Here is a 55,386-nt window from a genome sequence, read left to right as displayed (position 1 = left end):
TTCTCGGCCCGGCTGCTAGTTTCTACTCTGCTGTAGAAACTGGCGGGGGCCCGGACTTGCGCGCAGCGTACCGGGACCGCGTCGGACACCCCTGATTCATCGATACGTTTATGGAGTTCCCCATGGCTCTGTGGGACCGCGTCAAGGAATCCGCATCGACGATGCAGACCCAGTTGATGGCGAAGAAGAACGACCTCAAGAGCGGCGCCTTCCGCGACGCGAGCATGGCGATGTGCGCCCTGGTGGCGGCCGCCGACGGCACCGTGGACCCGTCCGAGCGCCACCGCGTGGCCCAGCTCATCGGCACGAACGAGGTGTTGCAGAACTTCCCCGCGGACGACCTGCGCCGCCGCTTCGACGAGTACGTGGACAAGCTCACCGCCGACTTCGCGTTCGGCAAGGTGAGCGTGCTCCAGGAGGTCGCCAAGGCGAAGAAGAAGCCCGCGGAGGCCCGCGCGGTGATCCAGATAGGCATCGTGATCGGCGGCGCCGACGGTGATTTCGACAAGGACGAGCAGGGTGTGGTGCGCGAGGCGTGCTTCGCGCTCGACCTGCCGCCGCACGAGTTCGACCTCTAGTTCCGGCCTCTGGTCACGTCGCCCGGACCGGCCCCCTGCGGCCGGTCCGCTCACGGGGCACGGGGTCGAGGACTCGGAGCCGAGGACTCGGAACCGCGGAAGGGGGGCCGACGGAGAGCCGGGGCTCAGAGCGGTGTGGCCGCCCGCAGGATGAGGACCATCGTCACGGCCGAGTTCGCCGAGGACATCGCGGACACGGCGGTGCCGACCGCCGCGGACCACAGCGCGAGCCCCACCGCCGTGAACACGGAAGGCCGGGTGCGGGCGGACGGCGCGGGGGCGAGGAGCGCGGCGACGCGGCGCGGCACCGGTCCCGGCGCCGCGAGGCCCGCGAAGGTCGGCGCGGGCACACCGCGGGAGACCATGGCCGCCTTGCCGATCGCACGGGCGACGGCCCGCCGGTCACGCACCGCGCACGCCGCCGCCTCGTCGGCCCACCGCTCGGCGGCGTAGGCCACGGAGGTGCGCAGCGGCCGCAGGAAGGGGTTCGCGCGGGCCGCCAACTGCGTGACGATCAGGTGCCGGTGATGCCGTGCGGAGAGGTGGGCCCGCTCGTGGGCGAACAGCGCGCGGCGCTCGGCGGACGCGAGCCGGGACAGCATGCCGGTGGTGACCACCACACGGCCCCCGGCACGGGTCGGCAGGGCGTAGGCGTACGACGTCTCGTCGGTGAGTACGGCGACGGAGTTGCCGCGCAGCCCTTCGAGGGCCCGGCGCGCCCGGCGGCGTACCCGCGCGTGCCGCCACAGTGTCCGCGCGCACGCCGCGCACACGGCGAGCAGCGCCGGGATCGCGACCTTCCCCGCGACCTCGTCATAGGGAACGGCCGCCCGCACCTCGGGGTCGGACCAGCCGTCCGGCAGCGGGTTGCCCGGCAGTTGGGCGGTGCCGACGACCATCAGGAGCGCCAGGCAGAGCGTGCTGCACACGGCCATCACGCCGGCGACGGCGGTGAGCAGGCGGGTCGCGGTGCGCGGGTGGAGGTGCTGCTCGGCGAGGCGGGCGATCGGCCACGCGGTCAGCGGCAGCACGAGGGGCAGGAAGACGAACACGCCCATCAGTGGAGAACCCCCATCGGGCGTCAGTCGTCGGCCTCGGCGCCCGCCTGCCCGAGCAGACCGCGCAGGAGCTCCTCGTCGTCGGGCGTGAGCGTCGTGACGAAGCTGGCGAGCACGGCCTCGCGGTCGCTCTCGCCGTCGAGCACCTTGCGCATGCGGAAGGCGGCGAGCCCGGCCTCGTCCGAAGCGGGCAGCCACGCGAACGACCGGCCCGCACGCTCGCGGGTGACCGCGTCCTTCGCGAGGAGGCGGGTCAGGATCGTCATGACGGTGGTGTACGCGAGGTCGCCGCCGATCCGCTCCTGCACCCAGGCGGCGCTGACGGGCCCGCGCGCGGCGTGCAGCGCGGCGAGGACCTGCGACTCCAGTTCGCCCTGGGCGCGGCGGCGCGGTCGCGGCCGCCGCTCGGCGCGCTCGGGGTGCTCGCCGTACCCGTCGGCATGCGTCATCCCGCGATCCCTCCAGCCTCTGTGTGCTCCACCAGTCTCTGTGTGCTCCACGGCGGACGGGGAGCGCCCTATCGTAACGGGGCACCGCCGCACCACCCACTTCTACACTCCTGTAGATTTCGGGGCGATATCCAGATCTCTGACCGTAGGAGGACATCGTGGGAGTTTCCCTGGCCAAGGGCGGCAACGTCTCGCTGAGCAAGGAGGCGCCGGGCCTCACCGCCGTACTGGTCGGCCTGGGCTGGGACGTGCGCACCACGACCGGCACGGACTACGACCTCGACGCCAGCGCGCTGCTCTGCGACGACTCCGGCAAGGTCGTCTCCGACCAGCACTTCGTCTTCTACAACAACCTGACGAGCCCGGACGGCTCGGTCGAGCACACCGGCGACAACCTCACCGGTGAGGGCGAGGGTGACGACGAGGCCGTGAAGGTGAACCTCGCGCAGGTGCCCGCCGACATCTCGAAGATCGTCTTCCCGGTGTCGATCCACGACGCCGAGAACCGCGGCCAGAGCTTCGGCCAGGTCCGCAACGCGTTCATCCGCGTGGTGAACCAGGCGGACGGCGTGGAGATCGCCCGCTACGACCTGTCGGAGGACGCCTCCACGGAGACCGCCATGGTCTTCGGCGAGCTCTACCGACACGGTGCCGAGTGGAAATTCCGTGCGGTCGGTCAGGGTTATGCCAGTGGGCTGCGCGGCATCGCGACAGACTTCGGCGTGAACGTCTGACGGTTTTGAGGAGGCAGGTCATGTACGGCGACCAGGAGACGGTGCGCAGGATCCTGACGGAGCTCGGCGACACCTGGGCCGTCGTGGGCCTGTCCAACAACCGCGACCGGGCGGCTTACGGCGTCGCGGCCGTCCTGCAGCGCTTCGGCAAGCGCGTCGTGCCGATCCACCCCAAGGCGGAGACGGTCCACGGCGAGCAGGGGTACGCGTCCCTGTCCGACGTGCCGTTCCGGATCGACGTGGTGGACGTGTTCGTCAACAGCGCGCTGGCGGGCCGGGTCGCCGACGACGCGGTGGCCGCCGGCGCGCGGGCGGTCTGGTTCCAGCTCGGCGTGGTCGACGAGGCGGCGTACGACAGGACTCGGGCGGCGGGCCTGGACATGGTCATGGACCGCTGCCCCGCCATCGAGATCCCGCAGCTGGGCTAGCCCGACGCCACCCTTCATATCGGCTGGCCGGGTTCAGAACGGCTGGTCGGGCCAGTCCAGCAGGCGGGCGCCGATCACCGCGGTCTGGAGGGTGTAGCGGTGCACGGGGTCGGCCGGGTTGGCGCCGGTGAGCTTGTGTATGCGCTCCAGACGGTACGTCAGAGCGCGCACGCTCAAGGAGAGGCGGCGGGCCGCCTCCGCCGCGACACAGCCCGCGTCGAAGAACGCGGCGAGCGTGTCGATGAGCGGCTGCGCCCCGCCGCGGGCCTGCCGCAGCGGGCCGAGCGTATGGACCACCAGGTCGGCCATGGCCTGCCGGTCGCGGGTCAGCACCGGGTAGACCAGCAGATCGGCGGCGTGCAGCACGGGCTCGTCGAGTTCCAGGCGTTCGGCGAGATCGAGGGCGTTGAGCGCCTCCTCGTACGACTGGACGACACCGCCCGGGCCCGGCTGCGAGCGGCCGATGGCGACCCGGCCGCCCTCCACGGCGGCGTACGCGTGCTTGGCGAAGAAGGCGAGAACCTCACCCTGGTCGCCGGGGGCGATACACACCATCCGGCCGTCCTTGGTGGTGAGCAGGATACTGCGGTCGCCGAACCGGCCGATGAGGGCGCGCTCGACCTCGCGGGGCACGGCGTCCCCCTCCTCGTATCCGCTCGCTCCCTGGGCGACGGCGACCGCGTGTTCGTAGGAGAGGCGAAGACCGAAGCGTTCGGCGCGCTCGGCGAGCAGGCCCAGGTCGCTGCGTCCGTGGAGGAGGTCGTCGATGAACTCCCGCCGGGCGGCCTCCTCCTGACGGACCGCGAGGCGCTGCGCGCGCTCGTACCCCTCGGCGAAGGCGTCCACGGCCTGCTCTACGGCGGCCAGCGCACTGTCCGTGGAGACCGTCCGCGCGGCGGGCCAGTGCTCGCGGGCCGCCGCCAGATGCGCGCCCACCAGAGCCCGCAGCCCCAGCCCCGCCTCGGCCGCCCGCTCCCCCAGCACCCGCCGCGAGTCCAGCTCGTCACGGTTCAGCCTGCGCCCGGTCGCGGCCGCGGCGGCCAGCATGCGGGCATAGCCGTCGAGGTACTCCCCGGGTACGCCGTACCCCTCCACACCTGCTCCGTCCGCCATGCCCGCCCCGCTGCCTGCCGTGGTGAACCGCCGCCACCGTACTGAATGATTTGATGCCTTTTTAACGCATACGGATTAACGCATACGGAGTCGGGGAGTGCCGACCGGGGCCGGAACAATCGGTGGTCCCTCGCCGTTGAAGCCGGTATGCCTCTGACTGGTGAATACGAGCCCGGCACATGGGACTGGGCGAGCAAGCAGGCCCAGCTGTACGAGAGCTCCGGCGGGACCGAGGGGACGACCATGCAGGGAAAGCCGGTCATCCTGCTGACCTCGGTCGGCGCCAAGAGCGGGAAGCTCCGCAAGAACCCCCTGATGCGCGTCGAACACGCCGGGGAGTATGCGGTGGTCGCGTCGAAGGGCGGCGACCCGGCGAACCCGTCCTGGTACCACAACCTGATCGCGCACCCGCATGTGGAGCTGCAGGACGGCCCGGTGAAGAAGGACTACCGCGCGCGGGTCGCCTCCGGTGAGGAGCGGCGGCTGTGGTGGGAGCGGGCGGTCGCGGTCTGGCCGGCGTACGACGAGTACCAGAAGAAGACGGACCGAGAGATCCCGCTCTTCATCCTGACCCCGTTCGAGTCCTGATCCTGTTCGATCCCTGATCCTGTTCGGCCACTGCCCCTGTTGGAGTCCTGACCTTGTTCGGGCCCTGATCCGGTTCGGGTCGGGTGCCGATCCTGTTCGGGCGGCCTACCGCTCCCGCTGCCGGGCGCGGTAGGCCCGCAGGTTCGCCGCGTTGCCGCAGGTCTTGACGTCGTGCCAGACGCCGCTGTTGTTGCGGGAGCGGTCGTAGAAGGCCACACGGCAGGCGGGGTTGCGGCAGGATTTCAGACGTCGGGCGGTGTCCGCCTGCTGCGCCTCGTACACCGCCGCGAGGACGAGTGCGACGAGTCGGCGCCACCCTCCGTCGCCGTGGGGTTCGATTCGTACGACACCGTCCGCGCCGAGCCGCAGTGCCACCTCGGCGGTGTGCTCCGGCACCGGGGACGGGTCCGCGGCCTCGCCCCCTGTTCCCCGAGCGGCGATCCCCTGAAGACTGTCGCGGAAGGCCCGGAGCTCGGGCAGCGCGTCGGCGTCCAGGATCACGCGCGGCGCCGGTCGCCCGGTGACGGCCGCCCACTCGGCGCACGCCTCGTCCGCCCACGCCTGCGCGTCGGCCACGTCCCCGAGCAAGTCAGCTCTTCCGGAGCCCGCCGAACCCGAACCCGCAGAACCCGCAGAACCCACCGAACCCGGCAAACCCGGTGAACCAGGCGAACCCGGCGCCCCCGCCGAGACGGTGTTGAGCAGGTCCTGGACGAGTCCGAGGCCGCCGGGCGCGGACTCCAGGCGATACCGCTCGGTCGCCGACCAGGTCATCGTGGATCACCTTCCGGGGTGCGGGGGAACGCCCCGGTCTTCGGGGCGCCCCACTCTTTCACGCCGGACCGGCACCGCCCTCCCCCGCCCGTCAGGCGTCACACCAGTGCGCTCAACAGCGCGGCGTCGTACGGCACCGCTTCGTCGAGGCGGCCGGTGAGGGCCTTCGTCGGCCACTCGGGGTCGGCGACGAGCGCGCGGGCGACGGCGACCAGATCGAACTCGTCGCGCTCCATGCGGTCGAGGAGCGGGCCGATGCCGGTCACGCCGGATCGCTGGGTGCGCCCCGGCGCGCCCGCGAACTGCTGGGCGAGGCCCACGGAGCCGACGGTGACCGAGGGCTTGCCGGTGAGCTTCTTCGTCCAGCCGGCGAGGTTCAGGTCGCTGCCCTCGAACTCGGGGAGCCAGTAGCGCCGCGTCGAGGCGTGGAAGGCGTCCGCTCCCGCCTCGGCCAGCGGGACGAGGAGCGCCTCCAGTTCCCGCGGCCCCTCGGCGATCCGCGCGTCGTAGTGGTCGGTCTTCCACTGCGAGAGGCGGAACAGGACCGGAAAGCCGGGCGAGACCGCAGCCCGCACGGCGGCGACGACCTCGGCGGCGAACCGGGCCCGGGAAGCGGGGTCGCCACCGTAGGCGTCGGTGCGGGTGTTGGTGCCGTGCCACAGGAAGTTGTCGATCAAGTAGCCGTGGGCGCCGTGCAGTTCGACGCCGTCGAAGCCGATGCGTTCGGCGGCGGCCGCGGCCTCGGCGAAGGCGCGGACGACCGCGTCGATGTCGTCGAGCGTCATGGCCCTGCCGTGCGCACGCCCGTCAAGGTCGATGCCGGACGGACCCTCCGCAGGGATGCTGGACGGACCTTCCGCGGAGCCGCCGTGCGGCTGCCCCGCACCGCCCCGCAGCACACCCGTGTGCCACAGCTGGGGCATGATCCGGCCTCCCGCCGCGTGCACCCGCGCGGCCACCGCCGCCCAGCCGGCGAGGGCCCGCTCACCGTGGAAGTGCGGCACGCCGTCGTACGCGGCGGCCGCGTCCCGCCGCACATAGGTTCCCTCCGTGACGATCAGGCCGGCGCCGCCGGCCGCGCGCCGCGCGTAGTACGCGGCGACATCCTCGCCGGGCACGCCGTCCGGCGAGAAGCGCCGGGTCACGGCGGCCATCGCGATGCGGTTGCGCAGCGTCAGGCCGCCGAGGGTGAAGGGGCGGCCCAACAGACGTGCGGCGCGCGACGCGTCCTCGTTCGATACGCCGCTGTCCACGGTCTCCATGGCGGGTTCCTCTGCTCTCGAGTGCTCTTGGGTACGAGCACTATGACAGAAGCGTAACCACTTTGCCTATGTCGGCTGCCCTTGCGTCCCGTCCCCGTCCACCTCCCGTACGAGCTCGATCGCCCGGCCCAGCGTGCTCAGCCGCGCGTCGAGCGTGTCGCCCGCCGGATAGAGCCGGACCGTGTCGACGCCCGCGGCGCGCCAGACCCGCAGCCGCTCGCGCACCATCTCCTCGGTGCCGATCAGGGTGGTCGCGAGGACCATCTCGTCGCTCACGAGACCGGCCGCGCCGTCCCGGTCACCCGCCTGCCAGCGCTCGCGGACCTCCGCGGCGGCCTCGGCCCATCCCTGCCTGCTGTAGGCGGCGTTGTAGAAGTTGGTGGTGGCGGAGCCCATCCCGCCGAGGCTGAAGGCCAGTTCCTTCTTGCGGCCCGCGACCATCGCGCGCAGGGCGTCCTCGTCGTCCGCGAACGCCACCTCGGCGCCCTGGCAGATGTCGAGGTCGGCACGGGTGCGGCCGGCCGCGGCGAGGCCCGCGTCCAGGTGGTCGAAGTACGCCTCCTTGGCACCCTCCGGCACGAAACTGGTGCCGAGCCAGCCGTTCGCGACCTCTCCCGTGAGGCGGAGCATCTTCGGGGAGAGGGTGGCGAGGTAGATCGGCAGGTCGTGCTCGGTGCGCAGCGAAAGACGCATGGGCCGGGCCTCGCCGCCGGGCAGCGGCACGGTGAACTCGCGCCCCTCATGGACGATCTTCTCGCCGGAGGCCGCCCGCCGGATGATGTCCACGGTCTCCCGCATCCGGGAGAGCGGGCGCGCGAACGGCACGCCGTGCAGCCCCTCGATCACCTGCGGCCCCGACGGTCCGAGGCCCAGCAGGAACCGCCCTTCGGAGATCTGCGCCAGCGTGAGGGCAGCCCGGGCGATGGCGACGGGAGTGCGGGTGCCGAGCTGGATGATCCCCGAGCCGAGCAGCAGCCGTTCGGTGCGGGCCGCCAGGTAGCCGAGCGGGGAGGGCGCTTCGGAGCCCCAGGCCTCGGCCACCCAGCAGATGTCCATGCCCAGCTTCTCGGCCTCGGTGACGAAGTCGACCGTCTCCCGCCAGTCCGCCCCGGACGCCTCGATCGTCGTCGACGTACGCATCAGGACCGCGCCCCTTCCACGGCCGACGTACCGCCCGCGTCGGCCACGCCCTCGGCCAGCGCCTTGATCGCGTCGACCGTGGCGGTCATGCTCCGCTCGAACTCCCTCAGCCGTACGAACACGATCTTCTGTTCCTTCTCCGACATCCGTTCGATCGCATGGCTGAGTCCCGAGCGGCCGGGGCCAAGGCGCATCCACTGCGTCAGGAGCGTGCCCCCGTCGTCCTGTGCCGCGAGAGAGAACCGCCACAGGGCGCTGGGGTGTTCGGGGTCGTTCACCGCCCACGCGAACTCGCGCGGCGCCTCGCACGCCACGACGTACGACGTGGTCTCCCACTCCCCCAGGGAGTCGTGCCTGCTGCGCCCGGTGAACCGTGCGCCGAGCGCGGGGCCGCTCGCTCCGTCCAGCCATGCGACCGATTGCAACTCCGCACTCAGCGCGGGCAGCAGGCCGATGTCGGAGACGAGCTCCCACACCCGTTCCGGTGGCGCGGCGATCCGCCCGCTCACCTCGACCGTCGACCCGTCCGCGTAACGCGCTCCTGTCCACTCCATCGAAGACCGCCCTCCACGTCGCCTGGGAGGCTTACGCCTCTGACCTTGAGAGTTGCGTAGATAGACTCACTCGTCAAGGGTCGAGAACCGTCATAGGCACGCGGAGGCGCGGCGCTCTCAGCGGCTGAACCGCGCCTGCACGTCCGGGCGTTCGGCGAGGCGGGGCGGATAGCCGGGGCCGAGCCGCGGGCTCGTGTTCGCGGCCGTCATCGGTTCCCCGCAGTCGGCGCAGACGACCTCGGCGCGGCTGTCCTGGCCGCAGCGGTCGTGGTGGAACACGATCGGCGCGCCCTCCTCGCCGCTCAGCCAGCGGTCGCCCCAGCTGTTCATGGCGGCGAGGACACCGAAGAAGTCGCGGCCCTTCTCGGTGAGCACGTAGTCGTAGCGCACCGGCTCGCTCTGGTAGGCCCGCTTCTCCAGGAGGCCCTCGTCGACGAGGCGGCGCAGCCGGTCGGTGAGGGTGTTGCGGGCGATGCCGAGCTCTCGCTGGAAGGCGTCGAAGCGCTTGATGCCGTAGAACGCCTCGCGCAGGACGAGCGGCGTCCACCAGTCGCCGAGCAGGTCCATCGTGCGGGCGATGGAGCACGGCCAGTTCGCAAAGGAGGTCCGCCTCATGACGCCAGCATACGGAGGTCGGTCTCAGCACGAGACCCAGCAGACCCGGCAGGCCGGCAGGGAGGAACCGCGCCTGGGACGTGACGTTCGACGCAAACGGCGCCCGCCTGTTGTGAGCGGGCGCCCGCGGCTGATCAGGTACGGAGACCGGGCCCTCGCGGGAACCGGCCGAGCCGAGCAGTCAGGAGAACTCCCCATGACGACCGGATACTTCACATCCGTCGACGACGTCTCGGCACGCCTGGCCACGACCGGCTATCTGGCCTCCCCGGCCGTCGCCACGACCGTCTTCCTGGCGGACCGGCTCGGCAAGCCGCTGCTCGTGGAGGGCCCGGCCGGAGTGGGCAAGACGGAGCTGGCGAAGGCCGTCGCCGAGGTCGCGGGCGCCCGGCTCGTACGGCTGCAGTGCTACGAGGGTGTCGACGAGTCGCGCGCGCTGTACGAGTGGAACCACGCCAAGCAGCTCCTGCGCATCACCGCGGGCCGCGACGAGTCGTGGGACGAGACGCGCACCGACATCTTCAGCGAGGAGTTCCTGCTCTCGCGCCCGCTGCTCACCGCGATCCGCGGCGACGAGCCGAAGGTCCTGCTGATCGACGAGACCGACAAGGCCGACGTCGAGGTCGAGGGACTGCTCCTGGAGGTCCTCAGCGACTTCCAGGTCACGGTGCCGGAGCTGGGCACGATCCGCGCCGGGCGCCGCCCGTTCGTCGTCCTCACCTCCAACGCGAGCCGCGAGCTGTCCGAGGCCCTGCGCCGCCGCTGCCTGTTCCTCCACATCGGCTTCCCCGAGGAGGAGCTGGAGCGCCGCATCGTCCGCATGAAGGTGCCCGGACTCGACGAGGCGCTCGCCGCGTCGGTGGTGCGGGTGGTCGGCGCGCTGCGCGCGATGGACCTGCGGAAGGTGCCGTCGGTCGCGGAGACCATCGACTGGGCGCGTACGCTCCTCGCGCTCGGCGCCGACACGCTGGACGAGACCGTCGTACGCGACAGCCTCGGCGTGGTCCTCAAGCACCAGGACGACGTGCTGAAGGCCGTCGCCAAGCTGGACCTGGACGCCGTGTGACGGCCCCGCCGACCGATAGCGGACCCGACTCCCCCGCGCCCGACTCCACCGCGCCCGGCCCTCCCGCACCCGACTCCCCCGCCCCCGCCCCCGGCATCACGGGCCGCCTCACCAGCCTGGTCGGCACGCTCCGCTCGCACGGCCTGCGCATCGGCCCCGGTGAGACCGTCGACGCCGCGGCCGCCCTTGAAGTGCTCGGCCTCACCGACCGGGAGCGGGTCAGGGAAGGGCTCGCCGCCGCGCTGCTCCACCGGGAGGACCAGCGCGCAGTCTTCGACCCGGTTTTCGACCTGTACTTCCCGCTGGGCGTCGGTGCGCCGGACGGCGGGAGCGACCGCGTGCACGAGGGCGGCGGTGACGCCGACCGGGACGCGCTGCGGGAACGGCTCGTCGCCGCGCTCGCCGCGAACGACCAGGCGCTGCTCGGCCAGTTGGCGGGTGAGGCGGTGGACGGCTTCGGCGGCTACGGCGCCTCCTCGTCGGGCGCGGACGGCTGGTCGTCGTACCAGACACTGAGCCGGCTGCGCCCGGAGACGCTGCTCACCCGTGTCCTCGCCGCACTCCGCACGGGCTCCACCGGGCAGGACACCGGCGAGGCGGCGTTCACGGACCGCCTCGAAGCGGACGAGGTGCGGCGCCGCATCGAGGGGTTCCGAGAGCGGGTCCGCACCGAGGCGCGCCGCCGGGTCGCCGAGCGGCGCGGCACCGAGGAGATCGCCCGCCGTGCCGTGGCGACCACCGTCGACCGCGTCGACTTCCTCCTGGCGGGCCGGGCGCACCTGGACGAACTCCGCCGGGCAGTGCACCCTTTGGCGCGCAGGCTCGCGACCCGCCTCGCCGCCCGTCGCAGGCGGGCCGCGCACGGCAGCATCGACCTGCGCCGCACCTTGCGCGGTTCGCTGTCGACGGGTGGCGTGCCGATGCGCCCTGTGCTGCGCCGTCGCCGTCCCGCGCGCCCCGAACTGGTCCTGCTGTGTGATGTGTCCGGTTCGGTGGCGGGCTTCGCGAATTTCACGATGCTGCTGGTCCAGGCGTTGCACGACCAGTTCAGCAAGGTGCGTGTGTTCGCCTTCGTCAACCGCGTGGACGAGGTGACGGGGCTGGTCGCGCGGAGCGCCGCCGATCCGGGGGGCCTGAGTGCCCGGATCCTCGGGCAGGCCACCGTGACGGGCTGGCACGGGAGCAGCGACTACGGCACCTCCTTGGGCGAGTTCGCTGAGCGGTACCTCGACGCGGTCGGCCCGCGCTCGACGGTCTTCGTCCTCGGCGACGCCCGGACGAACATGAGCGATCCGAACCTCCCCGCGCTGCGGCACATCGCCGAGCGGGCCCGCCGCGTGTACTGGCTCAATCCGGAGGGGCGCTCGCAGTGGTCGACCGGGGACTCGGCGGCGTACGCGTACGCCGATCTCGTCGAGATGCACGAGTGCCGCAACGCGCGGCAGCTCAGCGCTCTGATCGCACGTCTGCTGCCCGTCTGACCATCCCCGCGAACGCGCACAGCCAGGCCGCGACCGCGATCCACAGCAGCACCCTGCCCGGCTCCCGCAGCCAGGAGAGGTCCGCCGCCGCGCTCACCGAGAGCGTGGCGACGGCCGTCATTCCCATCGGGAAGACCGTGGCCCAGCGCCGCACGTCGTAGCGCGGGCGCGGCCAGCGCACCTCGGCGACCAGCAGGACGAGGTACCAGGCGAGGTCCAGCGCGAGGACGACGAGGGTCACCGTGCGCAGGACGTCGTGCCAGGCCCCGGTGAACAGGGGCGCGGCCATGAGCTTCGTCCCGGCGAGCGCGGAGATCGCGAGGGCGCCGCCCGCCACCCACTGGTCGCCCGCTCCCGTCCGCAGGCCGGTGAGGTCGAAGCGGGCGAAGGCCGCCGCGTACAGCACCAGGCCCAGGCAGAAGAAGCCGAGCGCGACGCCGGAGAGCGGGCGCGCGGGCAGGGCGATGGCCAGGGCGCCGCACAGCACCGCGACCCCCTGGGTGGCGACGCAGACGAGGAAGACCGCGCCCGGCATGCGGTGTCCCCAATGGCGTACGACAGCGGGCAGCAGGACCGGCCAGAGCACGGCGGCGATCACCAGCAGGGTCACGGCGAGCGGCTGCCGGCCGAGGAGCGAAAGGCGCGTGCCCAGCACGCAGGTGGCGGCGACGGCGGTGAGCGCGGGCGGCGTGTCCGCCTCCGCCTCCCAGCGCGAGCGCCGGCGCGCCAGGCGAAATGTGAAGTCCGCGGCGAGCGCGATCCACGCGGCCGCGGCCATCGCCAGGGCCGCGCGGGAGAGCGTCTCGTGGCCGAGGAGGTGCAGGCCCACGGAGATGATCCCGGTGGCCATCACCGCGGAACCCGCCGCGGGCGGCAGCCCCGTCCACCAGGCGGTGAACCGGGCCTGGCGCGTCGCGAGCGGGCTGGGCGTCATGGCTCCAGGATCGGCGACCCGGCCCGGGTCCGCCGGTCGGGCGGGGCCGGCCGGGATCTTCCCGCGCCCCGCCTGACGTGTGCCTTTTCGACGTGCGGGTACCCGGCCGCTCCGACGACGACTGGAGGAAAATCCGTGGCTGCACCCCGCAAGAACGTCTTTGTGCTCGGTCTGGACGAAGCCAATCTGCCCACCTTGAACAGCGTTCCCGACGCGGCGCACTACCGCTTCCACCCGCTGCTCACCGTCGAGGAGCTGCAGGGGGGCGAGGTCTCCGTGCCGGAGCTGCTCGACAAGGCCCAGGGCATCCTCGACTCGTTCGACGGCAGCATCGACGCGATCGTGGGCTACTGGGACTTCCCCGTCAGCACGCTGGTCGCGATACTCGGCGACCGCTACGGCACCCGCAGCACCAGCCTGGAGTCCGTCGTCAAGTGCGAGCACAAGTACTGGAGCAGGCTGGAACAGCAGAAGGTCATCGACGAGCACCCGCGCTTCGGCCGGGTCGATCTCGACGCCGACGATCCGCGGCCGCCGGAGGGGGTGCGGTTCCCGATGTGGCTCAAGCCCGCGCTCTCCTACTCCTCCGAGCTGGCCTACAGCGTCAAGGACCAGGACGAGTTCCGGGAGGCCTGTGCCCGGATCAAGGAGGGCATCAGCCGGGTCGGGCGCCCCTTCGAGTACATACTCCAGCAGCTCGACCTGCCCCCTGAGATGGACGGGGTCGGCGCCCAGGTCTGCCTCGCGGAGGAGGCGATATCGGGCGTGCAGGTCGCCGTGGAGGGATACGTCCACCGGGGCGAGGTCACCGTCTACGGCGTCCTCGACTCCATCAACTACCCCGACTCCTCCTGCTTCCTGCGCCACCAGTACCCGTCCGGTCTGCCCGAGCCCGTGATACGGCGGCTGCACGACGTGTCGAAGCGGGTGATGCGGCAGGTCGGCATGGACTCGGCGACGTTCAGCATCGAGTACTTCTACGACCCGAGCACGGACGCCATCAACCTCCTGGAGATCAACCCCCGGCACTCCCAGTCGCACGCGGAGCTCTTCGCGTACGTCGACGGCGTCCCCAACCACCACTGCATGGTCAGCCTCGCCTTCGACAAGGACCCGGCGCTCCCCCACCGCGAGGGCCCGTACGCGACGGCGGCCAAGTGGTACTACCGCTGGTTCGCCGACGGCGTGTCGCACCAGGTGCCGACGCCCGAGGAGATCGAGCGGATCGAGCGCGAGAACCCGGGCGTACGCGTCGATGTCCTCGCCGAGGAGGGCAGGAAGCTCTCCGAGGTGACCGACCAGGACAGCTACAGCTACGAGCTGGCCCACATCAGCACCGGCGGCGACAGCGAAGAGGACCTGCGGCGCAAGTACGACCGGTGCGTGGCCGCGCTGGGTCTCGCCTTCGACGACACCGAGCCGGGCGGCCGCGACCTCACCAACGACTAGCCGGCACACCGAACCACCCCGCACCACCCGTCGGCCCCGGCGGGAAAGCAACTGAGAGGACGGCCCCGCACCATGCGTTACGTGGGCAATCTCCCGTACGCGACGAAAGAGGAAGAGCACGTCGTCATCCCGATGTCCGACGGCGTCCGGCTGTCGGCCCGCATCTGGCGGCCCACGGCCTCGGACGACGACCCGGTGCCCGCCATCCTGGAGTACATCCCGTACCGCAAGCGCGACCTGAGCTCGCAGCGCGACTCGATCCACCACCCCTACATCGCGGGGCACGGGTACGCGTGCGTGCGGGTCGACCTGCGCGGCACCGGCGAGTCCGAGGGCGTGCTCACGGACGAGTACCTGGAGCAGGAGCAGACCGACGCCGAGGAAGTCCTCGCCTGGCTGGCCGAGCAGCCCTGGTGCGACGGCACCACCGGCATGATGGGCATCTCCTGGGGCGCGTTCGCCGCCCTCCAGGTCGCCGCCCGGCAGCCCGAGAGCCTCAAGGCGATCGTCATCTCGTCGTTCACGGACGACCGGTACGCCGACGACATGCACTACATGGGCGGCGCGATGCTGTCGGACAACCTCGCCGAGGCCGGCACCATGTTCGCCTACGCCACCTGTCCGCCGGACCCCGCAGTGGTCGGCGACCGCTGGCGCGAGATGTGGCAGGAGCGGCTCGACCACGCCCGGCCCTGGGTCCTGGAGTGGCTGCGCCACCAGCGCCGCGACGCGTACTGGAAGCACGCCTCCGTCTGTGAGAACTACCAGGCCGTGCGCTGCCCCGTCCTCGCCTCCAGCGGCTGGGCGGACGGCTACTCCAACGCCGTGACCCGGCTGCTCGCCCATCTCGACGTGCCGCGCAAGGGCCTCGTCGGCCCCTGGTCGCACAAGTATCCGCACCTGGGCGAGCCCGGCCCCGCCATCGGCTATCTGCAGGAGGTCGTGCGCTGGTGGGACCACTGGCTCAAGGGCGAGGACAACGGCGTGATGGAGGGCCCGATGCTGCGGGCCTGGATGCAGGAGAGCGTGCCGCCCTCCACCTCCTACGAGGAGCGTCCCGGGCGCTGGGTCGGCGAGCCGGACTGGCCCTCGCCGCACATCGAGCAGGTCAGCCGCCCGCTAGCGCGGCACCGCATCATCATGGACGGCGAGGCGCCCGGTGACGAGGTGCCCGCCGGTGAGGTGATGACCGTGCAGTCCCCGCTCTCCGTGGGCCAGTTCGCCGGGAAGTGGGCGTCCTACAACGCGCCGCCGGACCTGCCCTACGACCAGCGCGAGGAGGACGGCGGGTCGCTCGTCTTCGACTCGCCCGAGCTGACCGAGACCGTGGAGATCCTCGGCTCGCCCTCCGTCGAACTCGACCTGTCGGTCAGCGAACCGGTGGCCACCGTCGCCGCCCGCATCTCCGACGTCGCCCCCGACGGGCGCGCCACGCGGGTCACCTACGGCGTGCTCAACCTGACCCACAGGAACGGCACCGGCGAGCCCGAACCGCTCGAACCGGGCCGCCGCTACCGCGCGACCCTCCAGCTCAACGGCGTCGCCCAGTCCTTCCCGCCCGGCCACCGGATCCGGCTCTCCCTGTCGACGTCCTACTGGCCGCTGGCGTGGCCGCCGCCGCGACCGGTGGTGCTCAGCGTGTACGAGGGGTCCAGCGCGCTGCGCCTTCCGGTGCGCCCGACGGCGGAACCGGACAACGCGCCCCAGCGGCCCTTCGGCGAGCCCGAGGGCACCCCGCCGCTCGCCACCACCCGGCTCTCGCCGCCGGAGCAGCGCTGGGAGGTCAAGCGCGACCTGGTCGGATACGACTCCTCGCTGGAGATCGTCAAGGACCGCGGCACGGTGCGCTACGACGAGATCGGCCTCGATGTCGGCTGCCGGGCGTACGAGCGGTACACCGCGACCGGGGACGACTTCACCTCGGTGGGCGGCGAGTCCGACTGGACGATGCGGTTCCGGCGGGACGACTGGGACGTCAGCGTGCGGACCCGGACGGTGCTGAGGTGCGACGAGGACAACTTCTTCGTCGACGCAACCCTGGACGGCTACGAGGGAGAGCGTCGCGTCTTCTCCCGCACCTGGAACGAGACCCTGCCGCGCGACTGGCTCTGACCCGTGCCCGCCAGACCCGGCCGCACCCGCGGAATGCCGCCGGCCGGTCCTCCGACCTGCCGTGACCGGCGGCGCGGCGGCCGGGTTTGGCGCACGGGCCGGGGGAGACTCGCACTCACGCACGCCGAGACCTTGGAGGCCGCCATGCACACCGTCACGGATGCCGCATGAACGACATGAAGCCACCCGGCGCGCTGCCGGGCCGCCCCGAGTCGTACTGGATGGAGACCAGCGCGTCGACGTCCCACCCGCCCCTGGCCGAGGACATCGAGGTGGACGTCGCCGTGGTCGGCGGCGGTGTCGCGGGGCTGAGCACGGCCTGGGAACTCGCCCGCGCCGGGCGGTCGGTCGCCGTCCTGGAGGCCGACCGCATCGCCGCCGGCGTCACCGGCTACACCACCGCCAAACTCACCGCCCTGCACTCCCTCGTCTACGAGCGGCTGCGCCGCACGCGCGGCCCGGAGGGCGCCCGCCTGTACGCGGAGTCGCAGCAGCGGGCGGTGGAGCACGTGGCGGCGGTCTCCGCCGAGCTCGGCATCGACTGCGACCTGGAACGCGCACCGGCCTTCACCTACACGACCCGCGCCGACCGCACCGACGAGCTGCGGGCCGAGGCCGCCGCGGCCCGGGAGGCCGGCCTCGCCGCCACGTACACGGAGGAGACCGGCCTGCCGTTCCCCGTGGCGGGCGCGGTGCGCGTCGAGGACCAGGCGCAGTTCCACCCCCGCTCCTACCTGCTCGCGCTCGCCGACGACCTGCTGGCGCGCGGCGGTGCCATCCACGAGCGGACCCGGATCACCGGCCTGCGCGAGGGTTCGCCGTGCACCGTGACCTCCGAGTCCGGGCACACGGTCACCGCCCGGGCGGTCGTCATCGCCACCCACTACCCGGTCTTCGACCGCGCCCTGCTGTTCGCCCGGCTCTCCCCCAGGCGCGAGCTCGTCGTCGCCGCTCCCCTGGCGGCCGGCCAGGACCCCGGCGGCACGTACATCACGCAGGACGAGGGCAAGCGCTCGGTGCGCACCGCGCCGTACGGCGGTGACGGCGGGCGGCTCCTCATCGTCACGGGGGACAGCTTCACTCCGGGCACCGGCGACCCCGCCGCGGGGTTCCGCACCCTGGACACGTGGATGCGGGAACGCTTCGACGTCGGGGAGACGGCCTACCGGTGGGCGGCGCAGGACAATGACGTCACCGACACCGTCCCGATGATCGGCCCCTTCCACCCGGGCGCCCGGCACACCTATGTGGCGACCGGGTTCGGCGGCTGGGGCATGAGCGGCGGCGTCATGGCGGGCCAGTTGCTCACCAAGCTGATCTGCGGCGAGAAGTCGCCGTGGGCCGAGCTGTACGATCCCCGCCGGCTGTGGAGCGCCGTGCGGGAGATGCCGTCGCTGCTGAGCACGCAGGCAGAGGTCGCACGGCACTTCATCGGGGACCGGCTCCGCCCGACCCACGTCGACTCCGTGGACGAGATCCCCGCGGGGTCCGGGGCGGTGGTCCGGGTCGAGGGGCGGCGCTGCGCGGTGCACAGGGACGCGTCGGGCGCGCTGCACGCGGTCTCCGCCACCTGCACCCACCTCGGCTGCCTGGTCTCCTTCAACCATGCCGAGACGACGTGGGAGTGCCCCTGCCACGGCTCCCGGTTCGCCACCGACGGGTCGGTCCTCCAAGGGCCGGCGACCCGCCCGCTGGAGCCGCGCGAACTGCCCGGCTCATGAGGCCGTGGCCCTGGTCTTGGGCGCCGGTCCACCGGTCAGGGGCGCGGGCAGGCCGCCGGGCGTACCCGTGCGGGCGAAGGTGAGCCACGCGGAGCGCAGCGCCCTGCCGAGCCGGTCGGTCTCCTCCCACGGCGTCCCGCCCAGCATGGGTGCCGACCGCCACGCGTCGCGCGTCCCGAAGAGCAAGGGCAGTTCGAGGCAGTGGGTGGCGCCGAACGGGGATCCTGCGGGGCGCCAGTCGATGCGGTACGCGTGCACCCGGGCGCCGGCCCGGGCCAGGCGCTCCCCGTAGCGGGACAGCGGCTCCTCGTACACCTCGCGGGTGCGCACCGCCGGGTCCTCGCCGTCGCCGAGGAACACGGTCATGTCGTCGGCGTTCCAGCCGTACAGGACGTCGAGGCCGCGTACGTTCCCGTCGGACGGGGTGTCCGGGGGCGCGAGGGGCGCAACTCCTTCCACGGGTATGAAGGCGGGCTCCATCCGCCGGCCCGCCGTGCGCAGGTGAACAGCTCCCGTCTCGCTCTGTGCCGCCAGGATCGCGGCCACGTCGGCCGTGCGCGGATCCGTGCCGAGGGCGTCGGCGAAGACCTGCCCGAGCGCGAGGGACTCCTCGCGGGGGCGGGCGGTGATCTCCAGCGGGGCGCTCTGCAGGACGGCCCGGCGGAAGAGGCCGCGCGCCTCGGGCAGTTCCATCAGGAGGCGGACGGAGATGCCGCCGGCGGACTGTCCGACCACGGTGACGTTCGCGGGGTCCCCACCGTAGTCGGCGATGTGCGTGCGCACCCAGCGCAACGCCTCCAGCTGGTCGTAGAGGCCGAGGTTGCCCTCGCTCACCCCGTCGAGACAGAGGTAACCGAGTGCTCCCAGGCGGTAGTTGACGCTGACGACGACCACATCGCCTTCGGCCGCGAGGACTCCCCCGTCGTACCAGTCCATGAGACCCGCGCCGGTGGCGAACCCGCCGCCGTGCAGCCACACGAGCACCGGCCTGGCCCCCGCGTCCCGGGCCGGTGTGGCGATCGACAGGTTGAGGCAGTCCTCGCCCTGCGGGTGGGTGTCGGAGGGCGGACCCATCACGAAGTCGAGCCGGGAAGGGGGTTGCGGACAGATCTCGCCGGTGGCGGGGCGCGAGTCCCGGTCCGGTACCGGCCGGGGCCGGGCGAAGCGTTCGGCGGTGGCGTAGCGGATCGGTCCCGTCCGGATCACTTCCGGAACGCTCACTTCCGTACGGGACGGCGTGCTCACTTCCGTACGGGACGGCGTGCTGTCGTCCGTACGGGACGGCGTGCTGTCGCTCATGCTTCCGCACCTTCCGTGGTAGCTACACTCAACACGGCGAAGTCTCCGCCACCGCAGGGCAATGCGCCACCAGTTCGACCCGGGCGTGCGGTCAGCGGCGGAAGTGGACGCGGACGATCGATCCGTCGGCGCCGAGGCGTGCGGTGACCAGATCGCTCAACTGCCGTACGGCCCACAGGCCGTGGCCCTTCGCGGCGCGCGGGTCGGTCGGGACGTGTCCCAGATAGCCCGTGTCCCGCGCCTCGACGGCGGGGCGCCCGCCACCGGAGTCGGCGATCTCGCAGACAACCCAGTCGGCATCGCTCCACAGCCGCAGCACGCCACGGCCGCCGCCGAACCGGACGGCGTTGACCACGGCTTCGTGCACGGCCGCCGCCATGTCGCGTGCGCGGTCGTCGGTGAGCCGGCAGCGCCGGGCGTACTCGGCGACGGCGATCCGGGCGGCCACCGACTCGCCACGGGTGAAGGAGACCGTCCGGGGTGCGTGCGGCGGAGCGGGCGTCTCGGGTGACGTGCGCGCGAGTTCGTCGCACTCGGCGTAGAAGGCGGACGGGTCCGCGTACCGGCCGCCGTCGGCCGATCCGTCGCCCGGGACCATCTCGGGGTGGGTGCGCCGGGCGTCGGCGAGGACTCCCGCGGGCAGGACACGGGCGTCGTAGGGGCACAGGACCCAGTGACCCGATGCGGCGAACGCCACGTTGATCAGGGATTCGTAGCGCGTCCATTCGCGGGTCTCGAAGGCGGTCCGCCCCGTCCACACCGGTTCGCCGATGACGCGGACGCGCCGGTCGCCGCCCTCCTCGCGCTCCGTGCAGTAGGCGTTGTACCGGCCCAGTGTGCGGGACGGGTAGTGGTACCAGTCCAAGGCGTCGACGAAGTCGACGTCCCGCGCGGCGCCGCCGAGCGCGCCCCGCAGCAGGGCGAGGTTGTCGCCACGGACGACGGCGAGCACCGCGTCCCCGGCCGTGAGGCCGTCCCGGACGAATCCGACGGTGCCGGACAGGAACTCCTCGTCAGAGGAGTAGCGGAGTGCCTGGTGGACGAAGCCGGTCCGCTTCATCGCTCCTCGTGCCCCCTTCCCAGGTCCAGGCCGGGGATGCGGTCCCAGCCGGTGGCCTGCATGACCCGGCGCACGTGCGGGGCGACGCCGTCGAGGACCAGGCCGCCGCCCAGTGCGTACAGACCGAGGCCCGTAAAGACCAACAGGCGCAGCGCGCAGACGTCGATGAAGGTGAGGCCGCGCAGGTCGAGACGGGCGCGGTACCGGTCGTCCGGCCGGTCGGCGGCCCGCTCGGTCTCGGCGCGCAGCGCGCGGGCCACCGCGGTGAAGTTGCTGTCGTCGACCTCGCCGCACAGGGCGAGGCCGGGCGGCGTGAACGTCCGGGTGATGCGCAGCAGTTCGTCCTGCCACACGTCGTCGGCGATCACCCTGCCCTGGTGCAGCGTGTCGAGGGCGGCCAGTTCGTCCGGGCCGAAGAGGCGGCGGTCGTACTGGCACAGGCCGAGGACGGGCAGCGTCGCGAAGAGGGGATCAAGGCGTCGCTCGGCGTCGCAGAGCCCCTCGGCCGTCTCGGCGTCCCGGCGCGGCGCCACCTCGAAGGCGATCCGCAGCCCGAGGAAGCCGTCGGCCTCGGCGGCCGCGGCCTCGCGGCGCACCAGTCCGGAGAGGCCCCGCAGCCTCCCGGGCTCGCTCAGCCGGGAACTGGTCCGCAGCCGGCCCTCGGCGAGCGCGCCCTGCACATCGCACCCGTGCCGCCGCAGGAAGCCGAGCAGGGCGGCGGGCGGCTCCTCGGCCGAGGTCAGAAGCAGTCCGCGCTGACCGCAGGCCAGGGCGTCGAGGAGGTACGCGGCGAGCACCGCCTCGCGCTCCTCGTCCGTCCGGTGGCCCAGGAGGAGATGGTCCCCCGGCCGCATCTGCCCGACGGCTCGCAGGGCCGGCGTGGTGTCCATCTCACGCACCCCCTCCGCACAGCGTCCGCCGTGCCGCTACCCGGTGTGGCTGGACGACTACACGTTACGCATGTGAGGCGCCCTCCGGAACGGGCCCCCGGTGTTCCCCACCCTGCCGGGTGTCACCGGGCACGTCGTGGTGGATCGGTGTGCGCGAGCCGGTCAGCGGCAGGCCGGTGCCGCCCTGCCGCGCCGCGACGATCTCCGCCGCGATGGACAGAGCGGTCTCCTCGGGCGTGCGGGCCCCGAGGTCGAGGCCGATCGGCGAGTGGAGCGCGGCCAGTTCGTCCTCGGTGACGCCCTCCTCGCGCAGGCGGCGGTTGCGGTCCTCGTGGGTGCGGCGGGAGCCCATCGCGCCGACGAACGCGACGGGCAGCCGCAGCGCCGCCGCGAGGAGCGGCACGTCGAACTTGGCGTCGTGGGTGAGCACGCACAGGACCGTGCGGCTGTCCGTGGCGGTGCTCCGGAGATAGCGGTGCGGCCACTCGACCACGATGTCGTCGGCCTCGGGAAAGCGGGCCGGGGTGGCGAAGACGGGGCGGGCGTCGCAGACCGTCACGTGGTAGCCGAGGAACTTGCCCGCGCGGACCAGGGCCGCCGCGAAGTCGACGGCACCGAAGACGATCATGCGGGGCGGCGGCACGCTCGACTCGACGAGGACCGTCACGGCGCTCCCGCAGCGTGTGCCGCTCTCGGACACGACGAACTCGCCGGTGCGGCCGGCCGCCAGCAGGGCGCGGCTCTCCCCCGCCGCCGTGCGGTCCAGCTCCGGGTGCCCGCCGAGCGTTCCCTCGTACGTCCCCGCTGTCCCCTCCTCGCCCTCCGGGGCCACCAGGAGCGGTCTGCCGAGGAGTTCGGCCGGGCCCTTGAAGACGCGGGCCAGGGCCACGGCCTCACCGCGTCCCGCGGCGGACAGGGCGGCGGCGAACACCGCCCTGTCCGGCGCGGCCGCGGTCACCGGGGTGACCAGGACCTCGATGACCCCGCCGCAGGTCAGCCCGACCGCGAAGGCGTCCTCGTCGCTGTAGCCGAACCGCTCGACGGTGGCTTCGCCGTCCTGGAGGGACTGGAGGCACAGGTCGTAGACCGCCGCCTCGACGCAGCCGCCGGAGACCGAGCCGATGACGGTGCCCCCGGCGTCGACGGCCAGCGCGGCGCCGGGACCCCGCGGTGCGCTGCCGCCGACGCTCACGACGGTGGCGACGGCGAAGTCCCGGCCCTCCTCGACCCAGCGGTTCAGGTCGTCGGCGATGTCAAGCACGGGACGCGGTTCCCGCCGACAGGACGCGGTCGGGGCGGATCGGGAGGGTCCGGTGGCGGACGCCCGTCGCGTGCCAGACCGCGTTGGCGACCGCCGCCGCGGCACCGACGATCCCGATCTCTCCGACGCCCTTGATGCCCACCGGGTCGTCCGCGTCCGGGTCGGCCACCCAGTCCGCCTCGATGTGCGGCACGTCGGCGTGCGTGGCGATGTGGTAGCCCGCGAGGTCGGGGCCCACGAGACCGCCCGACGCCGCGTCCCTGACCGCCTCTTCGTGCAGTGCCATGGACAGGCCCCAGGTCATGCCGCCGATCAACTGGCTGCGTGCGGTCAGTGGGTTGACGATGCGCCCCGCGGCGAAGATGCCGAGCATGCGCCGCACCCGCACCTCGCCGGTGGTGACGTCCACGGCGACCTCGGCGAACTGGGCGCCGAAGGCGTGCCGTTCCTTCTGGCTGAGCGCGCCGATGGCCTCGCTGGTGTCCGCCCGTGCGGTGATCCCCTCCGGCGGGATGTCCCCGCCGGGCACCAGCTTCTCCCGCAGCTCGCGCGCCGCGAGCGTGACCGCCCAGCCCCAGGACCGGGTGCCCATGGAGCCGCCCGCGATCATCGCGGGCCCGAAGTCGCTGTCGCCGATGTGGACGCGGACCCGGTCCGGGGCGACTTCCAGGGCGTCCGCGGCGATCAGGGTGAGAGCGGTCCGCGCTCCGGTGCCGATGTCCGCCGCGGTGATGCGCACGGTGTAGGTGCCGTCGGCCTCCGCCGTCACGCCGGCGGTGCTCGGGGCGACGAGCACCGGGAAGGTGGCCGCGGCGGTGCCGGTGCCGAGCAGCCAGCGTCCCTCGCGGCGGAGGCCGGGGCGCGGATCGCGGTCCGCCCAGCCGAACCTGCGGGCGCCCTCGTCGAAGCACGCCAGCAGATTGCGGCTGCTGAACGGCAGGCCGGAGACGGGGCCGACGTCCGGTTCGTTGCGGGTCCGCAGCGCGATGGGGTCCATGCCGCACTTCTCGGCGAGCTCGTCGAGAGCCGACTCCACCGCGAAGGATCCCGGCGCCTCGCCGGGGGCGCGCACCCAGGTCGGTGTGGGCACGTCGAGGCGTACGACGCGGTTGACGGTGTGGTGCGCGTCGGCGGCGTACATCGAGCGTCCGAACCCTGCGCTCTCCTCGACGAACTCGTGGACAGTCGACGACAGGCTCTGCGCCTGGTGGTCGAAGGCGAGCAACCGCCCGTCGGGCGCGGCGCCGAGCCGGACGCGCTGTGTGGTGGGGCTTCGGTAGCCGACGAGCGAGAACATCTGACGGCGTGTCATGACGACGCGGACGGGGCGGTCGAGGGTGGTCGCCGCCATCACGGCGAAGACCTGGTGGACCCGCAGCCCCTTGGATCCGAAGGCCCCGCCGACGTGCTCGGACCTCACCCGCACCGAGGCCGGGTCGAGGGAGAACAGCTTCGCCAGCTCGTCCGCGACCCAGGTGCTGCCCTGGTTGGAGTCGACGATCTCGAGGCGGCCGTTGTCCCAGCGCGCGGTCGCGGCATGCGGCTCCATCGAGCTGTGGTGCTCTTCGGGCGTGCTGTACTCGGCGTCCACGACGTGGGCGGAGGCGGCGAGTTGTGCCTCCAGGTCGCCCTTCTCCATGCGCATTCCGTCGCCGTCCGGCGTGTACGTGCCCGGACGCCCCGCGGAGAACTCGATGTCGTGCGGCTCCTGGTCGTAGTGGACCACGAGCGCCTCGGCGGCCTCCCTCGCCTGTTCGGGCGTCTCGGCGACGACCAGCGCCACCGGCCAGCCGACGAAGGGCACCCGGTCGTGCTGGAAGGCCTCGACAATCGGGTCGGGCCGCCCGAGCATGCCCACGTAGTCGGCGTCGACCCGCGGCGCGTTCCCGTGGTGCAGCACGGCGAGGACGCCGGGCATCGCGAGGACGGCCTCGGTGTCGAGGGAACGGACGCGGCCGCGGGCGATCGTCGACAGCACCAGCCAGCCGTGGGCGAGATCGGCGAAGGGGATCTCTCCGGCGTAGCGGGCCGCGCCGGTGACCTTGTCGCGGCCCTCGACGCGGGTGTGCGCGGTGCCCACGGCACCGGTAGGAGCCGTGGTCGCTGTCGTCGTGGTGGTCATCGGGGCGCCTCCTCGGTGAGTTCGGTCAGCAGGGCCACGACGAGGTTGCGCGTGAGCGTCACCTTGTAGCCGTTGTCGGGCAGGGCGCGGGCGGCGGCCAGTTCGGCGTCGGCCGCGGCGGCGAAGGCCTCGGCGCTCGCCGGGCCGCCGGTCAGCACCCGCTCGGCCTCCCGGGCCCGCCACGGCCGGGACGCGACCGCGCCGATGCCGATGCGCACGTCCCGCACGACACCGTCCCGTACGTCGAGGGCGGCGGCGATCGAGCCGATGGCGAAGGCGTAGGAGGCGCGCTCGCGCACCTTGCGGTAGCGGGAGACGGCCGCGACCGGGGCGGGCGGCAGGGTGACGGCCGTGATGAGCGCCCCGGGCGGCAGCGCGGTCTCCAGATGCGGCGTGTCCCCCACGGGCAGGTAGAAGTCGGTGATCGGCAGCGCGCCGGGGCCGTCGGCGGTTTCGTAGTGGACGACGGCGTCGAAGGCGGTGAGGGCCACGCCCATGTCGGAGGGGTGGACGGCCACGCAGTGCTCGGTGGCGCCGAGGATGGCGTGGTTGTGGTGCACGCCCTCGATGGCGGAGCAGCCGGTGCCGGGCTCGCGCTTGTTGCAGGGCTTGCTCAGGTCGGTGAAGTAGCCGCAGCGGGTGCGCTGCAAAAGGTTCCCGCCGACCGTCGCCATGTTGCGCAGCTGGCCGGAGGCGCCCGCGAGGACCGCCTGCGACAGCGCCGGGTAACGGCGGCGCACGTCGGGGTGGGCGGCGAGATCGCTGTTGGTGACGGTCGCGCCGACGCGCAGGCCGCCGTCCTCGGTGGTCTCGATCCCGTCCAGGGGCAGTTCACGGATGTCGACGAGGAGCCCGGGCCGCTCCACGCCCGTCTTCATCAGGTCGACGAGGTTGGTGCCGCCGCCGAGATAGCGGGCGTCGGGGTCGGCGCCGAGCACGGCGACCGCGCCGGGCACGTCATGGGCTCGCTGGTAACCGAAGTCCCTCATGCGGTGGCACCTTCCTCGGCGCTCGCGGCCTTCGCGACGGCCTGCACGATCGATACGTACGCGCCGCAGCGGCAGAGGTTGCCGCTCATTCGCTCGCGGATCTCCTCGGCGGTGAGCTCGGGCACGCCCGCCTCGGGCCGCACGTCGGTGGTGGCGGCGCTCGGCCAGCCCGCCGCGTGCTCCTCGAGGACGCCGAGCGCGGAACATATCTGTCCCGGCGTGCAGTAGCCGCACTGGTAGCCGTCGAGGTCGAGGAAGGCCTGCTGGACGGGGTGCAGCCGGTCGCCGTCCGCGACGCCCTCGATGGTGGTGATCTCGCGCCCCTCGGCGGCGACCGCGAGTTGCAGACAGGAGACGGCCCGGCGGCCGTCGATCAGCACCGTGCAGGCCCCGCACTGGCCTTGGTCGCAGCCCTTCTTGGTGCCGGTCAGATCGAGTCGCTCGCGCAGCGCGTCGAGCAGGGTGGTGCGGTGGTCGACGGTCAGTGTGTGCTTCTCACCGTTGATGTTCAGGGTGAGGGCACTGGACGTCGATGGAGCCATGAGCAGCCTTCTTTCGCGAATCGCGTCGAACGAGGCGGTCCCGGCGGGAGGTACGGGAAAGGGTGGCGCTGTACAGGGAGGAAGACCCTGCCGCTCCGACAGCGGGGGTCCCCAGTGGGCATGACTGCCGCTATGGTGAACCTAAGCGGACAGCCGTCCGTTAACCGTCGAACTTAGCGGACAGCTGTCCGCTCAGCAAGGCACAACCAGGCCGCGATGCGCCGCGTGATGGGTCGAAGGAGAGCGAAATGGGCCGGCACAAGGACGCGCCCTTGCGCTCGGACGCGCAGCGCAACCGCGAGCGCATCCTCGAAGTGGCCCTGGCGGAGCTGACGCGGGCGAGCGACGCGCCGCTCAGTGCGATCGCGAAGAAGGCGGGCGTCGGACAGGGCACGTTCTACCGCAACTTCCCCAACCGCGAGTCGCTCGTCCTCGAGGTGTACCGCTACGAGGTCCAGCAAGTGTCGGACGCCGCCTGCCAGTTGCTGGAGACCCGCACCCCGGACCGGGCCCTGCGGGAGTGGATGGACCGCCTCGTCCGGTACGCGATGGCGAAGGCGGGCCTCGCCGACGCGATCCGCAAGGCCACGAGCACGCTCGGCAGCCTGGCGGGGGTGGGTCCCGGCCCGCTGACCGAGGCCATCGAACACCTCCTTCGGGCGAACGAGGAAGCGGGCACCATCCGGCCGGGCGTCACCCCCGACGACTTCCTGCTCGCCATCGCCGGCCTCTGGCACATCGACCCGCACAGCGACTGGGAGTCGCGGGCCGGCCGCCTCATGGATCTCGTCATGGACGGACTGCGGGCGGGCGCGCCGGGCCGCTGAGCGCCGCCGCCCCACGTGGCATCGGTTTCCCGATACCTGCCATTGGTTTCCTCATTGGATACCTATGCCGGAAAGATTTACCGTCGGGAACATCGCCGCGCTGACGTTCTGGATGCAGAACGTCAGCCCGACCGGAATGTCACCCCCGTCATCGGAGAGCACCGCATGTCGAAGATCCTGTTCGTAGTCACCGGCGTCGACCACTGGACCCTGGCCGACGGCACCCGCCACCCGACCGGCTTCTGGGCCGAGGAGGCCGTCGCCCCGTACGAGGCGTTCAAGGCCGCGGGGCACGAGGTCGTCGTCGCGACCCCGGGCGGCGTCGTGCCCACCGTCGACCGGGGCTCCCTCGCCCCGGAGGCCAACGGCGGCCAGGAAGGTGCCGACCGGGTCGCCGCCTCCCTCGCCGCGTTCACCGAGCTCCTGCACCCGGTCCCGCTGGCCGAGGTGAACCTCGACGACTACGCCGCCGTCTTCTACCCGGGCGGTCACGGCCCCATGGAGGACCTCGCCGTCGACGCCGACTCCGGCCGGCTGCTCACCCGCGCCCTGGAGAGCGACAAGCCGCTCGGCATCGTCTGCCACGCCCCGGCCGCGCTCCTCGCCGCCGTCTCCGCCGACGGCACCCCCGCCTTCGCGGGCCGCCGCCTCACCGGCTTCACCAACGCCGAGGAGACGCAGGCCGGACTCGCCGACCGGGCCGCGTGGCTGCTCCAGGACCGCCTGGTCCAGGGCGGCGCGGACTTCCAGGAGAGCGAGCCGTGGGCCCCGCACGTGGTCGTCGACCGCAATCTCGTCACCGGCCAGAACCCGGCGTCCTCCGCCCCGCTCGCCGACGAGCTGCTCAAGAAGCTGGCCTGAACCCATGGGCACCGACCGGCTCGACGAGGTCCTCAACGCCGCCTACGACTGCCTCACGCGGTACGGCGTGCGACGCACCACGATGGACGACATCGCCACCGCCATGGGCGTGTCCCGGTCCGCTGTCTACCAGTACGTCCGCGGCAAGGACGACGCCTTCCGCAGGCTCGCCGGACGCCTCCACGAGCAGGCGCTCCGGCGGGCCAGGGAGGCCGCCGCCGCCGACGCGCCGTACCCCGACCGGCTGCACGGCGTGCTGGCCGCCAAGCTCGACCTGGTGCTCCAGCTCACCGGCGACTCCCCGCACACCGCCGAGCTGATCGACGAGAAGACCCGCCTCTTCGGCGACATCTGCACGTCGTTCACCGGTGAGCTGCGCTCCCTGCTGACCGGCCTTTTCGCCGAGGCGGGCACGGTCGCCGGAGTCGGCCCCGAGCGGGCCGCCGACATCTGTGTCGCCCTGGTCGTCGGCCTGGAGTCGGCGCCCGACCCCCGGGGGCTGCTGCCGCCGGCCACGGACGCCCTCGCGACCGGCCTCCTCGGCGGCCCGGCCGACGCCCGGGAATAACGGCCTCCCCTACCGCACCATCTGCACCACACCCCCCTGAGGACTCCCCCATGACCACCGATGCCACCCTCACCGACCAGACCGCGGCCCTCGTCGCCCGCCTGCGCGCCACCTTCGCCACCGGTCGCACCCGGCCGCTCGCCTGGCGCCAGGAACAGCTGACCCGGCTGCGCGCGCTGTTCACCGAGAACCGCGAGGCCATCGCCGACGCGCTGCACAGCGATCTGCGCAAGCCCCGCCCCGAGGCGTACGGCGCCGAGGTCGACCTGCCCGTCCACGAGATCGACCACACGCTGGCGCACCTGGCCGAGTGGCTCGCCCCGCACCCTCTCGACCAGGCGTCCCTCGCCGGACTGCCCGAAGGGTCCACGGCGGGTACGCAGTACGAGCCGCTGGGCACCGTGCTGGTCATCGCGCCCTGGAACTACCCGGTGCAGCTGTCCCTCGTGCCGGTCGCGGGCGCCCTCGCCGCGGGCAACACCGTGCTCCTCAAGCCGAGCGAACTCGCCCCGGCCACCTCGGCGCTGATAACCGACCTCCTGCCCCGATACCTGGACCCGGAGGCGGTCGCCGTCGTCGAGGGCGGCGTGCCGGAGACCACGGCGCTGCTCGCCCAGCGCTTCGACCACATTTTCTACACCGGCAACGGCACGGTCGGCCGCATCGTGATGCGCGCCGCCGCCGAGCACCTCACCCCCGTCACCCTCGAACTGGGCGGCAAGTCCCCGGTGTTCGTCGACCGCGACGCGGACGTCACCGCGGTGGCCGCGCGCCTCGCCGACGCCAAGTTCCGCAACGCCGGGCAGACCTGCGTGGCCCCGGACTACGTCCTGACCGACCCGGCCACCGCCCGCGCCCTGGAAGTCGCGCTCGCCGAGGCCGTGGAGCGTCTCTTCGGTGCCGACCCGCAGTCCTCCCCGGCGTACGGGCGGATGGTGAACGAGCGGCACTTCGACCGCGTGTCCGCCCTGCTCGGTTCCGGTACGACGGCCTTCGGCGGGCGGACCGACCGGGACGACGTGTACATCGCGCCGACCGTCCTGACCGGAGTGACGGGGAACGACCCCGTCATGCGGGAGGAGATCTTCGGCCCCGTGCTACCCATCGTCGAGGTCGAGGACCTGGACGAGGCCATCGCCTTCATCAACGACCGCGACAAGCCGCTCGCCCTGTACGGCTTCACGGAGAACGAGACGACGCGGCGCCGCCTCGCCGCCGAGACCTCGTCCGGTGGGCTCGGCTTCGGACTGCCGATGGCTCATCTGCGCGTGTCCGAGCTGCCGTTCGGCGGCGTCGGCGAGAGCGGCATGGGCAGCTACCACGGCCCGCACTCCATCGCCACGTTCAGCCACCGCCGCGCCCGCCTGGACGTACCGCTCGGCTGAAGCCTGCGTCTCGACTCTCAACCGGCGCGGAAGGCGACCGCTCCGTAGTGGGCCCTGGGTGCGCTGGTGGTGAAGGCCCAGTAGCGGTCGCCGTAGGACCAGTGCCACCACTCGGTGGGGTAGTTCACGAGGCCCGCCGTGGCCAGGGCCGCGACGAGCGTGCGTCGGTTGCGGCGGGCCGCGGCGGAGATGCGGTCGGTGTCCGTGTAGCAGGCGCCGTCGCTCTCCTCGGGGCTCGCGTTCACCGGTGTGCCCAGGTCGAGTTCGGTGCCGCTCGTGGTGCACAGGGTGATGTCGACGGCGGCGCCCGCGACGTGCGGGGCCACCTCGGGCGGTGACAGGGACCGGCTCGCCTGGTGGTGGAGGTGGTCGTCCGACCAGTCGGGGTGGGCCAGTCTGAGCTCGGCGGCGTACTCCTCGAAGTACTTGATCTGCAGGTCGATCGGCCGGTAGCCCTCGGTGATCAGCAGGCGCAGGCCTTCGGGCAGCAGCCGGGCGGCGCGGGCGAGCCGCCACGTGACGCCCTCGCGCAGCTGGGCGTAGGCGCCGGCGGGATCGGCGAGGCGGTCGTCGACGTCCACGAAGGGCAGGTGGCGCAGGTCGACGAGGGCTTCGCCGCAGTCGTGGACGGGCATGTCGACGACACGGGGGTCGCTCATGAGGATGATCGGCGGCATGCTCGGCTCCCTCTGTTACGGAAGTCTTCGCGGCGGGCACAGCTCCGGGGACGGGCTGAACGCCCGCCCCCGGAGTCCCCCGGTCTTGCCGTGGCTCCACGCGCCGTTGCAGTGGCTCCACGCGCCGCGGGCCCATACGGCCGACTGCCTCGGTCGTATGGGCCGCGAGCGCAACAGTGGCCTTTCCCCCGATAGTCCCCCGTTGTTCCCCCGTTGCTGTCGGCCTCACTGCGCCGCCGACACGTAGAGCCTGACGCACACCGCTGCAAGTTCTCTGTAATTCCGCGCCAAGTGGGCTTGTGGTCCGGTCGGTTCGGGTGCCCGGTCAGTTCTCGTACCGCTCGCGCGCCTCGTAGGCCGTGAAGACCTCCTGTGCCTCCGCGCGGAGCGCGAGCGCCTCCGCCCGCGCGCCCGCGGCCTCCCGCGCCGCCGCGAGATCGCGCAGCGTGCGGGCGCGGGCCAGCGGCAGGCCGAGGGACTCCCAGAGGCCGGCCGCCTCGGTGAGGAACTGTTCGGCGGTGGCGACGCGCCCCGCGGCGAGTTCGCACTCGCCGATGGTGCGCAGGGCGAGCGCCTCGCCGAAGCGGTCGTGGTGGGTCCGGCAGGTGTCGAGGACGCCGCGCAGCTCGGCGGCCGCCTCGTCCGAACGGCCCAGCCGCATCCGGCACTTGGCCCTGGCCTGCACGGCGTACGCCGACATCAGCGAGTCCCCGATGGAGGCGAGGAGCGTCACCGCCCGGTCGGCGAGCCGCTCGGCCTCCGCATACTCGCCGAGTGCGCGGTGCACGAGGCTCAGCGACCGCAGCGTGAGCGCCTCGCCGCGGCGGCTGCCGAGCCTCCGGTAGGCCCGCAGGGAATCGTCGAGCAGCGCGAACGCCGCCTCGTGCTCGCCCAGTTCGAGGTGCACGGTGCCCGCGAAGCGGCAGGAGAGGCCGAGTCCGGGATCGTCGCTGAGCTCACGGAAGCCGTCGACGGCCCGGCCGAGGACGTCCAGCGCGGCGCGCAGCCGTCCCGCCTCGCGCAGGGCGCTGCCGAGCCCGGCGAGGGCGGCGGCCCGGCCGCGGACGTCCCCGAGGTCGGCGCAGAGCCCGGCCGCCTGCCGGAAGTACTCCTGCGACTCGGCGAATCTGTCCTGTTCGTAGCGGAGTTGGCCCAGGCCGATGAGGAGCAGCGCCTCACCCGAGCGGTCCTCCGCGCGCCGGGCGGCGGCGAGGGCGGCGTCGTGGCTGCGCCACCAGGCCTCGAAGCGGTTGCCGACGGCGTACGCGGACGAGCACAGGGCGGCCGCGGCCTCGCAGGCCAGGGTGTGCAGGTCGAGGGCGGCGGCGCGTTCCACGGCGGCGGCGAACGCGTCGGCCTCGGCCTCGAACCAGGCCGCCGGGTCGGCGAGGGCCCGCCGGGTGGCCGCAGGGCCGACGGGCCGCACGAGGTCCCGCAGCGCGCCGGACGCCGAGCCCGCGGGCCCGCTCGAGTCCAGGAAGCCGCGGTGCAGTTCGACCGCTCCGGAGGGTGTGGCGGATGCGACGCGGCCGGTCAGCCAGAGTCCGGCGCCGAGGGCCCGGCCGACGGCGGCGGAGCGTTCGGCGGGGGTGTCCTCGGCCTCGGCGCGTTCGGCGGCGTAGACCCGGACGAGGTCGTGCGGCCGGTAGCGGGGCTGGCCCGCGCGGTCCACGAGGGTGCAGTGCAGCAGCTGGGCGTCGATGAGCTGCTCCACGACGCGTTCCGCGTCGGTCTCCGGCACGTCGAGCAGCGCGGCGACCACCCAGGACGCGACGTCGGGGGCGGCGAGGAGGCCGAGGCGGCGCAGGGCGGTCCTGGCCGGGACGTCCAGGGCGCGGTAGCTCAGGCTGAGGCCCGCCCGGACCTCCAGGTCGCCGACCGCGAGCTCGTCGAGGCGGTGGTGCTCGTCGGCGAGCCGGTCGGCGAGCGTGCGCGCCGACCAGTGGCTGCGGGTCGCGAGGCGGGCCCCGGCGATGCGGAGGGCCAGCGGGAGTCCGCCGCACAGTTCCACGATGCGGCGGGCGGCCGCGGGGTCCTCGCGGACCCGCCGTTCGCCCGCGACCTTGGCCAGCAGGTCGGTTCCGGGTGCCGTGTCGAGCACGTCGAGGTCGGTGCGGTGGGTGCAGGGCAGCGCGCCGAGGCGGGCGCGCGCGGTGATCAGCACGCCGCAGGTGGCGCTGCCCGGGAGCAGCGGCCGCACCTGGGATTCGCTGCCCGCGTCGTCGAGGACGAGGAGGACGCGGCGGCCCGCGACGAGGCTGCGGAAGAGGTCTCTGCGTTCGGCGTCGCCCTCCGGAGGGGCGGCGCCCAGGGCGCGCAGCAGGCGGCCGAGGACTTCGCCGGGGGCCACGGGGTCGGTGGCGCCCCGCAGTTCGGCGTAGAGCTGTCCGTCGGGGTAGGCGTCGGCGGCCCGGTGTGCGGCCGTGACGCCGAGGACGGACTTGCCGATGCCGCCGGGCCCGGAGATGACGACGACGGGCACGGCCTGCCGCGGCCCGGGGCTTGTCAGCGCGGCCCGCACCTCGTCGAGCTGGGTCTCGCGTCCGGTGAAGTCGCCGATGGCGGGTGGTAGGAGGGCGGGGGGCGGGCGGGTCGCCGGCGGGCCGGTGTCGGGGGCGGAGGTGGCTTCGGGAACGTCGTCGGGGGTGGTGCCTTCGGAGGCAGGGGCGCCCTTCGCCCCGGGCCCGGCGACGTGCGTGACCGCTGTCGCCTGCCTCGGGGCGGGCAGCAGTGAGGCGTCCGCCCGCAGGATCGCCTCGTGCATCGAGCGGAGTCCGGGCCCGGGGTCGAGTCCCAGCTCCTCCGCGAGTACGTCGCGCCCATCCGCGTACACCGCGAGCGCGTCGGCCTGGCGGCCCAAACGGTAGAGCGCGAGCATCAGTTGGGCGCGCAGCCGTTCGCGGGTGGGGTGGGTGGCGACGAGCGCGGTGAGCTCGCCGACCAGCTCCGTCTCCCGGCCGGCCTGCGCGAGGTCGGCGGCGATCCGCTCCTCCAGGGCGGCCTGCCGGGCCTCCTCCAGCTGGTCGGCCATGGCGCGCAGCGTCTCGCCGATCCCGCCGAGCGCGGGGCCGCGCCACAGCGCGAGGGCGTCGCTGAGCAGGCGCGCCGCCTGGGCGTGGTCGCCCGCGGCCGCCGCCTGCCGGCCCCGCGCCGCGAGCTGTTCGAACGCGACGCGGTCGACGACGTCGGCGTCCGCGTGGATGAGATAGCCCGGCGGCTGTGTCTCGATCACGTCGGGGGACAGCGCGCGGCGGAGCGCGGAGACGTACGACTGGATCAGCGACCGCGCGGTGTCCGGCGGCCGGTCACCCCAGATCACGTCGATCAGCGCCTCGGCGGAGACCACGCGCCCCGGCTCCAGGAGCAGTGCAGCGAGCAGCGCGCGGGGCTTGGGGCCGCCGAGGGCGAGGCGACGGCCCGCGCGCCACGCTTCGACCGGCCCCAGCAAGCGGTAGTGCATGTCCCTGTTCACGCCCAGCTCCATGGGTCCTTGCCCCGCGCCGCCCCCGCTCCACGATCTCCACCCTTGGTCCGGCCCGCCCCGCCCCCGCCCCGAAACCGGCTCACCGATCGACAGGTCATGCTACGACGGAGCGCCACCGACTCGCCTGCGTACGCGGCGGATCAGGCCAGCTCCGCGACACGGCATCATCTCCTGCGGAGCCACTCGGCGGAAAGGCAGCAACTGATGCGGAGCATGTACGTCGTCGCCCACCCGGAGGCGACCCACCACGTCGAGAAGGTGGTCGGCGGCTGGCACGACTCGCACCTCACGGCGGCGGGCCGGCGCGCGGCGGCCGCCATCGCGCGGACCCTGCGGGCGCGGATCCCGGAGGGCACGGAGGTCGAGGTGGTCTCGTCGGACCTGTGGCGGGCCCGGGAGACGGCGGAGGAGATCGCCGGAGTGTTCGGCGTGGAGCCGGTCCTCGACCGCAGACTGCGGGAGAAGTCCTACGGAGAGGCGGAGGGCCGCCCGCAGGAGTGGCTGGACCGGCGCTTCGTCGCGCCACCGGCAGACGGTGACCGGATGGGCCATCACGAGGGCGTGCGGGGCGCCGAGAGCAGAGGGGAGTGCGCGCGGCGCGTCCACGCCGCCATGGACGACATCCTTGGGCGCTCGCGCACCCACCAGATCGTCGTGACACACGGTTTCGCCCTGACGTTCGTCGTGACGGCCTGGATCAAGATGCCGTACGAGTCACTGGGCTCGGTCAGTTTCCGGGCGCCCTCGGGCAGCATCACGGAGCTGCGCGAGGACGACTTCTTCCACAACCGACAGGTCGTCAGCCTCGGCGCCACGGGGCACCTCGGCTGACGACCGGGATCGGGAATCCTGTCAGGCGACTTACGCGCCGCTCGCCTTGAGCATGTCCTCACGCTCGACGATCTTCACGCGCTCGCGGCCGTGCGGCTCGCCCAGCGCCTTCTCGGCGGCGTCGAGGCGGTACCAGCCGTCCCACGTCGTGAAGCGGATGTTCCGCTCGCCGAGGAAGGCGTCGACGGCCTCGGGGTCGGGCGAGGCCGGGGTATGCAGCCGGCCGTTCTCGCGGTCGTCGAGGAGGCTGGCGACCGTTTCGTTGGCGTCGCCCTTGGTGTGGCCGATGAGGCCCACGGGGCCGCGCCTGATCCACCCGGTGACGTACGTCGACTGAAGGTGCTCGCCGCTCTCCTCGATGACGCGTCCCGCCTGGTCCGGGACGGTGCCGGAGGCGATGTCCCAGGGCAGCTTGGGCAGTTCGTCGGAGAGGTAGCCGACGGCACGGTAGACGGCGCCGAGGTCCCAGTCCTTGAACTCGCCGGTGCCCTTGACGTTGCCGGTGCCGTCGAGGGCGGTGCGCTCGGTGCGCAGGCCGACGACCTTGCCGTCCTCACCGAGGATCTCGACCGGCGACTCGAAGAAGTGCAGGAACAGCTTGTGCGGGCGGTCGCCGACGTCGCGGATGGCCCAGTTCTCCAGGGTCTTGGCGACCATGTCGGCCTGCTTGTTGCCGCGCCGGGTCGCGATCGACCCGTCGTCGTAGTCGATGTCCTCGGGGTCGACGATGACCTCGATGTTGGGCGAGTGGTCCAGCTCCCGCAGCTCCATCGGGCTGAACTTCGCCTGGGCGGGGCCGCGGCGCCCGAAGACGTGGACCTCCAGCGCCTTGTTGGCCTTCAGGCCTTCGTAGACGTTCGCCGGGATCTCGGTGGGCAGCAGCTCGTCGGCGGTCTTGGCGAGGATGCGGGCCACGTCGAGCGCGACGTTGCCGACGCCGAGGACGGCGACCTTCTCGGCGTCCAGCGGCCACGTCCGCGGCACGTCGGGGTGCCCGTCGTACCAGGAGACGAAGTCGGCGGCGCCGTGCGACCCTTCGAGGTCGATGCCGGGTATGTCGAGCGCGCGGTCGGCCGTCGCACCCGTGGAGAAGATCACCGCGTCGTAGAAGGTGCGCAGGTCGTCCAGGCTGATGTCGCGCGGGTAGTCGACGTTGCCGAAGAGGCGGATCTGGGGCTTGTCGAGCACCTGGTGCAGGGCCGTGATGATGCCCTTGATGCGCGGGTGGTCGGGGGCGACGCCGTAGCGGATCAGGCCGAAGGGGGCCGGCATCCGCTCGAAGAGGTCGATCGACACACCCGGCTCGACCGCCACTGCGGACTTGAGCAGCGCGTCGGCGGCATAGATTCCGGCGGGGCCGGCTCCGACAATGGCTACCCGCAGAGGGCGAGGCATGTTCAGGTTCCCTTCGAGCGGTGATGGAGTGACTCGAGGGAAAGCCTAAACTAAGGCAAGCCTAAGTAAGTAGGCGGGTCTGCTTTATGACCTCATAAGGCTGCCTTATGACTTCCATCATAGGTGCTTGGGGCCGGGCCCCGGGCAGGGCCCGCTTCACACGCCCGCGAGCAGACCGTCGAGCGGAGCGGGCACTTCGCCGGGCGCGAGAGCCTCCGTGAGCAGGCTGCCGTAGCGGATCTTGCGCCCCTTCTTGGTGCCGAGGAAGCGCCGCAGCTGCTGGTGGCGCGGCGTGCCCTGGTGGGCGGGCTGCCGCTGCAGAGTCTGCCAGGCGCGCAGGTCGCCCTCGTTCTCGACGATCTCCTCGACCCGCGCCGTGCCCAGCGCGCGGATGAGCTCGTCCTCCAGGTCGGCGGCGCAGACGTGGACGTCCTGCCGGGACGCCCCGGCCCGCTCGAGACCACGGTCGTAGAAGCGTCGCTCCGCCACGTCGCACAGCCCCGTCAGGCGCAGGCCCAGAGCGGTCGGCCCGAGGAGCCCGGCATAACGGCCGACGCTCATGGCCCCGCCCATGGGTAGGACGCACACGCCCTCGGCGGCGAGGTCCCGGCCCCGGCGCGCGGCGAGCGTTTCGACGGCCGCCAGGTCGCTGGGTCCCTCCAGAAGCACCGCGGTCCGCAGCCCCAGCCGCACCGCCAGCTCCCTCGCGGGTCCGCCGGGAGCACCCGCCGCCCAGCTGCTGACCGCGTCCCTGAACGCCCCCATGTCCGCCATGCGACGAGTCTGCACGTCGGGCGTCCGGGACGGCACCGAATATCGGCGCGCGGCACTCGGCCCGGCGACCGGTCGCCCGGTGTCACCCGGGCGACCGGCACGTGTCACGCGATGTCGAACCGGTCGAGGTTCATGACCTTCACCCACGCCGCGACGAAGTCGTTCACGAACTTCTCCTGCGCGTCGTCGCTCGCGTACACCTCGGCGAGCGCGCGCAGTTCGGAGTTGGAGCCGAAGACCAGGTCGGCACGGGTGCCGGTCCACTTGACCGCGCCCGATGCGTCGCGGCCCTCGAACGTGTCCTGGGCCTCCGACGTCGACTTCCACTGCGTACCCAGGTCGAGCAGGTTGACGAAGAAGTCGTTGGTCAGGGTTCCGGGCCGCGTGGTGAGGACGCCGTGCCGGGACCCCTGGTGGTTCGCGCCCAGGACGCGCAGGCCGCCCACGAGGACCGTCATCTCCGGGGCGCTGAGCGTGAGCAGGTTCGCCTTGTCGACGAGGAGGAACTCGGCCGGCAGGCGGTTGCCCTTGCCGACGTAGTTGCGGAACCCGTCGGCGGGCGGCTCGATCGCGGCGAACGACTCCACGTCGGTCTGCTCCTGCGTCGCGTCGACGCGGCCCGGCGTGAAGGGCACCTCGACGTCGAAGCCGGCGTCCTTGGCGGCCTGCTCCACGGCCGCGCCGCCGGCCAGCACGATCAGGTCGGCCAGCGAGACCTGCTTGCCGTCGGTGCGGCCCGAGTTGAAGGACTCCTGGATGCCCTCCAGGGTGCGGAGGACCGACGCGAGCTCGTCCGGGTTGTTGACCTCCCAGCCGCGCTGCGGCTCCAGGCGGATGCGCGCGCCGTTGGCGCCGCCGCGCTTGTCGCTGCCCCGGAACGAGGAGGCCGCCGCCCACGCGGTCGACACGAGCTGGGACACCGACAGGTCCGAGTCGAGGACCTGGGCCTTCAGCGCGGCGACGTCCTGCGCGTCGATGGTCTCGTACGTCGCCTCGGGCAGCGGGTCCTGCCACAGCAGCGTCTCGCTCGGGACCTCGGGGCCGAGGTAGCGGACGATGGGGCCCATGTCGCGGTGGGTCAGCTTGTACCAGGCCCGCGCGAAGGCGTCCGCGAACGCGGCGGGGTCGTCCTTGAAGCGGCGCGAGATCGGCTCGTAGACCGGGTCGAAGCGGAGCGACAGGTCGGTCGTCAGCATCGTCGGGGCGTGGGTCTTCGACGCGTCGAAGGGGTCGGGGACGGTGCCCTCGCCGGCGCCGCCCTTCGGCCGCCACTGGTGGGCGCCCGCGGGGCTCTTGAAGAGCTCCCACTCGTAGCCGAAGAGGATCTCGAAGAAGCTGTTGTCCCACGTCGTGGGGGTGTCGGTCCAGATGCCCTCCAGACCGCTGGTGATGGCGTCGGCGCCCACGCCGGTGCCGTGCGTGCTCTTCCAGCCCAGGCCCATCTGCTCCATCGGGGCGGCCTCGGGGTCGTCGCCGACCGCGTCGGCCGGTCCCGCGCCGTGAGTCTTGCCGAAGGTGTGACCGCCCGCGATCAGGGCGACCGTCTCCTCGTCGTTCATCGCCATGCGGCGGAACGTCTCACGGATGTCGCGGGCCGCCGCGATCGGGTCCGGATTGCCGTTGGGGCCCTCGGGGTTGACGTAGATGAGGCCCATCTGGACCGCGCCGAGCGGGTTCTCCAGCTCGCGGTCGCCGGTGTAGCGCTCGTCGCCGAGCCAGGTGGTCTCGGGACCCCAGTAGACGTCCTCGTCGGGCTCCCACACGTCGGCGCGGCCGCCGCCGAAGCCGAAGGTCTCGAAGCCCATGCTCTCCAGGGCGACGTTGCCGGTGAGGATCAGGAGGTCGGCCCACGAAAGGGCTTGGCCGTACTTCTTCTTGACCGGCCACAGCAGACGGCGGGCCTTGTCGAGGCTGGCGTTGTCCGGCCAGCTGTTGAGCGGGGCGAAACGCTGCTGGCCGGCGCCTGCGCCGCCGCGGCCGTCACTGATCCGGTAGGTGCCCGCGCTGTGCCACGCCATGCGGATCATGAACGGGCCGTAGTTGCCGAAGTCGGCGGGCCACCAGTCCTGCGAGGTCGTGAGGACCTCGGCGATGTCCCGCTTCACTGCGGGCAGGTCGAGGGACTTGAACGCCTCTGCGTAGTCGAACTCCTCGCCGAGCGGGTTGGCCACGGCGGGGTTCTTGGCGAGGATCTTCAGATTGAGGCGCTCCGGCCACCACTGCCGGTTCCCGCCGCCCTGCGTCGGGTGCGGCGCGCGGTGCGCGACCGGGCAGCCGCCCGTCTCCTCCGGTTTGGGGTCGGTGACGATCGCGTCGTGGTTCTCAGTCATGGGAATCCTTCCGGAGAGGGCGGATCGCGGTGCTCAAGAGCGGAGGGTGGTGGAGCAGGCGCCCGCACGGGCCGGAAGGCGATCCAGTGAAGTCCCTTGCCGTCACCTGCTGTTGCCCTGTCCCTTGGCTGTCAGCCGGATCCGATCCTACGATGGACGAAATCCAAGTCAATACGACGGACAGGCGCACGGGGACTCATTCATCGGACCGAGCGCGGACGGGCGCGGACAGGCACGGGAACGGACAGGCACGAACCAGGCGCGGACTATGCACAGTGAGGGCTGGTGGTCATGAGTGACCTGCTCCAACGGCTTCGGGGGCGCGGCTGGCGGATGACCGCCCAGCGTCGAGTGATCGCCGAGGTGCTCGACGGCGACCATGTCCACCTGACCGCCGACGAGGTACTGGCCAGGGCGACCGGCCGCCTGCCGGAGATCTCCCGCGCCACCGTGTACAACACCCTCGGCGAACTCGTCTCGCTCGGCGAGGTGATCGAGGTCGCCACGGACGGCCGCGCCAAGCGCTACGACCCGAACGCCCACCGCCCCCACCAGCACCTGGTGTGCTCGGCCTGCGGCACCATCCGGGACGTCCACCCCATCGGCGACCCACTGGCCGACCTGCCGCCCGGCGAGCGGTACGGCTTCACCGTCGCGACGGTCGAGGTGACCTATCGAGGGCTGTGCCGGGAGTGCCGGCCACCGGACCGCCCGGTCATGGATCCGGCGTGAGGGTCTCGGCGATCCGGCGCCCCGTCTCGCGGGCCGTGAGATACCTGGTGACGTCATGAGCCCTGGCACCGTTGTGGATCGAGACGTCCTCGATCCCGTCTCCGAACCTGTCGGCGAGTCTCTTCACGACGGGCACCACGTCGCCCCGGTCGGCCACATTGATCCATCTCTTCACCGGCTCCGGCCAGTGGCCGCGGCCGTCGACGGGCCTCGGCGTGAGCCTGTCGAAGGTCAGATTGCGTATGCCCAGCGGAGATCCCAGGGTGACGAACGACAGTTCCTGCCACTCCGGGTGGGCGCACAGGGCTTCGTAGGCGACGACCGAGCCGAGCGAATGGGCGACTATCACCTCGGTCCGTGCTGTCACGCCGCGCTCCATGCGACGCTGGACCGCCGACCGGACCTCGGCGTCGGTGAAGTACACGCGCACCTGCCGCGCGCTCCAGATGAGGAACCGCTCGCTGAGCCCGGCGAAGAACGCGGAGTGGCTGAGCGCGTCCAGCGCCCGCTGCACGAGGTATGGGGTCCGCAGCCGGGCCGGGGCTTCCGGACCGGGAACGCATGGGTCGATCTCGGCGGCGTATGTCCACCACTGGATCAGCAGATCGCGTTCCATATCGTCCGAGACGTCCGAAGCGTCTAATTCCGGGATACCAAGACCTCGGTGCCCCGCGGGACGGAAAAGATCTCCGTAGAAGGCCATCGACACGTCTTCGCGCGGAAGTCGGACGTCCGAAGCCAGGGTGATGCCGTCAGCCAGCGCCGGATACCAGTCGGCGAGCAGCGTTTCCTCGCCTTTGTACTGCTGGCCGATTCCGTGCACGAGAACGACCCGGCTCATGACGCGCCCCCCTGCCCGGCAGACTTCTCGGAATGGATCCGGAGCGTGACCACTCCCATGAAGGTGGCGACACACACGCGGCCGGCGCTGTCGAGCGAGACACCTCGGATGGCACTGCCGATGTTGAGCTCGGTGTTCCAGCCGGGTGAGCCCGGCGTCCAGACCCGCATCAAGCCGTGCCGGTCCGCGGCCACCATGGTGGGGGTTCCCGCCACCTCCGCGACGCGGATCGCGTGGATCGCGGACGGGAAGGGCTCCAAGTCCACGTCCGCGGCGCTTCGGTCGTCCAGGTTCCAGAGCCGCAGTACGCCGTTTCCGGCGCCCGTGACGATCACGTCCCGGTCGATGCGAGCCAGTTCCAGGCCGAACGCACCCATCGCGTGATCGCCGAGAGGTTCTCCGACAGGGACTCCCGTGTCCAGGTCCCAGACGCGCACGGTTCCGTCCAGCGAGGCGCTCGCCACCAGGTCCCGTCCGCCCACGCTCGCGGCACGCACGGTCATGACCTCCGCGGTGTGTCCGGTCATCGGAGGGCACACGGGCGAGTGCGTATACAAGTCCCAGGCGTGGAGCACGTAGTCGTCGGCCACCGAGATCACCATCGCGCGGTCGCCCGCCAGGTGCGTGCACGCTCTCCACGTCACCCCGGAGCGCTTACCCAACCGGCGCCGTGGCTCCAGGCTCCACACTTCGGCTTCTCTGAAGGTACTGCGTACGACGATGCTGTCACGCCCCAACGAGGCGGCCGTCACTCCGTTCACCGACATCGCGGCCGACGGCAGATGGGCCGCGATCTGACGGCCGTCGTTCAGATCGTGCGTGCGCACCACGCCGTCCGTGCTGCCGGTGACCACGACGTCCCCGCCGTCCTGGGTGCTGAGGATGTCGGCGGACACCAGACTCGGCTCGGCCCCGCTCAACGGCTCCCCGATGGGCCACATCGTGGTGAGGTCCCAGACACGTACCTCACGAGCGGTGACCACGACCGCGACGGGAGTGCCGTCGATCTGCCCGAGGGCCGGCGCCTCGCGTTCGGCGGTCGCCCCCATGCGCGTGTAGCTCTCCATGGGGGGTCCCAAGGGCTCCGCGGACTCCATGTCCCATACGCGCGTCGTGTCGTCGAAGGCCATCGAAGCGACAAGGGAGCGCCGTCCGACGCGTGCGAGGGCACCGACCATCACGTACTCCGTGTGGCCGGTCATCGGCCCGGCCAGCGCCGCATGGTTCTGCACGTCGTGCACGTACAGGTTGTTGCCTTCCAGCACGGTCAGCACGACAGGACGGCTGTCGTGGAAAGCGACTCCCACCGTACGGGCCGCCGGGCTGAGGTCCTCGACGTCGAAATGAGCCTTCAGGCCGGCCCGGCCGGGTTCGGAGGTACCTGCCACCTGCCAGACGTACGCGTGATCGAGTTGGGTGGCGAGGACGATCTCCATGCCGCTGCCGACCATCCGCACCGCGAGGTGACGGATGCCCCCGATGTGGCCCTCGAGAGGATGGCCGACAGCGGTCCCGCCCAGGAGGGACCAGATGCGAACCGTGCCGTCCTCGCCGCCGCTCACCACGACCGGTGTGCCGCCCAACTCCCCGAAGGCCAGACACCGCACCGCGTTGGTGTGCCCGCCGAGAGGCGCTGCCAGGGTCTTCCCCGCGAACGGGTCCCACAGCCGGACCGTGGTGTCGGACCCTGCCGTGGCCACCACGGTTCTCCCCCGCACCTGGCCGAGCGCCACCGCGAGCACCGGCCCTGAGTGCCCTTCCATGGGGCCACACACTTGTGCTCGTGTGCGCGGGTCCCACAGCCGCGCCGTGCCGTCCTCCCCACCGGTCAGGACGAGGGCACGGCCGTGCACCGTGGCGAAGGCACTCGAGCAGACCGGCCTGGCGTGCCCCTCGACCGGTTGGTCGGCTGTCAGGTCCCAGATGCGGGCCGTGCGATCCTGACCGACGGTGACCGCGAGAGAGGTGTCCGCACGGCCGGTGAACGCCGCCGCGGTGATGTCCTCCACGTGGCCGCGGAGCGGGTGTCCCAGTTGTTGCAGCGTTCGCAGATCCCACAACCGTGCTTCGCGACGGCCACTGGTCAGCGCGACGGGGCGGCCGTCGAACTCGCCGACCACAGCGGAGGCGACTCCGCTGCGGAGGTAGTAGACGTGCGCGATCACCGGTTCACCGATCTGGCGGCGGGATTCAACGTCCCAGCGGCTGAGCATGCCCGAGCGGTCGCCGACCAGGGCCACCGTCCGGTCGTCCAGCCGAGCCAGGCACACGGCGGTGACCGCCTGCGAGGGGCCGATGAGCGGGCTGCCGTCCAGCCGGGCGTCACCGCCGTGGAGCACCTCGCTCAGGTCCCAGACGTGCACCGCTTTGTCGTCGCCACCCGTGATCGCGACGGGACGTCCTTTCAACTCGCCCAGGTCGGCGTCCCACACGGTGCGTCGATGGGCACTCAGGGCAGCACCCAACTGCCTCCGGGTCACGAAGTCCCACACTCGGGCCGTGCCGTCGGCGCTGGCGGTGAGCACCACCGGGTGGCCGTCGATGGCACCCACCACGATGCTCTGGACCTGGTTGGTGTGCCCGGTGAGCGGGGCGCCGTACTCCTGGCCCGCCGACAGGTCCCAGACACGGACGGTGCCGTCCTGGCCGCCTGTGAGCGCCACCGTGTAATCCCCGAGGTCCCCCATGGCGATGGCGCTCACCGCGATGCCCACGCGCAGCGGGTCACCGATCTGCCGCTGCGACGTCAGGTCCCAGACACGGGCGGTGCCGTCCTGGCCGCCGGTCACCGCGATCGGGCGACCGTCGAGGCCTCCGACAGCCACGCAGCGCACGGACTTCGTGTGGCCGCTCAGCAGCCTGTGCACACCGCTCGTCGACCACCACGCCCACCGGGCGGACCAGGGCAGGTCGACACCGAGTTCCTCGATCCGGTCGGCCAGGCGGTCGGCCTCGCACCGGCGAGCGGAGAGCTGGAGGTCGGCCGCGCGCTCACCGATGGGCCGGTCGGCCGTCAGCCGGTGTGCCACCTGCTCGTACGAACCTCGAATGCGGCGGGAACGGTCGCCTTCGATGGACGCGAAGGCCCGTAACAAGGAGAGCGGTTCACCGGCCAGGAGGAACCCCGGATCCTCGATGAGGTCGCCGAGCTGCCCGGCCGCGGCGGCGTGGGTGGACAGGTGCTGGCGGACGTACGGTATGGCCGCGAACCACTCCAGGCGCCCGTCCGGCGAGGTGGGGACCAAGGAGCGCAGGGCCTGGACGACCGAGCGCTGGATGTCCTCGGGAGGCCGGTCCGCGGTCGCGCGCAGATGCTCGGCGAGGGCTTTGTGGTACAGCCGGTAGACGGACCGCTGATCGTCGTCGATGACCTCGGCGACATACGCCTCGGCCACGTCGAGGACCCACGCGACGTCCTCCTCCGTGCAGGGCCGTCCCGAGATCACCGAGCTGAGGGCCGTCCAGACGCGTCCCCGGGGCAGCCCCTTGCCCTCGGAGAAGGCCAGGGCGAGCAGCATCCGCCGCACCCGCGGCTCATCGGGGCCGAACCGTGCCAGGTAGTCGTCGAAGGCTTCCCCGACCTCGCTGGGCAGCGCATCGGCCCAGCCGGGGCTGTCCACGTTCACCGCGACCCGGTCCGAGCGCAGTGTGCGGGCGGTGGTCCTCGCGTAGAGGTACACGCCGGCGGCCTTCCTCGCGACACCGCGGGCAACCGTCGCGGCCAGCTCGGGCAGCCCCCGGTAGGGCGTTCCCACGTTCTCCTCTTCGGTGGCGAGGAGCACTCTGGTCACGTATTCGGCGACGTCGTCCTCACTGGCCCGGTACTCGGCGCGGTCCAGATCCATCACGGTGAAGGTCGGGCCGAGGGGCGCGACCAGTTCCTGCCGGGTGCCCACGAGCAACCGCACCCCGGCGATCTCGGACATGGGCCTGAGCAGTTCACGGGTGATGCGGCGGGGCTCTCCGTGCCCGCCGGCGTCTGCGGCGGTATCCGATCCCGCTTCGTCCACGGCGTCCACCACGATGACCGAGGTGTGGCCGAGCCGGCCGCGCCGGGTCAGTTCCTGGAGCAGAGCCGCAGCGCCGTCCGCCGCAGTCCCCAGAGCCGTGGCGATCCGCTCGACGACCTCTTCGAGCCGCTTGTGCCGGGCATGCACCGCCACCGTGACGCAGCCTTCCGGCACCACTGTTCCCGACGTGAGGCTCGGCAGATCGAACCGTGTTCGATAGCGCGCGTCGGACAGCGCGACGAGCCGCCCGAGCACCGCCGACTTGCCACATCCGGGGCTGCCGGTGACCACGCGGCCCCGACCGTCCCCACCCGCTGTCGTCAGCCATGTCACCAGTTCCGAGAGCACACGGTCCCTGCCGCTGAAGTACAGGCCCTGCTCCGACTCGAACTCGACTCCGCGGGAACGTGGCCCGAAGTGCTCGGTCAAGTCCCTCTGTGCGGCGCGGCGTTGCACCTCCAGATCGGTGCCGAGCGGCGGGAGCCCTTTCTGGTAGCCCCTGTTGGGGAGAAAGGGAGCGAGCCCGGTGACCAGTCCGCTGGCCAACTCGGCGCGCTGGCCCCGGCCCTCCCTCTCGAAGCGCTCGTTGACCGCCTTGACCAGCTCGGTGAGGTCGAGGAACTGCTGACGCTGACCGGTACGTTCGGTCGTCGTGTGCACCGCCTCGGCGAGCGCCGCCACGAAAGCGCCGTCCTCCGCTATGTCCTTCCGCCGCGCGGAGGCGAGGAACCACAGGCCGGCCGACGCGCGCATGCCCGTGTTGCGGTAGGCGATGGACTGGAGGGCGACGGCCGACGCCTCAGCACTGCCGGCGCCGCCCGCGCAGGTGTCCAGGACGAGCAGCAGATGGCGCAGCTCTCCGCGGCACAGGATCCGCAGCAGATCCTCGGTGGCCAGCGCGGTCGTCGCCAGGTCCTCTTCCTGCGAGTCCCAGCAGAGCAGGTAGTGCCGGTCGCGGTCCTCCACCACGCCGTGCCCGGCGAAGTAGACGACCACTATGTCCTCGTCCGTCAAGCCGGCGTCCGCGGACCAGTGCCGCAGCTTCTGCCGGATCTGTTCGGCCCCCTCGTACTCCCCCAGACCGGGAAGCACCGCCTGGTATCCGAAAGACTTGAACAGCTCGGCGACGGCGCGCACGTCGCCGGACACGGACTGGAGCTGCGCGTCCTCGGGGAGGTGGCGGTACCGACTGCTTCCGAACGCAACAAGATACCGCCGCCCCACCGTCAACCACCCTGCTGTCCGCCCCGTTTGCTCCTAGTGGGACACCATCTTCCTCTTGAAGACCTACGTCCGTGAAGCACTTTGGGGACCGACACGGAGGCGCCGTCAACCGAGGAACGACAGCCGCACCTTCCGCTCCGGATTGTCGACGTTCGTGTCGACCAGGCACACCGACTGCCACGTGCCCAGCTCCAGGCGGCCGTTGACGACCGGCAGCGTCGCGTGCGGGGGGACCAGGGCGGGCAGGACGTGGTCGCGGCCGTGGCCCGGGCTGCCGTGGCGGTGCTGCCAGCGGTCGTCGGCGGGCAGCAGGGTGTGCAGCGCGGCGAGCAGGTCGTCGTCGCTGCCCGCGCCCGTCTCCAGGACGGCGATGCCCGCCGTGGCGTGCGGGACGAAGATGTTGAGGAGGCCGTCGCGGCCGCCTGCCGCCTCGCGCAGGAAGGTCTCGCAGTCGGTGGTGAGGTCGACGACCACCTCGCTCGAACCGGTGGTGACCTGCAGGACTCGGGTGGTGAATGCATCGGACATACGACCATCTTCCCCCACGCCGTCTCCCATTCACTGATACCGGGAGTCCGCCTTTCGAGACGCCATTGACCGTGCGTGCACGATCTGGCTACGTTCTGCGGCATGTTGCGTTCAGCCCTGCTCACCACGCGCGGTCACATCGACCTGCTGCGGGTGGCCTCCTCCGCGTGTCGCCGCGGCTGCTGACGCCCTTTCACCCGCTTTCGCGTTTCCTTCCGCCGGTTCTTCCGGGCGGTAGATGCCCCGTGCCGTCCGCGCATGCCCGCATGCGCGGTCTGATCCGCACGCCGGGCCCCGGGCCGAGCCCCCTGCGCACCGGCCGCCCGTAACCCCTCCTCCTCCCCCAGCCTCTGTCCCTCTCCTCCCCTGGAGCGCTCGTGCGCGTCAGTCATGCCCCTCCGCACGCCCCATCAGCACCCGATATATCCCCTAAATCAGTTTTCCCTCCTGCCTCAGGACCTGAGCTCGTAGCCCTCGTCCCCTCCTCCAGCCGCCGCACCCGCGTCCCCCGCTGGGTGCGCCGCACCTCCGGCCCGCTCGCGCTGCTCGCGCTCTGGCAGGTCCTCAGCGCCACCGGTGTGCTGACCGGCGACGTGCTCGCCTCGCCCGGTACCGTCGCCCGGGTCGCCGGTGACCTCATCGGGGACGGGTCGCTGCCCAACGCCATGGGTGTCTCGCTGCAGCGCGTCGCGCTCGGGCTGCTCTTCGGCACCGTCGTCGGCACGGCCCTCGCCCTCGTGTCCGGGCTCTTCCGCATCGGCGAGGACCTCGTGGACGCCAGCGTGCAGATGCTCCGCACCGTGCCGTTCGTCGGGCTCATCCCGCTGTTCATCATCTGGTTCGGCATCGGCGAGGCGCCGAAGATCGCCATCATCACGCTCGGTGTCTCGTTCCCGCTCTATCTGAACGTGTACGCCGGCATCCGGGGCGTCGACGCCCAGTTGATCGAGGCCGGGGAGTCGCTCGGCCTGTCGCGGTGGGGGCTCGTGCGGCACGTCATCCTGCCGGGGGCGCTGCCCGGGGCCATGACGGGACTGCGCTACTCGCTGGGCATCTCCTGGCTCGCCCTCGTCTTCGCCGAGCAGGTCAACGCCGACGCCGGGATCGGCTTCCTCATGGTCCAGGCCCGCGACTTCCTGCGCACCGACGTGATCGTCGTGTGCCTGGTCGTCTACGCCTTCCTCGGCCTGACCGCCGACTTCGTCGTCCGAACCCTCGAAAGGCTGCTGCTGCAATGGCGACCGACGTTCACCGGCCGGTGACCACCACCGCGGCCCCGTCCGCCGTGCGCGTCGACGGACTCACCCGCACCTTCGACGGGCGTGCCGTCATCGACGACCTGCACCTCGACGTGCGGCAGGGCGAGTTCGTGGCGCTGCTGGGCCGGAGCGGCTGCGGGAAGTCGACGTTGCTGCGCATCCTCGCCGGGCTCGACCGCGACATCGAGGGCACGGTGCTCGTGCCGCGCCGCAAGGCCGTCGCGTTCCAGGCGCCGCGGCTGATGCCGTGGAAGCGGGTGTGGCGCAACGTGCTGCTCGGGCTGCCGGGCCGGCCCGACCGGGGCGTCGCTGAGCGGGCGCTGGCCGAGGTGGGTCTGAAGCACCGCACCACGGCCTGGCCCAAGACGCTCTCCGGTGGCGAGGCCCAGCGCGCCTCGCTGGCCCGGGCCCTGGTGCGCGAGCCCGATCTGCTGCTGCTCGACGAGCCGTTCGGCGCGCTCGACGCGCTCACCCGCCTCAAGGCGCAGCGGCTCGTCGACGAGCTGTGGCAGCGGCGCGGCTGCGCGGTGCTGCTCGTCACGCACGACGTGGAGGAGGCGGTGCTCCTCGCCGACCGGGTGCTCGTCATGGACGGCGGTGTCATCGCGTACGAGAAGGAGATCGGCCTGGAGCGGCCGCGCGGCATCTCCGACCCCCGCTTCGGCGAGCTCCGCGCGGAGCTGCTCCAGCGGCTCGGCGTCGAGGCGCCCGCCGAAGCCCCCGCCGCCTGAACAGACCCTCGAGCCCACACCCTCGTCCCCACATATCGAAGCGAACGGAACCATCATGCGACGACCACGCCCAGCCCCCGCCGTCCTCCTGCTTCCCCTGGCCCTGCTGCTCGCCGCCTGCTCCGGCACCTCGTCCGCCGGCACATCGATCGGCGGCGCGGGGGGCGGCACCGACGGCAAGGGGTCGTTGACCTTGAACGTCGGTGACCAGAAAGGCGGCTCGGAAGCCGTGCTGCGCGCGGCCGGGGAGCTCGACGACCTCGACTACAAGATCCGCTGGTCCACCTTCACGTCCGGCCCTCCCCTGCTGGAGGCCATCAACGCCAAGGCCGTCGACATCGGCGGCATCGGCAATACCCCGCCGGTCTTCGCGGCGGGCGCGGGCTCGAAGATCTCCGTGGTGGCCGCGAGCCACGGCACGGCGGCCGGGGACACGATCCTCGTGCCCAACGGCTCGCCGTTGAAGAAGACCCAGCAGCTGAAGGGCAAGTCGGTTGCCGTGGCGCAGGGTTCGTCGGCGCATTACCAGCTGATCGCGTCGTTGCGGAAGGCCGGGCTCGACTTCAAGGACGTCGACGTCAAATATCTGCAACCCGCCGACGCGCTCGCCGCGTTCACCAGCGGGAAGGTGGACGCCTGGGCCGTCTGGGATCCGTACACCTCGCAGGTCCTGCGTGCCAAGAAGGGCCGCGTCCTGACCGACGGCGACGGGGTGGTGAACGGCCTCGCCTTCCAGGCCGCGGCGCCCGGCGCGCTCAGGGACAAGAAGAAGAGCGCGGCGATCTCCGACTATCTGAAGCGGCTCCGCAGGGCGCAGGACTGGGTCCACAAACACCCGGAGGCCTGGGCGAAGGTCTGGGCGAAGGACACCGGCCTGCCCTACGAGGTCGCGCTCGACGCGGTCAAGCGCACCAACGGCACCCGCGTCACGGTGGCCGTCGACAAGAACGTGGTCAGGTCCGAGCAGAAGATCGCGGACACCTTCGCCGAGCTGAAGCTGATCCCGCGCCGCATCGACTTCGGCGACTTCGTCGACACCCGCTTCAACGGCGATCTGCCGCCCTCCACCAGCAAGCCGCGCACGTACCGCGAGGAGTCCTGACCATGACCGTCCACCTGCACTGGTTCCTGCCGACGGGCGGCGACGGCCGCACCCTCGTCGACCGGCACGCCTACACCGACGGCGGCATCACGCGCTCCCGCGTCACCCCGGTGAGCGGCGTCCGCGCGCCCGACATCGAGTACCTGGCCCAGATCGCCAAGGCCGCGGAGCAGCTGGGCTTCGAGGCGGTGCTCACCCCGACCGGCACCTGGTGCGAGGACGCCTGGCTGACGACGGTCGCGCTCGCCCAGCACACCGAGCGCCTCAAGTTCCTGGTCGCCTTCCGCCCGGGCGTGCTCTCCCCCGTGCTCGCGGCACAGATGGCGGCGACGTATCAGCGCATCACCCGCGGCCGGCTGCTGCTCAACGTGGTGACGGGCGGCGATTCGACCGAGCAGCGGCGGTTCGGCGACCACTTGGACCACGACCGCCGCTACGCCCGCACCGATGAGTTCCTCTCGGTCGTACGAGGGGTGTGGAGCGGCAAGCCGTACGACTTCGACGGCGAGCACTTCCAGGTCGAGGGCGGTCTGACCGCGCTGCCGCCGGACCCGCTGCCGGAGATTTTCTTCGGCGGGTCGTCGGCGGCCGCCGGGCCGGTCGCCGCGCGCCACACGGATGTGTACCTGACGTGGGGCGAGCCGCCCGAGCAGGTCAAGCAGAAGATCGACTGGATTCGCGGGCTCGCCGAGAAGGAGGGCCGCACGGTCCGCTTCGGCATCCGGCTGCACACCATCTCCCGTGACTCGGCCACGGAGGCCTGGGCGACCGCGAACCGACTGCTCGACGATCTGGATCCGGACACCGTCGCCGCCGCTCAGGAGGCCCTCGGCCGCAGTGAGTCGGTGGGCCAGCAGCGCATGCTCGCGCTGCACGGCGGCTCCCGGGACAAGCTGGAGATCGCGCCGAACCTGTGGGCCGGTGTCGGCCTGGTGCGGGGCGGCGCGGGCACGGCCCTGGTCGGCAGCCACGCCGACGTCGCCGACCGGATCGAGGAGTACCACGCGCTCGGCGTCGAGCACTTCGTGCTGTCCGGCTATCCGCACCTGGAGGAGGCGTACTGGTTCGGGGAGGGCGTCATCCCCGACCTCGCCGCGCGCGGGCTGCTGCCCCGGATCCCGGCGTCACCGCTCGCGGGCGTGCCCGCGGCGAACGGCCGCCCCGCCTCCGCGCCCGGCGGCGCCCCACTGCTGGTCGCCGGAGGACGCTGAGAAATCCGACCCGGCGGGAAGATCCCGGACCCCGACGAAGTTAGTAGAAATGTGAACGACATCGGGGTACGAGACACGGCCGCCCCAGCGGCGGTACGGGAAGCGGCAGCGCCGACGGCGGTACGGGAAGCTGCGCAGGACGCCGCTCATGAGGTGGACGTCGTCGTCATCGGCGCCGGGCAGGCGGGTCTGTCCAGCGCCTACCACCTGCGGCGGGTCGGCTTCACGCCGGGCCGGGACTTCGTGGTCCTCGACCACGCCCCCCGGCCCGGCGGCGCCTGGCAGTTCCGGTGGCCTTCCTTGACGTACGGGAAGGTGCACGGCATGCACGCGCTCCCCGGCATGGAGCTGACGGGCGCGGACCCCGCGCGCCCGTCGTCGGAGGTCATCGGTGAGTACTTCGAAGAGTACGAGCGCCGCTTCGACCTGGGGGTTCGGCGCCCCGTCGACGTGCGCCGGGTCAGCGAGGGCGACGGCGGCAGGCTGCTCGTCGAGACATCGGCGGGCACCTGGTCGACGCGGGCGCTGATCAGCGCGACGGGCACCTGGGACCGGCCGTTCTGGCCGCGCTACCCGGGCCAGGACACCTTCCGCGGGCGGCAGCTGCACACGGCGATCTACCCGGGACCCGAGGCGTTCGAGGGACAACGGGTGATCGTCGTGGGCGGTGGCGCGTCCGGCACGCAGCACCTCATGGAGATCGCCCCGTACGCGGCCGCGACGACCTGGGTCACCCGGAGTGAGCCGGTGTTCCGCGAGGCGCCGTTCGACGAGAACTGGGGGCGTGCGGCCGTCGCCATGGTCGAGGAGCGCGTGCGCAAGGGCCTGCCGCCGCGGAGCGTGGTGTCGGTGACGGGGCTGCCGGTGAACGACGCGATCCGGCGGGCGCGGGCCGACGGCGTCCTCGACCGGCTGCCGATGTTCGACCGGATCACGCCGACCGGCGTCGAGTGGGACGACGGCCGCCGTGTCGACGCCGACGTGATCCTCTGGGCGACGGGCTTCCGCCCGGCGGTCGACCACTTGGCGCCGCTGCGGCTGCGCGAGCCGGGCGGCGGCATCCGGCTGGAAGGTACCCGGGCCGCCGCCGACCCGCGTGTCCACCTCGTGGGGTACGGGCCTTCGGCGAGCACGATCGGCGCCAACCGCGCGGGCCGTGCGGCGGTGCGCGACATCCGGCGGCTGCTGGCGGGCGCGCCCGTCGCGGCGTGACGGGACCTCGCTCGCCGCACAGCCCCTAGGGCAGGTACAGGGTGTAGAGGAGCCTGTCGGGTGTGACGGGTGGGGTGCCCTGGAGCACACCCGTGGTCGCGTTGTCGACGAGGCCCCGCTTGACCTGCGCCGGCGTGTCCGTGGGCCGGAAACCGAGGTGCAGCGCGGCGGCGCCGGCCGCGTGCCCGCTGGCCATCGACGTGCCGTTGAGCGTGGCGGTCGCGGTGTCGCTGTCCTTCCACGCCGAGGGAATCTGCACGCCCGGCGCGAAGAGGGACACGCAGTTGCCGTGGTTGGAGGAGGAAGCCCGGCGGTCGCCCCGGTCACTGGCGCCGACACTGATCGTCTCGGCCACCCGTGAGGGCGAGGTGTTGCAGGCGCCGCCCGCCTGTCCGGAGCTGCCCGCCGCGACGGTGTAGGTGACCCCGGAGCGGATGGAGCGCCGCACCGCGCTGTCGAGGACGTCGCTGGCCGCGCCGCCGAGGCTCATGTTCGCGACCGCGGGCCTGGTGCCCTTCGCCGTCACCCAGTCGACGCCCGCGACGACGCCCGAGGTGGTGCCGGAGCCCTGACAGTTGAGGACCCGCACCGCGACCAGGCGGGCCTGCTTCGCCACGCCGTACGTCGCGCCCGCGGCGATGCCTCCCACGTGGGTGCCGTGGCCGTTGCAGTCGTCGCCGTTCCTGCCGTCGCCCACGGTGTCGGTCCCGACCGAGGCCCGGCCGCCGAACTCCGTGTGCGTGGTCCGCAGTCCGGTGTCGATGACGTACACGCTCACACCGGGAGCGGTGGTGCGGTAGGTGTACGTGGTGGACAGGGGGAGGCGCCGCTGGTCGATGCGGTCCAGTCCCCAGGGGGCGTCGGGCTGGGTCTGTTCGCGGGTGGAGACCCCGTCGGCCTCGGCCCGGGGCGGAGCGGCCCGTGGGGTGTCGATGCGGACCCGGGTGTCCTGGCGGACGTACGCGACGCGGGGGTCGGCGGCCAGCTCGGCGGCCTGTGCGCGGCTCATCCGGGCGGAAAAGCCGTGCAGCGCCGCCCGGTAGACGTGCCCGAGCCGCGCCCCTTCGGCCCGGCCGACGAGCTCGCGCGCCACGCCGGGCACGGCGGATGAGCCGACCGCGGCGCTCCTGTTCCCCGGGCCGGGTTCCTTCAGCACGACGATCCAGCTGTTCGGCACGGGGGTCTCCGAGCCGCTCGCGAGCCGCAGCTTCCTGTCGGGGACGGTGGAGCCGACGGAGTCGCCCGAGGCCGCGTGCGTGGCGGTGGCGGCGGCAGTGGCGCCGAGCAGGCCGGTGGCGGTCAGCGCGGCGGACAGCAGCACCGCTGCCTGCCGCCGACGGGAGGGCATTCTCATTCCCGGTGCACCTGAACCTTTCGTTGACCAGAAGGGGTCGGATCATGTGCGGTGCGCGGTGCGGTTGTTGCCCGTGGTTCTGCTGGTTCTGCTGGTTTCGCGCGGAGCGCATGCCAGCCTCTCGCGCCGCTCGGCGCGGCACAAGAGGCCGGACGGCCACTCCGGGCGCGGCGGTTCAGGGCGCGGCGACTCACGGCACGACGATTCAGCGCGCGGCGAAGCTCACCTTCGCTTGCCGCTGTTCAGGGCGCGGCGACGTTCACCAGGCTCTTGTACGGGAGGTAGCGCGGCACGCTGGGCTGGGTGGGGGCCGGAGTGACGCCCTCCAGGCCGTCGATCATCACGCCGAGCTCGACGGTGCCGCCCCCCTCGGTGAAGCGCCGCCAGGCCGACATGTCCCGCCACTCCCCGTGGTTGAGCACCAGCCGGCCGTCCTTGCTCGTGTGGAAATGGGCCGCGAGGAGACCCGGCGGGCGGGTCCGCTCCAGAATCGCCACCACACCGTCGATGAAGGCGCGCTGCCGGTCGGGCCCGTCGGTCTCGAAGATGGGCGTGACCAGTGCGCCGGGGGTGCTTTCCGCCCTTTCCTCGGTCGCATAGCTGCGATAGAGGGAATAGCGCACCTCCCCGGGCCGCTCGATGCCCAGAACCATGCGGTCGACCCTGCTCAGCTCCTCGGAGTTCTGGGCCGCGCGTGCCCACTCGCGGTGGGAGTCGTCGTCCGTCCACTGCGCGTAATTCAGTACCTCACGGCCGTTCTCGCTGAGGAATGTGGTGAACGACAGCATCGCCGCCGGGCGTTCCTGGTGTTCCCACTCCTCGATCACCAGGTCCGCGGCCTGCTTCTGGACCCCCGGCGCCGGCAGGGTCCAGGAACTGACGAGGATCGTCCCGGCGTCCGCGCGCCGGACGTCGGGAAAGGCACGTGATATCGGTGCGGCCATGGTCGGCTCCTCCTGCATACTGAGCGGTACGGTTGAGAAAAGCGTTGTACCTGAACCACGGTTGAGGTCAAGGAGAAGCCGAACCCCGGCGAGTCCCCCTATCTCGCCCTGGCCTCCTGCTACTTCTCCTTGTTGAACTCCCCCACGTTCTTCTGGTGTTCCTCAAAGCTCGCCGTAAAACGCGTGTCTCCCGGCTTTACCGTCACGAAGTACAGCCAGTTTCCCGGAGTCGGGTTGATGGCCGCCCGCATCGCCTCTTCTCCGGGATTGCCGATCGGCGTGGGCGGCAGCCCCATGCGTGCGTAGGTGTTGTACGGGCTGCTGATCTTGGTGTCACGTTCGCTGGTGGCCAGTGTGGAGCGGTTGAGCGCGTAGTTGATGGTGGAGTCCATTTGTAGCGGCATGCCCTGGTCAAGGCGGTTGTAGATGACCCGGGCGACCTTGCCCATCTCCTCCTTGGAGCCCGCCTCGGCCTCGATCATGCTCGCGATGGTGACGGTTTGGTAGAGGTTCACGGCATTCCGGTCTGCGCCCGCCGTGACCTGACCGCCGCCGAACTTCTTGTTCGCCGTGTTCACCATGTACGACAGGACGGATGCCGGAGTCGACCGCGAGTCGATCGGGTACGTCGCCGGGAAGAGGTACCCCTCGGGGTTGCCGCCGGCGTCGCGGGGGAGTTTGAGGCCGGCCTTCGGGAGAGCCTTCTTCGTGGTGCCGGCGGGCACCCCGAGGGCCTTGTCCACGGCCGCGTACACCTGACCCGAGCGCCACCCTTCCGGGATGGTCAGCGTCTCGGGCTGTGCGTCGTCGTCAGGAAGCAGCAGCGGCACCGCCACAGCGGCTGCCGCGACGGCGGCTCCGGTCGCGATCAGGGCGATCCGGCCCCG

Annotated in this window: 48 protein-coding genes (1 of these 48 only partly in view); 21 read left to right on the top strand and 27 right to left on the bottom strand. The window is 72.2% G+C overall.

Annotated features, from left to right (window positions below; all coding sequences use genetic code 11):
- The first annotated feature begins 122 nt into the window (after positions 1-122).
- Positions 123-578 (top strand): tellurite resistance TerB family protein, encoded by a 456-nt coding sequence (locus tag ACZ7LU_RS20190; RefSeq protein ID WP_398306810.1) that lies wholly within the window; start codon positions 123-125, stop codon positions 576-578.
- Positions 579-703: 125 nt separating this feature from the next.
- On the opposite strand, the gene ACZ7LU_RS20185 is transcribed toward ACZ7LU_RS20190, so the two are convergent.
- Both ACZ7LU_RS20185 and ACZ7LU_RS20180 read right to left on the bottom strand, forming a co-directional pair.
- Complete coding sequence (locus tag ACZ7LU_RS20185) at positions 704-1,636, bottom strand: M56 family metallopeptidase (protein ID WP_471917481.1); 933 nt, start codon at positions 1,634-1,636, stop codon at positions 704-706.
- 23 nt (positions 1,637-1,659) lie between these two features.
- Entirely contained in the window at positions 1,660-2,085 is a 426-nt protein-coding gene (locus ACZ7LU_RS20180; protein ID WP_398306814.1) for a BlaI/MecI/CopY family transcriptional regulator, read from the bottom strand.
- Positions 2,086-2,243: 158 nt separating this feature from the next.
- Here ACZ7LU_RS20180 and ACZ7LU_RS20175 point away from each other — a divergent pair, with 158 nt between their 5' ends.
- Both ACZ7LU_RS20175 and ACZ7LU_RS20170 read left to right on the top strand, forming a co-directional pair.
- Positions 2,244-2,819 (top strand): TerD family protein, encoded by a 576-nt coding sequence (locus ACZ7LU_RS20175; RefSeq protein WP_362988564.1) that lies wholly within the window; start codon positions 2,244-2,246, stop codon positions 2,817-2,819.
- A 20-nt stretch (positions 2,820-2,839) separates the two neighbouring features.
- The gene (locus ACZ7LU_RS20170; RefSeq protein WP_471917480.1) at positions 2,840-3,247 is read left to right on the top strand and encodes a CoA-binding protein; all 408 of its coding nucleotides are present in this window, start codon (positions 2,840-2,842) and stop codon (positions 3,245-3,247) included.
- 33 nt (positions 3,248-3,280) lie between these two features.
- Here ACZ7LU_RS20170 and ACZ7LU_RS20165 read toward each other — a convergent pair whose 3' ends face one another.
- A complete protein-coding gene (locus ACZ7LU_RS20165) occupies positions 3,281-4,360 on the bottom strand; it encodes a PucR family transcriptional regulator (protein ID WP_468314688.1) in 1,080 nt (359 codons plus the stop codon).
- Between the two features lie 147 nt (positions 4,361-4,507).
- Between ACZ7LU_RS20165 and ACZ7LU_RS20160 the strand changes: the two genes are divergently transcribed.
- The gene (locus ACZ7LU_RS20160) at positions 4,508-4,948 is read left to right on the top strand and encodes a nitroreductase family deazaflavin-dependent oxidoreductase (protein WP_398306820.1); all 441 of its coding nucleotides are present in this window, start codon (positions 4,508-4,510) and stop codon (positions 4,946-4,948) included.
- A 105-nt stretch (positions 4,949-5,053) separates the two neighbouring features.
- Here the strand turns inward: ACZ7LU_RS20160 and ACZ7LU_RS20155 are convergent, their stop codons facing one another.
- The 5 genes from ACZ7LU_RS20155 to ACZ7LU_RS20135 all read right to left on the bottom strand — a co-directional run bounded on the left by ACZ7LU_RS20155 (position 5,054) and on the right by ACZ7LU_RS20135 (position 9,293).
- Positions 5,054-5,722, bottom strand: a complete 669-nt coding sequence (locus tag ACZ7LU_RS20155; protein ID WP_471917479.1) for a CGNR zinc finger domain-containing protein — start codon at positions 5,720-5,722, stop codon at positions 5,054-5,056.
- A gap of 98 nt (positions 5,723-5,820) precedes the next feature.
- Complete coding sequence (locus ACZ7LU_RS20150; protein ID WP_471917478.1) at positions 5,821-6,984, bottom strand: oxidoreductase; 1,164 nt, start codon at positions 6,982-6,984, stop codon at positions 5,821-5,823.
- A gap of 66 nt (positions 6,985-7,050) precedes the next feature.
- On the bottom strand, positions 7,051-8,124 hold the full coding sequence (locus ACZ7LU_RS20145; protein ID WP_471917477.1) for an LLM class flavin-dependent oxidoreductase: 1,074 nt from the start codon (positions 8,122-8,124) through the stop codon (positions 7,051-7,053).
- Complete coding sequence (locus tag ACZ7LU_RS20140) at positions 8,124-8,678, bottom strand: SRPBCC family protein (RefSeq protein WP_471917476.1); 555 nt, start codon at positions 8,676-8,678, stop codon at positions 8,124-8,126. Before ACZ7LU_RS20140 ends, ACZ7LU_RS20145 begins: the two co-directional genes overlap by 1 nt.
- Before the next feature lie 117 nt (positions 8,679-8,795).
- A complete protein-coding gene (locus ACZ7LU_RS20135) occupies positions 8,796-9,293 on the bottom strand; it encodes a winged helix-turn-helix transcriptional regulator (protein ID WP_398306830.1) in 498 nt (165 codons plus the stop codon).
- A gap of 196 nt (positions 9,294-9,489) precedes the next feature.
- Between ACZ7LU_RS20135 and ACZ7LU_RS20130 the strand changes: the two genes are divergently transcribed.
- Both ACZ7LU_RS20130 and ACZ7LU_RS20125 read left to right on the top strand, forming a co-directional pair.
- On the top strand, positions 9,490-10,359 hold the full coding sequence (locus tag ACZ7LU_RS20130) for an AAA family ATPase (protein ID WP_470980060.1): 870 nt from the start codon (positions 9,490-9,492) through the stop codon (positions 10,357-10,359).
- Positions 10,360-10,454: 95 nt separating this feature from the next.
- Positions 10,455-11,840 (top strand): vWA domain-containing protein, encoded by a 1,386-nt coding sequence (locus ACZ7LU_RS20125; RefSeq protein WP_471917769.1) that lies wholly within the window; start codon positions 10,455-10,457, stop codon positions 11,838-11,840.
- Here the strand turns inward: ACZ7LU_RS20125 and ACZ7LU_RS20120 are convergent.
- Positions 11,806-12,774, bottom strand: coding sequence for a tellurite resistance/C4-dicarboxylate transporter family protein (locus ACZ7LU_RS20120; RefSeq protein WP_471917475.1), 969 nt, complete (start codon positions 12,772-12,774; stop codon positions 11,806-11,808). The two genes, ACZ7LU_RS20125 and ACZ7LU_RS20120, sit on opposite strands and share 35 nt — an antisense overlap.
- Before the next feature lie 135 nt (positions 12,775-12,909).
- Between ACZ7LU_RS20120 and ACZ7LU_RS20115 the strand changes: the two genes are divergently transcribed.
- The 3 genes from ACZ7LU_RS20115 (at position 12,910) to ACZ7LU_RS20105 (ending at position 18,056) form a co-directional block, all read left to right on the top strand.
- On the top strand, positions 12,910-14,223 hold the full coding sequence (locus ACZ7LU_RS20115; RefSeq protein ID WP_468558521.1) for an ATP-grasp domain-containing protein: 1,314 nt from the start codon (positions 12,910-12,912) through the stop codon (positions 14,221-14,223).
- 72 nt (positions 14,224-14,295) lie between these two features.
- Positions 14,296-16,335 (top strand): CocE/NonD family hydrolase, encoded by a 2,040-nt coding sequence (locus ACZ7LU_RS20110; protein ID WP_471917474.1) that lies wholly within the window; start codon positions 14,296-14,298, stop codon positions 16,333-16,335.
- A gap of 176 nt (positions 16,336-16,511) precedes the next feature.
- The gene (locus ACZ7LU_RS20105) at positions 16,512-18,056 is read left to right on the top strand and encodes an FAD-dependent oxidoreductase (protein ID WP_471917768.1); all 1,545 of its coding nucleotides are present in this window, start codon (positions 16,512-16,514) and stop codon (positions 18,054-18,056) included.
- Here ACZ7LU_RS20105 and ACZ7LU_RS20100 read toward each other — a convergent pair.
- The 7 genes from ACZ7LU_RS20100 to ACZ7LU_RS20070 all read right to left on the bottom strand — a co-directional run bounded on the left by ACZ7LU_RS20100 (position 18,051) and on the right by ACZ7LU_RS20070 (position 26,219).
- Positions 18,051-19,355 carry a carboxylesterase family protein gene (locus ACZ7LU_RS20100; RefSeq protein WP_471917473.1) on the bottom strand — a complete coding sequence of 435 codons (1,305 nt, stop codon included), beginning with the start codon at positions 19,353-19,355 and terminating at the stop codon, positions 18,051-18,053. The two genes, ACZ7LU_RS20105 and ACZ7LU_RS20100, sit on opposite strands and share 6 nt — an antisense overlap.
- A 91-nt stretch (positions 19,356-19,446) precedes the next feature.
- Complete coding sequence (locus tag ACZ7LU_RS20095) at positions 19,447-20,415, bottom strand: anti-sigma factor RsbA family regulatory protein (RefSeq protein WP_471917472.1); 969 nt, start codon at positions 20,413-20,415, stop codon at positions 19,447-19,449.
- A complete protein-coding gene (locus ACZ7LU_RS20090; RefSeq protein ID WP_471917471.1) occupies positions 20,412-21,305 on the bottom strand; it encodes an MEDS domain-containing protein in 894 nt (297 codons plus the stop codon). The genes ACZ7LU_RS20095 and ACZ7LU_RS20090 overlap by 4 nt, the downstream gene beginning before the upstream one ends.
- A gap of 64 nt (positions 21,306-21,369) precedes the next feature.
- On the bottom strand, positions 21,370-22,566 hold the full coding sequence (locus ACZ7LU_RS20085; protein ID WP_471917470.1) for an XdhC family protein: 1,197 nt from the start codon (positions 22,564-22,566) through the stop codon (positions 21,370-21,372).
- Entirely contained in the window at positions 22,559-24,688 is a 2,130-nt protein-coding gene (locus ACZ7LU_RS20080) for a xanthine dehydrogenase family protein molybdopterin-binding subunit (protein WP_471917469.1), read from the bottom strand. The genes ACZ7LU_RS20085 and ACZ7LU_RS20080 overlap by 8 nt, the downstream gene beginning before the upstream one ends.
- Positions 24,685-25,677 carry an FAD binding domain-containing protein gene (locus ACZ7LU_RS20075; protein WP_471917468.1) on the bottom strand — a complete coding sequence of 331 codons (993 nt, stop codon included), beginning with the start codon at positions 25,675-25,677 and terminating at the stop codon, positions 24,685-24,687. Before ACZ7LU_RS20075 ends, ACZ7LU_RS20080 begins: the two co-directional genes overlap by 4 nt.
- Positions 25,674-26,219 (bottom strand): (2Fe-2S)-binding protein, encoded by a 546-nt coding sequence (locus tag ACZ7LU_RS20070; protein ID WP_398306851.1) that lies wholly within the window; start codon positions 26,217-26,219, stop codon positions 25,674-25,676. Before ACZ7LU_RS20070 ends, ACZ7LU_RS20075 begins: the two co-directional genes overlap by 4 nt.
- A 248-nt stretch (positions 26,220-26,467) precedes the next feature.
- On the opposite strand from ACZ7LU_RS20070, the gene ACZ7LU_RS20065 reads away from it, so the two are divergent.
- The 4 genes from ACZ7LU_RS20065 to ACZ7LU_RS20050 all read left to right on the top strand — a co-directional run bounded on the left by ACZ7LU_RS20065 (position 26,468) and on the right by ACZ7LU_RS20050 (position 29,860).
- Positions 26,468-27,046 carry a TetR/AcrR family transcriptional regulator gene (locus tag ACZ7LU_RS20065; protein WP_471917467.1) on the top strand — a complete coding sequence of 193 codons (579 nt, stop codon included), beginning with the start codon at positions 26,468-26,470 and terminating at the stop codon, positions 27,044-27,046.
- A gap of 165 nt (positions 27,047-27,211) precedes the next feature.
- Positions 27,212-27,907 (top strand): type 1 glutamine amidotransferase domain-containing protein, encoded by a 696-nt coding sequence (locus tag ACZ7LU_RS20060; RefSeq protein ID WP_471917466.1) that lies wholly within the window; start codon positions 27,212-27,214, stop codon positions 27,905-27,907.
- 4 nt (positions 27,908-27,911) lie between these two features.
- Entirely contained in the window at positions 27,912-28,475 is a 564-nt protein-coding gene (locus tag ACZ7LU_RS20055; RefSeq protein WP_471917465.1) for a TetR/AcrR family transcriptional regulator, read from the top strand.
- Between the two features lie 50 nt (positions 28,476-28,525).
- Entirely contained in the window at positions 28,526-29,860 is a 1,335-nt protein-coding gene (locus ACZ7LU_RS20050; RefSeq protein ID WP_471917464.1) for an aldehyde dehydrogenase family protein, read from the top strand.
- 17 nt (positions 29,861-29,877) lie between these two features.
- Here ACZ7LU_RS20050 and ACZ7LU_RS20045 read toward each other — a convergent pair whose 3' ends face one another.
- Positions 29,878-30,537 carry a M15 family metallopeptidase gene (locus tag ACZ7LU_RS20045; RefSeq protein ID WP_398306861.1) on the bottom strand — a complete coding sequence of 220 codons (660 nt, stop codon included), beginning with the start codon at positions 30,535-30,537 and terminating at the stop codon, positions 29,878-29,880.
- A gap of 325 nt (positions 30,538-30,862) precedes the next feature.
- Positions 30,863-34,009 carry an AfsR/SARP family transcriptional regulator gene (locus tag ACZ7LU_RS20040; protein ID WP_471917463.1) on the bottom strand — a complete coding sequence of 1,049 codons (3,147 nt, stop codon included), beginning with the start codon at positions 34,007-34,009 and terminating at the stop codon, positions 30,863-30,865.
- Between the two features lie 216 nt (positions 34,010-34,225).
- Between ACZ7LU_RS20040 and ACZ7LU_RS20035 the strand changes: the two genes are divergently transcribed.
- Positions 34,226-34,852: a histidine phosphatase family protein gene (locus ACZ7LU_RS20035; RefSeq protein ID WP_471917462.1), complete on the top strand. Its 627-nt coding sequence runs from the start codon at positions 34,226-34,228 to the stop codon at positions 34,850-34,852.
- Positions 34,853-34,882: 30 nt separating this feature from the next.
- On the opposite strand, the gene ACZ7LU_RS20030 is transcribed toward ACZ7LU_RS20035, so the two are convergent.
- From ACZ7LU_RS20030 to katG, 3 genes are all read right to left on the bottom strand, one after another.
- Entirely contained in the window at positions 34,883-36,247 is a 1,365-nt protein-coding gene (locus ACZ7LU_RS20030) for an FAD-dependent oxidoreductase (RefSeq protein WP_398306867.1), read from the bottom strand.
- A 156-nt stretch (positions 36,248-36,403) separates the two neighbouring features.
- On the bottom strand, positions 36,404-37,021 hold the full coding sequence (locus ACZ7LU_RS20025; protein ID WP_471917461.1) for a TOPRIM nucleotidyl transferase/hydrolase domain-containing protein: 618 nt from the start codon (positions 37,019-37,021) through the stop codon (positions 36,404-36,406).
- Positions 37,022-37,125: 104 nt separating this feature from the next.
- Complete coding sequence (katG, locus tag ACZ7LU_RS20020) at positions 37,126-39,351, bottom strand: catalase/peroxidase HPI (RefSeq protein ID WP_468314475.1); 2,226 nt, start codon at positions 39,349-39,351, stop codon at positions 37,126-37,128.
- 291 nt (positions 39,352-39,642) lie between these two features.
- On the opposite strand from katG, the gene ACZ7LU_RS20015 reads away from it, so the two are divergent.
- Complete coding sequence (locus ACZ7LU_RS20015; RefSeq protein WP_471917460.1) at positions 39,643-40,083, top strand: Fur family transcriptional regulator; 441 nt, start codon at positions 39,643-39,645, stop codon at positions 40,081-40,083.
- Here the strand turns inward: ACZ7LU_RS20015 and ACZ7LU_RS20010 are convergent.
- From ACZ7LU_RS20010 to ACZ7LU_RS20000, 3 genes are all read right to left on the bottom strand, one after another.
- Complete coding sequence (locus ACZ7LU_RS20010) at positions 40,067-40,924, bottom strand: hypothetical protein (protein WP_471917459.1); 858 nt, start codon at positions 40,922-40,924, stop codon at positions 40,067-40,069. The two genes, ACZ7LU_RS20015 and ACZ7LU_RS20010, sit on opposite strands and share 17 nt — an antisense overlap.
- Positions 40,921-46,158, bottom strand: coding sequence for a caspase family protein (locus ACZ7LU_RS20005; protein ID WP_471917458.1), 5,238 nt, complete (start codon positions 46,156-46,158; stop codon positions 40,921-40,923). Before ACZ7LU_RS20005 ends, ACZ7LU_RS20010 begins: the two co-directional genes overlap by 4 nt.
- A gap of 105 nt (positions 46,159-46,263) precedes the next feature.
- Entirely contained in the window at positions 46,264-46,686 is a 423-nt protein-coding gene (locus ACZ7LU_RS20000) for a secondary thiamine-phosphate synthase enzyme YjbQ (RefSeq protein WP_471917457.1), read from the bottom strand.
- Between the two features lie 102 nt (positions 46,687-46,788).
- Between ACZ7LU_RS20000 and ACZ7LU_RS19995 the strand changes: the two genes are divergently transcribed.
- From ACZ7LU_RS19995 to ACZ7LU_RS19970, 6 genes are all read left to right on the top strand, one after another.
- Positions 46,789-46,872, top strand: coding sequence for a putative leader peptide (locus ACZ7LU_RS19995; protein WP_355809829.1), 84 nt, complete (start codon positions 46,789-46,791; stop codon positions 46,870-46,872).
- 191 nt (positions 46,873-47,063) lie between these two features.
- Positions 47,064-47,948: an ABC transporter permease gene (locus ACZ7LU_RS19990; RefSeq protein ID WP_471917456.1), complete on the top strand. Its 885-nt coding sequence runs from the start codon at positions 47,064-47,066 to the stop codon at positions 47,946-47,948.
- The gene (locus ACZ7LU_RS19985) at positions 47,921-48,676 is read left to right on the top strand and encodes an ABC transporter ATP-binding protein (RefSeq protein WP_398306883.1); all 756 of its coding nucleotides are present in this window, start codon (positions 47,921-47,923) and stop codon (positions 48,674-48,676) included. The genes ACZ7LU_RS19990 and ACZ7LU_RS19985 overlap by 28 nt, the downstream gene beginning before the upstream one ends.
- Before the next feature lie 55 nt (positions 48,677-48,731).
- On the top strand, positions 48,732-49,778 hold the full coding sequence (locus ACZ7LU_RS19980; protein WP_471917455.1) for an ABC transporter substrate-binding protein: 1,047 nt from the start codon (positions 48,732-48,734) through the stop codon (positions 49,776-49,778).
- 2 nt (positions 49,779-49,780) lie between these two features.
- Positions 49,781-50,989, top strand: a complete 1,209-nt coding sequence (locus tag ACZ7LU_RS19975) for an LLM class flavin-dependent oxidoreductase (protein ID WP_471917454.1) — start codon at positions 49,781-49,783, stop codon at positions 50,987-50,989.
- A gap of 153 nt (positions 50,990-51,142) precedes the next feature.
- On the top strand, positions 51,143-52,201 hold the full coding sequence (locus ACZ7LU_RS19970) for an NAD(P)-binding domain-containing protein (RefSeq protein ID WP_471917767.1): 1,059 nt from the start codon (positions 51,143-51,145) through the stop codon (positions 52,199-52,201).
- Positions 52,202-52,226: 25 nt separating this feature from the next.
- On the opposite strand, the gene ACZ7LU_RS19965 is transcribed toward ACZ7LU_RS19970, so the two are convergent.
- The 3 genes from ACZ7LU_RS19965 to mltG form a co-directional block, all read right to left on the bottom strand.
- Positions 52,227-53,555, bottom strand: coding sequence for a S8 family peptidase (locus ACZ7LU_RS19965; RefSeq protein ID WP_471917453.1), 1,329 nt, complete (start codon positions 53,553-53,555; stop codon positions 52,227-52,229).
- A gap of 242 nt (positions 53,556-53,797) precedes the next feature.
- Positions 53,798-54,499 (bottom strand): antibiotic biosynthesis monooxygenase, encoded by a 702-nt coding sequence (locus tag ACZ7LU_RS19960; RefSeq protein WP_471917452.1) that lies wholly within the window; start codon positions 54,497-54,499, stop codon positions 53,798-53,800.
- A 119-nt stretch (positions 54,500-54,618) separates the two neighbouring features.
- A protein-coding gene (gene mltG / locus ACZ7LU_RS19955) for an endolytic transglycosylase MltG (RefSeq protein WP_398306891.1) crosses the window boundary here: on the bottom strand, positions 54,619-55,386 show its 3' portion. The gene runs 45 nt beyond the window's last position; 768 of the gene's 813 nt are visible here — the last part of the coding sequence; the start codon falls outside the window, past its right edge — the gene reads right to left on this strand; the stop codon is at positions 54,619-54,621.

Source organism: Streptomyces sp. NPDC039462, assembly GCF_055639375.1.
The sequence above is the reverse complement of the archived record's forward strand: the minus strand, read 5'-3'. Positions and strand labels throughout refer to the sequence as shown.

Excerpts from the sequence above, each read along its gene's own strand:
- ACZ7LU_RS20190 (WP_398306810.1), top strand. The coding sequence starts at position 123 with ATGGCTCTGTGGGACCGCGTCAAGGAATCCGCATCGACGATGCAGACC.
- ACZ7LU_RS20185 (WP_471917481.1), bottom strand. The coding sequence starts at position 1,636 with ATGGGCGTGTTCGTCTTCCTGCCCCTCGTGCTGCCGCTGACCGCGTGG.
- ACZ7LU_RS20180 (WP_398306814.1), bottom strand. The coding sequence starts at position 2,085 with ATGACGCATGCCGACGGGTACGGCGAGCACCCCGAGCGCGCCGAGCGG.
- ACZ7LU_RS20170 (WP_471917480.1), top strand. The coding sequence starts at position 2,840 with ATGTACGGCGACCAGGAGACGGTGCGCAGGATCCTGACGGAGCTCGGC.
- ACZ7LU_RS20165 (WP_468314688.1), bottom strand. The coding sequence starts at position 4,360 with ATGGCGGACGGAGCAGGTGTGGAGGGGTACGGCGTACCCGGGGAGTAC.
- ACZ7LU_RS20160 (WP_398306820.1), top strand. The coding sequence starts at position 4,508 with ATGCCTCTGACTGGTGAATACGAGCCCGGCACATGGGACTGGGCGAGC.
- ACZ7LU_RS20155 (WP_471917479.1), bottom strand. The coding sequence starts at position 5,722 with ATGACCTGGTCGGCGACCGAGCGGTATCGCCTGGAGTCCGCGCCCGGC.
- ACZ7LU_RS20150 (WP_471917478.1), bottom strand. The coding sequence starts at position 6,984 with ATGGAGACCGTGGACAGCGGCGTATCGAACGAGGACGCGTCGCGCGCC.
- ACZ7LU_RS20145 (WP_471917477.1), bottom strand. The coding sequence starts at position 8,124 with ATGCGTACGTCGACGACGATCGAGGCGTCCGGGGCGGACTGGCGGGAG.
- ACZ7LU_RS20140 (WP_471917476.1), bottom strand. The coding sequence starts at position 8,678 with ATGGAGTGGACAGGAGCGCGTTACGCGGACGGGTCGACGGTCGAGGTG.
- ACZ7LU_RS20135 (WP_398306830.1), bottom strand. The coding sequence starts at position 9,293 with ATGAGGCGGACCTCCTTTGCGAACTGGCCGTGCTCCATCGCCCGCACG.
- ACZ7LU_RS20130 (WP_470980060.1), top strand. The coding sequence starts at position 9,490 with ATGACGACCGGATACTTCACATCCGTCGACGACGTCTCGGCACGCCTG.
- ACZ7LU_RS20120 (WP_471917475.1), bottom strand. The coding sequence starts at position 12,774 with ATGACGCCCAGCCCGCTCGCGACGCGCCAGGCCCGGTTCACCGCCTGG.
- ACZ7LU_RS20110 (WP_471917474.1), top strand. The coding sequence starts at position 14,296 with ATGCGTTACGTGGGCAATCTCCCGTACGCGACGAAAGAGGAAGAGCAC.
- ACZ7LU_RS20105 (WP_471917768.1), top strand. The coding sequence starts at position 16,512 with ATGAAGCCACCCGGCGCGCTGCCGGGCCGCCCCGAGTCGTACTGGATG.
- ACZ7LU_RS20100 (WP_471917473.1), bottom strand. The coding sequence starts at position 19,355 with ATGAGCGACAGCACGCCGTCCCGTACGGACGACAGCACGCCGTCCCGT.
- ACZ7LU_RS20095 (WP_471917472.1), bottom strand. The coding sequence starts at position 20,415 with ATGAAGCGGACCGGCTTCGTCCACCAGGCACTCCGCTACTCCTCTGAC.
- ACZ7LU_RS20090 (WP_471917471.1), bottom strand. The coding sequence starts at position 21,305 with ATGGACACCACGCCGGCCCTGCGAGCCGTCGGGCAGATGCGGCCGGGG.
- ACZ7LU_RS20080 (WP_471917469.1), bottom strand. The coding sequence starts at position 24,688 with ATGACCACCACGACGACAGCGACCACGGCTCCTACCGGTGCCGTGGGC.
- ACZ7LU_RS20075 (WP_471917468.1), bottom strand. The coding sequence starts at position 25,677 with ATGAGGGACTTCGGTTACCAGCGAGCCCATGACGTGCCCGGCGCGGTC.
- ACZ7LU_RS20070 (WP_398306851.1), bottom strand. The coding sequence starts at position 26,219 with ATGGCTCCATCGACGTCCAGTGCCCTCACCCTGAACATCAACGGTGAG.
- ACZ7LU_RS20065 (WP_471917467.1), top strand. The coding sequence starts at position 26,468 with ATGGGCCGGCACAAGGACGCGCCCTTGCGCTCGGACGCGCAGCGCAAC.
- ACZ7LU_RS20060 (WP_471917466.1), top strand. The coding sequence starts at position 27,212 with ATGTCGAAGATCCTGTTCGTAGTCACCGGCGTCGACCACTGGACCCTG.
- ACZ7LU_RS20055 (WP_471917465.1), top strand. The coding sequence starts at position 27,912 with ATGGGCACCGACCGGCTCGACGAGGTCCTCAACGCCGCCTACGACTGC.
- ACZ7LU_RS20050 (WP_471917464.1), top strand. The coding sequence starts at position 28,526 with ATGACCACCGATGCCACCCTCACCGACCAGACCGCGGCCCTCGTCGCC.
- ACZ7LU_RS20045 (WP_398306861.1), bottom strand. The coding sequence starts at position 30,537 with ATGCCGCCGATCATCCTCATGAGCGACCCCCGTGTCGTCGACATGCCC.
- ACZ7LU_RS20035 (WP_471917462.1), top strand. The coding sequence starts at position 34,226 with ATGCGGAGCATGTACGTCGTCGCCCACCCGGAGGCGACCCACCACGTC.
- ACZ7LU_RS20030 (WP_398306867.1), bottom strand. The coding sequence starts at position 36,247 with ATGCCTCGCCCTCTGCGGGTAGCCATTGTCGGAGCCGGCCCCGCCGGA.
- ACZ7LU_RS20025 (WP_471917461.1), bottom strand. The coding sequence starts at position 37,021 with ATGGCGGACATGGGGGCGTTCAGGGACGCGGTCAGCAGCTGGGCGGCG.
- katG (WP_468314475.1), bottom strand. The coding sequence starts at position 39,351 with ATGACTGAGAACCACGACGCGATCGTCACCGACCCCAAACCGGAGGAG.
- ACZ7LU_RS20015 (WP_471917460.1), top strand. The coding sequence starts at position 39,643 with ATGAGTGACCTGCTCCAACGGCTTCGGGGGCGCGGCTGGCGGATGACC.
- ACZ7LU_RS20010 (WP_471917459.1), bottom strand. The coding sequence starts at position 40,924 with ATGAGCCGGGTCGTTCTCGTGCACGGAATCGGCCAGCAGTACAAAGGC.
- ACZ7LU_RS20000 (WP_471917457.1), bottom strand. The coding sequence starts at position 46,686 with ATGTCCGATGCATTCACCACCCGAGTCCTGCAGGTCACCACCGGTTCG.
- ACZ7LU_RS19995 (WP_355809829.1), top strand. The coding sequence starts at position 46,789 with ATGTTGCGTTCAGCCCTGCTCACCACGCGCGGTCACATCGACCTGCTG.
- ACZ7LU_RS19985 (WP_398306883.1), top strand. The coding sequence starts at position 47,921 with ATGGCGACCGACGTTCACCGGCCGGTGACCACCACCGCGGCCCCGTCC.
- ACZ7LU_RS19980 (WP_471917455.1), top strand. The coding sequence starts at position 48,732 with ATGCGACGACCACGCCCAGCCCCCGCCGTCCTCCTGCTTCCCCTGGCC.
- ACZ7LU_RS19975 (WP_471917454.1), top strand. The coding sequence starts at position 49,781 with ATGACCGTCCACCTGCACTGGTTCCTGCCGACGGGCGGCGACGGCCGC.
- ACZ7LU_RS19965 (WP_471917453.1), bottom strand. The coding sequence starts at position 53,555 with ATGAGAATGCCCTCCCGTCGGCGGCAGGCAGCGGTGCTGCTGTCCGCC.
- ACZ7LU_RS19960 (WP_471917452.1), bottom strand. The coding sequence starts at position 54,499 with ATGGCCGCACCGATATCACGTGCCTTTCCCGACGTCCGGCGCGCGGAC.